Annotated in this window: 51 protein-coding genes (2 of these 51 running past the window's edge); 12 read left to right on the top strand and 39 right to left on the bottom strand. The window is 66.9% G+C overall.

Annotated features, from left to right (window positions below; translation table 11 throughout):
• Positions 1-773 carry the 5' portion of a formate dehydrogenase subunit beta gene (gene fdxH / locus HWX25_RS00275; RefSeq protein WP_059524795.1) on the bottom strand. Its footprint begins 142 nt before the window's first position, so only the first 773 of its 915 coding nucleotides appear in the window; its start codon is at positions 771-773; the stop codon falls past the left edge of the window.
• 10 nt (positions 774-783) lie between these two features.
• Positions 784-3,855 carry a formate dehydrogenase-N subunit alpha gene (gene fdnG / locus HWX25_RS00280; protein WP_159085697.1) on the bottom strand — a complete coding sequence of 1,024 codons (3,072 nt, stop codon included), beginning with the start codon at positions 3,853-3,855 and terminating at the stop codon, positions 784-786.
• Positions 3,856-3,996: 141 nt separating this feature from the next.
• Here fdnG and HWX25_RS00285 point away from each other — a divergent pair, with 141 nt between their 5' ends.
• The 3 genes from HWX25_RS00285 to HWX25_RS00295 all read left to right on the top strand — a co-directional run bounded on the left by HWX25_RS00285 (position 3,997) and on the right by HWX25_RS00295 (position 7,456).
• Positions 3,997-4,923 (top strand): YihY/virulence factor BrkB family protein, encoded by a 927-nt coding sequence (locus HWX25_RS00285; RefSeq protein ID WP_175906408.1) that lies wholly within the window; start codon positions 3,997-3,999, stop codon positions 4,921-4,923.
• A gap of 427 nt (positions 4,924-5,350) precedes the next feature.
• Positions 5,351-6,514 carry a porin gene (locus HWX25_RS00290; RefSeq protein WP_175906410.1) on the top strand — a complete coding sequence of 388 codons (1,164 nt, stop codon included), beginning with the start codon at positions 5,351-5,353 and terminating at the stop codon, positions 6,512-6,514.
• Positions 6,515-6,982: 468 nt separating this feature from the next.
• The gene (locus HWX25_RS00295; protein WP_175906412.1) at positions 6,983-7,456 is read left to right on the top strand and encodes a VOC family protein; all 474 of its coding nucleotides are present in this window, start codon (positions 6,983-6,985) and stop codon (positions 7,454-7,456) included.
• A gap of 137 nt (positions 7,457-7,593) precedes the next feature.
• Here the strand turns inward: HWX25_RS00295 and HWX25_RS00300 are convergent, their stop codons facing one another.
• On the bottom strand, positions 7,594-8,409 hold the full coding sequence (locus HWX25_RS00300; protein WP_175906414.1) for an aminoglycoside adenylyltransferase family protein: 816 nt from the start codon (positions 8,407-8,409) through the stop codon (positions 7,594-7,596).
• 259 nt (positions 8,410-8,668) lie between these two features.
• Positions 8,669-9,118 (bottom strand): HU family DNA-binding protein, encoded by a 450-nt coding sequence (locus tag HWX25_RS00305; protein ID WP_011548077.1) that lies wholly within the window; start codon positions 9,116-9,118, stop codon positions 8,669-8,671.
• 268 nt (positions 9,119-9,386) lie between these two features.
• Between HWX25_RS00305 and HWX25_RS00310 the strand changes: the two genes are divergently transcribed.
• Positions 9,387-10,505: an acyltransferase gene (locus HWX25_RS00310; RefSeq protein ID WP_175906416.1), complete on the top strand. Its 1,119-nt coding sequence runs from the start codon at positions 9,387-9,389 to the stop codon at positions 10,503-10,505.
• A gap of 325 nt (positions 10,506-10,830) precedes the next feature.
• Here HWX25_RS00310 and galU read toward each other — a convergent pair whose 3' ends face one another.
• Together galU and HWX25_RS00320 are read right to left on the bottom strand one after the other, a co-directional pair.
• Positions 10,831-11,718: a UTP--glucose-1-phosphate uridylyltransferase GalU gene (gene galU / locus HWX25_RS00315; RefSeq protein ID WP_034179975.1), complete on the bottom strand. Its 888-nt coding sequence runs from the start codon at positions 11,716-11,718 to the stop codon at positions 10,831-10,833.
• Positions 11,719-11,946: 228 nt separating this feature from the next.
• Entirely contained in the window at positions 11,947-12,090 is a 144-nt protein-coding gene (locus tag HWX25_RS00320) for a hypothetical protein (protein WP_006479318.1), read from the bottom strand.
• 213 nt (positions 12,091-12,303) lie between these two features.
• On the opposite strand from HWX25_RS00320, the gene HWX25_RS00325 reads away from it, so the two are divergent.
• Positions 12,304-13,479 (top strand): acyltransferase, encoded by a 1,176-nt coding sequence (locus HWX25_RS00325; protein ID WP_059524779.1) that lies wholly within the window; start codon positions 12,304-12,306, stop codon positions 13,477-13,479.
• Between the two features lie 206 nt (positions 13,480-13,685).
• On the opposite strand, the gene HWX25_RS00330 is transcribed toward HWX25_RS00325, so the two are convergent.
• The 4 genes from HWX25_RS00330 to HWX25_RS00345 form a co-directional block, all read right to left on the bottom strand.
• Entirely contained in the window at positions 13,686-16,151 is a 2,466-nt protein-coding gene (locus HWX25_RS00330; RefSeq protein WP_175906418.1) for a glycosyltransferase family 4 protein, read from the bottom strand.
• Positions 16,148-17,614: a flippase gene (locus tag HWX25_RS00335; protein WP_059689711.1), complete on the bottom strand. Its 1,467-nt coding sequence runs from the start codon at positions 17,612-17,614 to the stop codon at positions 16,148-16,150. Before HWX25_RS00335 ends, HWX25_RS00330 begins: the two co-directional genes overlap by 4 nt.
• A 43-nt stretch (positions 17,615-17,657) precedes the next feature.
• A complete protein-coding gene (locus HWX25_RS00340; protein ID WP_175906864.1) occupies positions 17,658-19,850 on the bottom strand; it encodes a hypothetical protein in 2,193 nt (730 codons plus the stop codon).
• Between the two features lie 104 nt (positions 19,851-19,954).
• A complete protein-coding gene (locus HWX25_RS00345; RefSeq protein ID WP_175906421.1) occupies positions 19,955-20,158 on the bottom strand; it encodes a hypothetical protein in 204 nt (67 codons plus the stop codon).
• A 185-nt stretch (positions 20,159-20,343) separates the two neighbouring features.
• On the opposite strand from HWX25_RS00345, the gene HWX25_RS00350 reads away from it, so the two are divergent.
• Genes HWX25_RS00350 through HWX25_RS00360 form a run of 3 tightly spaced genes read left to right on the top strand, consistent with a single transcriptional unit; the run spans position 20,344 to position 23,442 of the window.
• Complete coding sequence (locus HWX25_RS00350) at positions 20,344-21,408, top strand: acyltransferase (protein ID WP_059699941.1); 1,065 nt, start codon at positions 20,344-20,346, stop codon at positions 21,406-21,408.
• A 35-nt stretch (positions 21,409-21,443) separates the two neighbouring features.
• The gene (gmd, locus tag HWX25_RS00355; RefSeq protein ID WP_059524769.1) at positions 21,444-22,490 is read left to right on the top strand and encodes a GDP-mannose 4,6-dehydratase; all 1,047 of its coding nucleotides are present in this window, start codon (positions 21,444-21,446) and stop codon (positions 22,488-22,490) included.
• Positions 22,477-23,442 (top strand): NAD-dependent epimerase/dehydratase family protein, encoded by a 966-nt coding sequence (locus tag HWX25_RS00360; RefSeq protein ID WP_175906423.1) that lies wholly within the window; start codon positions 22,477-22,479, stop codon positions 23,440-23,442. Before gmd ends, HWX25_RS00360 begins: the two co-directional genes overlap by 14 nt.
• Before the next feature lie 106 nt (positions 23,443-23,548).
• Here HWX25_RS00360 and HWX25_RS00365 read toward each other — a convergent pair whose 3' ends face one another.
• From HWX25_RS00365 to leuC, 18 genes are all read right to left on the bottom strand, one after another.
• Positions 23,549-24,739 (bottom strand): O-succinylhomoserine sulfhydrylase, encoded by a 1,191-nt coding sequence (locus HWX25_RS00365; protein WP_059525647.1) that lies wholly within the window; start codon positions 24,737-24,739, stop codon positions 23,549-23,551.
• 258 nt (positions 24,740-24,997) lie between these two features.
• A complete protein-coding gene (gene purF, locus HWX25_RS00370; RefSeq protein ID WP_059818804.1) occupies positions 24,998-26,530 on the bottom strand; it encodes an amidophosphoribosyltransferase in 1,533 nt (510 codons plus the stop codon).
• Between the two features lie 51 nt (positions 26,531-26,581).
• Positions 26,582-27,076 carry a CvpA family protein gene (locus HWX25_RS00375; RefSeq protein WP_059524763.1) on the bottom strand — a complete coding sequence of 165 codons (495 nt, stop codon included), beginning with the start codon at positions 27,074-27,076 and terminating at the stop codon, positions 26,582-26,584.
• A 6-nt stretch (positions 27,077-27,082) separates the two neighbouring features.
• Positions 27,083-27,931: an SPOR domain-containing protein gene (locus HWX25_RS00380; protein WP_175906425.1), complete on the bottom strand. Its 849-nt coding sequence runs from the start codon at positions 27,929-27,931 to the stop codon at positions 27,083-27,085.
• 29 nt (positions 27,932-27,960) lie between these two features.
• Complete coding sequence (folC, locus tag HWX25_RS00385; RefSeq protein WP_175906427.1) at positions 27,961-29,271, bottom strand: bifunctional tetrahydrofolate synthase/dihydrofolate synthase; 1,311 nt, start codon at positions 29,269-29,271, stop codon at positions 27,961-27,963.
• A 100-nt stretch (positions 29,272-29,371) separates the two neighbouring features.
• A complete protein-coding gene (gene accD / locus HWX25_RS00390; protein WP_044843820.1) occupies positions 29,372-30,244 on the bottom strand; it encodes an acetyl-CoA carboxylase, carboxyltransferase subunit beta in 873 nt (290 codons plus the stop codon).
• 64 nt (positions 30,245-30,308) lie between these two features.
• Positions 30,309-31,127 (bottom strand): tryptophan synthase subunit alpha, encoded by an 819-nt coding sequence (gene trpA / locus HWX25_RS00395; protein WP_175906429.1) that lies wholly within the window; start codon positions 31,125-31,127, stop codon positions 30,309-30,311.
• Between the two features lie 41 nt (positions 31,128-31,168).
• A complete protein-coding gene (locus tag HWX25_RS00400; RefSeq protein ID WP_059524755.1) occupies positions 31,169-32,020 on the bottom strand; it encodes a site-specific DNA-methyltransferase in 852 nt (283 codons plus the stop codon).
• Between the two features lie 9 nt (positions 32,021-32,029).
• Complete coding sequence (gene trpB, locus HWX25_RS00405) at positions 32,030-33,223, bottom strand: tryptophan synthase subunit beta (RefSeq protein ID WP_059524753.1); 1,194 nt, start codon at positions 33,221-33,223, stop codon at positions 32,030-32,032.
• Between the two features lie 55 nt (positions 33,224-33,278).
• A complete protein-coding gene (locus tag HWX25_RS00410; protein ID WP_175906866.1) occupies positions 33,279-33,980 on the bottom strand; it encodes a phosphoribosylanthranilate isomerase in 702 nt (233 codons plus the stop codon).
• Complete coding sequence (gene truA, locus HWX25_RS00415; protein ID WP_059818799.1) at positions 33,977-34,789, bottom strand: tRNA pseudouridine(38-40) synthase TruA; 813 nt, start codon at positions 34,787-34,789, stop codon at positions 33,977-33,979. The genes HWX25_RS00410 and truA overlap by 4 nt, the downstream gene beginning before the upstream one ends.
• A complete protein-coding gene (locus HWX25_RS00420) occupies positions 34,789-36,852 on the bottom strand; it encodes a FimV/HubP family polar landmark protein (protein WP_175906431.1) in 2,064 nt (687 codons plus the stop codon). The genes truA and HWX25_RS00420 overlap by 1 nt, the downstream gene beginning before the upstream one ends.
• A gap of 510 nt (positions 36,853-37,362) precedes the next feature.
• Positions 37,363-38,484, bottom strand: a complete 1,122-nt coding sequence (gene asd, locus HWX25_RS00425; protein ID WP_059466419.1) for an aspartate-semialdehyde dehydrogenase — start codon at positions 38,482-38,484, stop codon at positions 37,363-37,365.
• A gap of 82 nt (positions 38,485-38,566) precedes the next feature.
• Positions 38,567-38,686, bottom strand: coding sequence for a 3-isopropylmalate dehydrogenase (locus tag HWX25_RS33325; protein ID WP_244138718.1), 120 nt, complete (start codon positions 38,684-38,686; stop codon positions 38,567-38,569).
• Between the two features lie 108 nt (positions 38,687-38,794).
• Positions 38,795-39,862: a 3-isopropylmalate dehydrogenase gene (leuB, locus tag HWX25_RS00435; protein WP_175906433.1), complete on the bottom strand. Its 1,068-nt coding sequence runs from the start codon at positions 39,860-39,862 to the stop codon at positions 38,795-38,797.
• Positions 39,863-39,937: 75 nt separating this feature from the next.
• Positions 39,938-40,588 (bottom strand): 3-isopropylmalate dehydratase small subunit, encoded by a 651-nt coding sequence (leuD, locus tag HWX25_RS00440; RefSeq protein ID WP_059524742.1) that lies wholly within the window; start codon positions 40,586-40,588, stop codon positions 39,938-39,940.
• Between the two features lie 65 nt (positions 40,589-40,653).
• A complete protein-coding gene (locus tag HWX25_RS00445; protein ID WP_059450800.1) occupies positions 40,654-40,800 on the bottom strand; it encodes an entericidin A/B family lipoprotein in 147 nt (48 codons plus the stop codon).
• Between the two features lie 3 nt (positions 40,801-40,803).
• Positions 40,804-42,213, bottom strand: coding sequence for a 3-isopropylmalate dehydratase large subunit (leuC, locus tag HWX25_RS00450; RefSeq protein ID WP_175906436.1), 1,410 nt, complete (start codon positions 42,211-42,213; stop codon positions 40,804-40,806).
• 274 nt (positions 42,214-42,487) lie between these two features.
• Between leuC and HWX25_RS00455 the strand changes: the two genes are divergently transcribed.
• Complete coding sequence (locus tag HWX25_RS00455; protein WP_175906437.1) at positions 42,488-42,820, top strand: cupin domain-containing protein; 333 nt, start codon at positions 42,488-42,490, stop codon at positions 42,818-42,820.
• 127 nt (positions 42,821-42,947) lie between these two features.
• The gene (locus HWX25_RS00460) at positions 42,948-43,673 is read left to right on the top strand and encodes a glutathione S-transferase (protein WP_175906439.1); all 726 of its coding nucleotides are present in this window, start codon (positions 42,948-42,950) and stop codon (positions 43,671-43,673) included.
• 14 nt (positions 43,674-43,687) lie between these two features.
• Here HWX25_RS00460 and HWX25_RS00465 read toward each other — a convergent pair whose 3' ends face one another.
• From HWX25_RS00465 to HWX25_RS00485, 5 genes are all read right to left on the bottom strand, one after another.
• Positions 43,688-45,385 carry an NAD(P)/FAD-dependent oxidoreductase gene (locus tag HWX25_RS00465; protein WP_175906441.1) on the bottom strand — a complete coding sequence of 566 codons (1,698 nt, stop codon included), beginning with the start codon at positions 45,383-45,385 and terminating at the stop codon, positions 43,688-43,690.
• Positions 45,386-45,424: 39 nt separating this feature from the next.
• Entirely contained in the window at positions 45,425-45,907 is a 483-nt protein-coding gene (locus HWX25_RS00470) for an aromatic-ring-hydroxylating dioxygenase subunit beta (protein WP_059524736.1), read from the bottom strand.
• Positions 45,885-47,231 carry an aromatic ring-hydroxylating dioxygenase subunit alpha gene (locus HWX25_RS00475; protein ID WP_175906444.1) on the bottom strand — a complete coding sequence of 449 codons (1,347 nt, stop codon included), beginning with the start codon at positions 47,229-47,231 and terminating at the stop codon, positions 45,885-45,887. Before HWX25_RS00475 ends, HWX25_RS00470 begins: the two co-directional genes overlap by 23 nt.
• Before the next feature lie 156 nt (positions 47,232-47,387).
• Positions 47,388-47,786 carry a hypothetical protein gene (locus HWX25_RS00480; RefSeq protein ID WP_059818794.1) on the bottom strand — a complete coding sequence of 133 codons (399 nt, stop codon included), beginning with the start codon at positions 47,784-47,786 and terminating at the stop codon, positions 47,388-47,390.
• An 8-nt stretch (positions 47,787-47,794) separates the two neighbouring features.
• Positions 47,795-49,177, bottom strand: a complete 1,383-nt coding sequence (locus tag HWX25_RS00485; protein ID WP_175906446.1) for an MFS transporter — start codon at positions 49,175-49,177, stop codon at positions 47,795-47,797.
• 138 nt (positions 49,178-49,315) lie between these two features.
• Here HWX25_RS00485 and HWX25_RS00490 point away from each other — a divergent pair, with 138 nt between their 5' ends.
• On the top strand, positions 49,316-50,221 hold the full coding sequence (locus HWX25_RS00490; RefSeq protein WP_124628505.1) for a LysR family transcriptional regulator: 906 nt from the start codon (positions 49,316-49,318) through the stop codon (positions 50,219-50,221).
• Between the two features lie 32 nt (positions 50,222-50,253).
• On the opposite strand, the gene iaaH is transcribed toward HWX25_RS00490, so the two are convergent.
• From iaaH to HWX25_RS00520, 6 genes are all read right to left on the bottom strand, one after another.
• Positions 50,254-51,675: an indoleacetamide hydrolase gene (gene iaaH, locus HWX25_RS00495; protein ID WP_175906447.1), complete on the bottom strand. Its 1,422-nt coding sequence runs from the start codon at positions 51,673-51,675 to the stop codon at positions 50,254-50,256.
• A 107-nt stretch (positions 51,676-51,782) separates the two neighbouring features.
• Positions 51,783-53,315 (bottom strand): amino acid permease, encoded by a 1,533-nt coding sequence (locus HWX25_RS00500; RefSeq protein ID WP_175906449.1) that lies wholly within the window; start codon positions 53,313-53,315, stop codon positions 51,783-51,785.
• A gap of 139 nt (positions 53,316-53,454) precedes the next feature.
• On the bottom strand, positions 53,455-53,919 hold the full coding sequence (locus HWX25_RS00505; RefSeq protein ID WP_059524722.1) for an Lrp/AsnC family transcriptional regulator: 465 nt from the start codon (positions 53,917-53,919) through the stop codon (positions 53,455-53,457).
• A gap of 101 nt (positions 53,920-54,020) precedes the next feature.
• Positions 54,021-54,779: an amidinotransferase gene (locus HWX25_RS00510; protein WP_175906451.1), complete on the bottom strand. Its 759-nt coding sequence runs from the start codon at positions 54,777-54,779 to the stop codon at positions 54,021-54,023.
• A 231-nt stretch (positions 54,780-55,010) separates the two neighbouring features.
• The gene (locus HWX25_RS00515; RefSeq protein WP_175906453.1) at positions 55,011-56,264 is read right to left on the bottom strand and encodes a DUF1479 domain-containing protein; all 1,254 of its coding nucleotides are present in this window, start codon (positions 56,262-56,264) and stop codon (positions 55,011-55,013) included.
• Positions 56,265-56,376: 112 nt separating this feature from the next.
• Positions 56,377-56,766, bottom strand: a complete 390-nt coding sequence (locus tag HWX25_RS00520) for a VOC family protein (RefSeq protein ID WP_175906455.1) — start codon at positions 56,764-56,766, stop codon at positions 56,377-56,379.
• Between the two features lie 71 nt (positions 56,767-56,837).
• Here HWX25_RS00520 and HWX25_RS00525 point away from each other — a divergent pair, with 71 nt between their 5' ends.
• On the top strand, positions 56,838-57,132 hold the 5' portion of the coding sequence (locus tag HWX25_RS00525; protein ID WP_059525641.1) for an AraC family transcriptional regulator. The gene runs 674 nt beyond the window's last position; the window shows 295 of its 969 coding nt (coding positions 1-295); it begins with the start codon at positions 56,838-56,840; its stop codon lies beyond the right edge, outside the window.

Raw genomic sequence — 57,132 nt, forward strand, 5'->3', positions numbered from 1 at the left:
TTCGCGATGCCCTTCCACAGCTTCACCATCGGGCTGATCGACGGATTGTCGGGCAGCCCGTGGTACAGCGACGGCTTGTCCGCGTGGTGCAGCACGTACATCACGTGCGTGCCGCCGACGCCCTGCGGGTCGTACAGCCCCGCATGCTCGAAGCCGCGTTCCTTCAGGTCCTCGATCCGCTCGGCCGCGTGCTGCTTCATGTCCTCCTTGGTACCGAACACGATCGCGCCCGTCGGGCAGGTCTTCACGCAGGCCGGTTCCTGGCCGACCGCGACACGGTCGGAACAGAGCGTGCATTTGTATGCGCGATGATCCTTCTTCGAGATCCGCGGAACGTTGAACGGGCAGCCGGTCACGCAATAGCCGCAACCGATGCAGTTCTCCTCGTGGAAATCGACGATCCCGTTGTTGTACTGCACGATCGCGCCCGGCGACGGACACGCCTTCAGGCAGCCCGGATCCTCGCAATGCATGCAGCCGTCCTTGCGGATCAGCCACTCGAGGTCGCCTGCCGGGTTCTCGTATTCGGAGAACCGCATCACCGTCCACGAGTGCTCGGACAGGTCGGACGGATTGTCGTACACGCCGACGTTGGTGCCGACTTCGTCGCGCAGGTCGTTCCACTCCATACATGCCGTCTGGCATGCCTTGCAGCCGATGCACTTCGATACATCGATCAGCTTCGCGACGCTCCCGGTCACCGGTTCGCGCACCGTGGGCGGTGGCGTCGTGGTGGCCGAGACGCGCTTGATATCCAGCGATTGCAATGCCATCTCTTCCCCCTTACGCCTTTTCGACCTTCACCAGGAACGACTTGAATTCCGGTGTGTACGAGTTGCCGTCGCCTACGGACGGAGTCAGGGTATTGGCGAGATAGCCGGGCTTCGTCAGACCCTTGAAGCCCCAGTGCAACGGGACGCCGACCGTCTGGACCTTCTTGCCCTCGATCGTCAGCGGCTTGATCCGCTTCGTGACGAGCGCCACCGCGACGATGTAGCCGCGCTTGGACGACACCTTCACGCGATCGCCGTGCGCGACGCCGACTTCCTTCGCGAGATCTTCGCCGATCTCGACGAATTGCTCGGGCTGGATGATCGCGTTCAGCCGTGCATGCTTGGTCCAGTAGTGGAAATGCTCAGTCAGCCGGTAAGTCGTCGCGACGTGCGGGAACTCCGACACCTTGCCGAACGACGCGCGGTCGTCCGGGAACACGCGGGCCGCCGGGTTATTCAGCGCCTGCGGGTTGTCGGGGTGCAGCGGATTCGCCGCGAGCGGCGTCTCGAACGGCTCGTAGTGCTCGGGGAACGGACCTTCGTTCATCCCCGCGCGGGCGAAGAAACGCGCGACGCCTTCCGGGTTCATGATGAACGGACCCATCCCGTTCTCGGGCGATTCGTCGGCCTTGAAGTCCGGCACGTCGGCGCCCTTCCACGCGCTGCCGTTCCAGCCGATCAGCTTGCGGGTCGGGTCGAACGGCTTGCCGCTCACGTCGCACGACGCGCGGTTGTACAGGATCCGCCGGTTGGCCGGCCAGGCCCACGCCCAGTTCAGCGTCTGGCCGATGCCGGTCGGGTCCGAGTTGTCGCGCCGCCCCATCTGGTTGCCGGCCTGCGTCCAGGCACCGCAGAAGATCCAGCAGCCGCTCGCGGTCGTGCCGTCGTCCTTCAGCTGCGCGAACGCGGCGAGCTGCTCGCCCTTCTTCACGAGCGTCTTGGCCGGATCCTTCGGGTCGGGCAAGTCGGCGAGCGCACGGCCGTTGAACTCCATCGCGAGCTCTTCGGGCGTCGGGCTTTCCGGGTTCGCGTACGGCCAGGTCAGGTTCACGATCGGATCCGGATACTTGCCGCCGTCCGCCTGATACATCTTGCGCATGCGCAGGAACAGCCCCGACATGATCTCGAGATCGCTGCGCGCCTGGCCCGGCGGCTCCGCGCCCTTCCAGTGCCATTGCAGCACGCGGCTCGAACTGACGAGCGAACCGTTTTCCTCCGCGAAGCACGTGGTCGGCAGACGGAACACCTCGGTCTGGATCTTCGACGCATCGACGTCGTTGTAGTCGCCGTGATGCTTCCAGAACTCGGACGTCTCGGTTGCGAGCGGATCCATGATCACGAGCCACTTCAGCTTCGCGAGGCCTGCCGCCGTCTTCACCTTCGACGGCGCCGCCGCGAGCGGGTTGAAGCCCTGGCAGATGTAGCCGTTCATCTTGCCGGCATTCATCAGCTCGATCGCCTGCAGCAGGTCGTACTGCTTGTCCAGCTTCGGCAGGTAATCGTAGGCCCAGTTGTTCTCGGCGGTCGCCGCATCGCCCCACCACGACTTCATGAAGCTGACGTGGAAGGCCTTGTAGTTCTTCCAGTAACTCAGCTGGTTCGGTCGCAGCGGCAGCTGTGTGCGCTTCTTGATGTAGCCGTCGAAATCCTGCTCGGCCTGCATCGGCAGCGTCATGTAGCCCGGCAGCAGGTTCGACATCAGCCCGAGGTCGGTCAACCCCTGGATGTTCGAGTGGCCGCGCAGCGCGTTCATGCCGCCGCCGGCGATGCCGATGTTGCCGAGCAGCAGCTGCACCATCGCGCCGGTGCGGATGATCTGCGCGCCGATCGAATGGTGGGTCCAGCCGAGCGCGTACAGCACCGTGCCGGCGCGGCCGGGAACGGCCGTCGTCGCGAGCATTTCGCACACCTTCAGGAATTTCTCCTTCGGCGTGCCGCACGTCTGCTGCACCATGTCCGGCGTATAGCGTGCGTAGTGCTGCTTCAGCAGGTTGTACACGCAGCGCGGATGTTGCAGCGTCGGGTCGACCTTCACGAAGCCGTCGTCGCCGCGTTCGTAGTCCCAGCTCGATTTGTCCGGGTACGCGTGCTTCTCCGCGTCGTAGCCGGAATAGATGCCGTCGTTGAACGCGAAATCCTCGCGCACGATGAACGAGAAGTCCGTGTAGTTCTTCACGTACTCATGCTGGATCTTGTCGTTCGTCAGCAGATAGTTGATCACACCGCCCAGGAAGACGATGTCGGTGCCGGTGCGGATCGGCGCGTAGTAATCAGCCACCGAGGCCGTACGCGTGAAGCGCGGGTCGACGACGATCAGCCGCGCCTTGCGGTGCGCCTTCGCCTCCGTTACCCACTTGAAACCGCACGGATGGGCCTCGGCTGCATTGCCGCCCATCACGAGAATCACGTCCGCGTTCTTGATGTCGACCCAATGGTTCGTCATCGCTCCACGGCCAAACGTCGGGGCAAGACCTGCCACCGTCGGGCCATGTCAGACACGCGCCTGATTGTCGAATGCGAGCATCCCCAGACTACGGATAGTCTTGTGGGTCAGGTAGCCGACTTCGTTGCTGCCCGCCGACGCGGCCAGCATGCCGGTGGTCAGCCAGCGGTTGACCTTCGCGCCGTCTTCGGCCGTCTCGACGAAGTTCGCGTCGCGGTCCGCTTTCATCAGCTTCGCGATCCGGTCGAGCGCGTCGTTCCACGAGATCGGTTCCCACTTGTCCGAGCCGGGCGCGCGGTATTCGGGATGCGTCAGGCGGTTCGGGCTGTGGATGAAATCGATCAGGCTCGCGCCCTTCGGGCACAGCGTGCCGCGATTGACCGGATGGTCGGGATCGCCTTCGATATGGATGATGCTCGGCTGTGCGTTCTTCGCGCCGTCACCGAGGCTATACATCAGGATGCCGCAACCCACCGAGCAATAAGGGCAGGTGTTGCGCGTTTCGACTGTGCGCGCCAGCTTGTACTGTCGGACCTCGGCGAGCGCTTCCGTCGGAGAAAAGCCCATCAGGGCAAGACTCGATCCGGCAAGCGACGTGGCCGTCACCTTCAGGAACTGGCGCCGGGACATTTGTAGCATGATGGTCTCGGCGTTTTTGTGGGGTGAGGTGAAACTGAAAGGAATTATAGACAGTTCAGGCAACTATGATCGAATCCTCGGATCAATACCGATTTGTCTGATCCGCCGATGTCCTTGCGTACAACGCCCAACCGAACCGTCATGAAACGACCGATCACGTCCGAAGCCACCCGTCTCGCGCAACAACAGGCCAACTGGGCACTCAACGCGTTCAAGCGCTTCTCGTCCGACCGCTGCTCGGCGATGGCCGCGAGCATCGCGTTCTTCTCTGCGTTCTCGCTCGCGCCGACGCTCGTGATGGTGATCGCCGTGGCCGGCTGGTTCTACGGTGACGACGCCGCACGCGGCCAGGTGTTCGAGCAGGCGCATCAGTTGATCGGCGACGACGCGGCGGCCAGCATCCAGACGATCGTGCAGAACGCGCATCGCGCGGGCGAGCGCGGCGGAATCGCGACGCTGATCTCGTTCGCCGCGCTCGCGGTCGGCGCGTCGGCGACGTTCGCGTCGCTGAACACCGCGCTGAGCGTGATCTGGCCGAGCACGGAAAGCCGCTGGTCGAGCATGCTCGGGCTCGTACGGGTGCGACTGGTTTCGTTCGGGCTCGTGCTCGGCGTCGCGTTCCTGTTGATCGTGTCGCTGGTGCTCGATACCGCGATCACGTTCGTCGGCACCTGGCTGCTCGGCGATTCGCCGTACGTCGTGATCACCAATCTGCTGCAGTTCTTCGTCGGCATCGCGGTGCTCGCGGGCGCGTTCGCCGCGCTGATGAAGTTCCTGCCCGATGCGCGCGTCGCATGGCGCGACGCGACGATCGGCGGGATCGTGTCCGCGATCTTGTTCTCGACCGGCAAGAAGCTGTTCGCGCTGTACCTCGCGCGCGCGGGCACGGCCAGCGCGTTCGGCGCGGCCGGATCGTTCGCGGTCCTGCTGATGTGGCTGTACTTCTCGGCGGCCGTGCTGCTGCTCGGCGCGGAATTCGCGGCCGCGCGCGGCGATGCGCATCGCCGCACCGGCAACGCCGCGGTCACGGCCGCGTCCACGCCGACCGATCGCGCAAGCGGCGACTGATTCCCCACGTATTGCTTCCCGCGGTCGCGCCGCGCGCGTCGTATCGCCGCCCTACGCGACCGCCTTCCTTTCCGCAACCACCCCGCCCGCCAGGCATTCGCGCACGTTGACGCGTTCTTTGCGTCGGCAGGCGATGCGCGCTGCAACGGCAAACGTTTGCATGCCTCGATTTCCGCGCACGAACCGGCGAAATCCGCCGTTCTCCTGCCGAACGCATCAACAGTTGCAACAATCGCAGCGCACCAAATGTCAACTATTTCAAAAAGAGGAACAGTCGTTGATGTCCTTGATATATATGGATTTTTTTCCGCTGTTACCTTTTCGAGACACTTTATTTTTTAAGCTTTCTTGCACGTATGGCACTGAGCTATTCTCCAATCCGCAACAAATAACGAATGACGATTCATTTGCGTGGAGATACTCAACGATGAAGAAACTCGCACTCTCGACCCTCTCGCTCGCCCTGCTGGGCGCCGCTGGCGCTGCTCACGCTCAGTCGAGCGTCACGCTGTACGGCGTGATCGATACGTCGATCGCGTTTGTCCATGGCAACAACGGTCAAGCAATCAACTCGTGGCAAATGCTGTCCGGTAACCTGCAAGGCCCGCGCTGGGGCTTGAAGGGTACGGAAGACCTGGGCGGCGGACTGAAGGCGATTTTCCAAGTGGAAAACGGCTTTGACGTCGGCACCGGCAAGCTGAACCAGGGTGGCCGCATGTTCGGTCGTCAGTCGTACGTCGGCCTGGACCACGCCCAGTACGGTACGCTGACGTTGGGTCGCCAGTACGACCCGTCTGTCGACATGGTTCAAGCCGTTACGGGCGACAACTACTTCGGCAGCATCATGGCCACGCCGGGTGACGTCGACAACAACGACAACAGCATCCGTGTCAACAACGCGGTCAAGTATGTGTCGCCGGTGTTCGCAGGCTTCCAGGTCGAAGGCATGTACGCACTGGGCGGCGTGGCCGGCCATACGGGCCAAGGCCAGACGTGGAGTGCCGGTGCAGCCTACAACAACGGCCCGATCGGCGTCGCTGCCAGCTTCCTGCGCGTGCAGAACGGCAACGATCGCTCGGCCGCCGCAGACGGCTGGTCGAGCCCGACGGCAACCGGCATCGGCGTGTCGAACAACCCGATCGTCGGCGCATACGCAACGGCGAAGGCAATCAACATTGCACAAGTCGCTGGCCAGTACGCAATCGGCCCGGTGACGTTCGGCCTCGGCTACAGCAACGCGCAATACAAGGCAGACAGCCTGTCGGCATTCGCGGAAACCGAGAAGTTCAACACCGGCCGCGCCTTCGTGAACTACCAGGCAACGCCGGCACTGCTGCTGGGCCTCGGCTACGCATACACGAAGGCGAGCGGCGACACGGACGCAAAGTATCATCAGGTCTCGCTGGGCGCGGACTACTCGCTGTCGAAGCGCACGGACGTCTACCTGATCGGCGGCTACCAGCACGCCAGCGGCACGCAACGCGTGAACGGCACTACGACGCAAGATGCGCAAGCGTCGATCGGCTCGTACGGCTACGGCGGCACGAAGTCGCAAGAGCTGGTCGCTCTCGGCCTGCGCCACAAGTTCTAAGAAGTACGTTTCCGGTGTGCATGGCGTCTCCGACGCCATGTCGCCGAACTGCAAAACCAGTCACCGGTTTCGGCCGTGGCTGGTTTTTTTTCGTCCGTTGCCGGCGGCGCCGTGGCGGGCGATGGCCGTGGTCGACACTTGGGTACGGCAACCGGCCGGGAGCGCCTCCTGGGCCGCCTGTCGCGCGCTGGAAGCCTGTCCTGAGGCATCCGGACACCCCTTGCTGTCCGACGGCCGCATACGGCCGGTCAGGCGCACGCCGCCGCGCGAACCTCGCCATATCCCCCTGACGCGCGACGACGGAATCCGCCATTGCAACGGACGCTTGCGCGCCCACCCTGCCGATTTCGATACAGCGACGCGAAGCACTATGCTTCGACTTGTCGATTTCGACGGCCTTCATCCGTCGTATCGATGGCGGCACGCAGATTGCCCCATCCTTCACCGACATCCGACAGGAGACGCTCCATGACGATTCAGAAGATCACGCCGTTCCTCTGGTATGCGACGGAAGCCGAAGAAGCCGCGGCCTTCTACGCGGGCATTTTCCCGAACTCGCGCGTCGTGCGCGTCACGGCGGTACCCGGCACCAGCGGCACCCGGATGGTCGAATTCGAGCTGTTCGGCCAGCCGTTCATCGCGATGAGCCACCCGCGCACCGAGACGTTCAACCACGCGATCTCGCTGATGATCAGTTGCGCCGACCAGGCGGAACTCGACCGCTACTGGAGCGCGTTGCTCGACAACGGCGGCACGGCCGACGGCTGCGGCTGGCTGCGTGACCGCTTCGGCGTCTCATGGCAGATCGTGCCCGACGCGCTGATCCCGATGATGGCCGACCGTGACGAGGTCAAGGCGGCGCGCGTGGCCTCGGCCATGATGCAGATGACGAAGTTCGACGTCGCCGCGCTGAAGGCCGCCTACGCCGGCACGGCGGGCTGACGAAGCACGGGCGCCGCGGCCTCCTTCGCGCGGGCATCGGCACGCCCGCGGCGCGCGCGATACGCGCCTGACCGCGGCCGTCGACGGGATTGCATCGTGCCGCGACGCAATCGCGGCCAGCGACCGTTCGCGCGCGACTACGCCGACAACGTGGCTTCGACGATCCGTCGCACGTAACGCACGAATGCGGCGACCGGTTGGCCCGACAACAGCGCATCGGCACCGTCACCGTCACCGTCACCGCGCACATAGACGGTACGCGCGGCCGACAGAACGGGGCGGTACGTGTCGGGCAGGCGCTCCAGCGCCCACGCCGCGGCGACATCCTTCGGCGCGATCCTGCCGGTCGCGGCGCTGTACCAGATGCGTGCGAGCGCGAGCACGACGTTGCATTCGTCGCCGCGCCAGTCGGGCTCGGCATTCCACTGTGCAACCGTGGCGAGGAGCGCGGCGACGAAATCGCGTGCGGGCACCGCGTCGAACCACGCGGCCGCGCGCGGCCCGCGCAGCGCAACGTCGTGCTGCCGCACCTTCGTCAACAGAATCGCCAGATCGTGATCGACGCATGCCGGCTCGACGATACCCGCGCGCAGATCGCGGCGCAGCCATTCGCCGAACTGCAGTTCGCGCCGGGCGGGATGACGCCACGGCGCCACGTCGCCGCGCACGACCACGGTTACTTCCAGCGCGCGCCTAAGCGCCTCGCTCCGCGGCGGCGCAGACACGTCGAGCAAGTCGAGCAGCAGCGCGCGCCGCACCGCTTCGCCCGGCGATGCGGCAACCGTCACCAGCAGGTCGATGTCGCTGCGCGGTTTCAGCCCGCCGTCAAGCGCCGAACCGAACAGATGCATCGCCTGCAGCGTCGCGCCGAGATGCCGTTCGATCGCGGCGCACGCGACCGTCACCTGCTCGGCGATCTCGGCGATCTCGGCGGGAACGATCGTCGCGTTCATCGCGCAAGCCCCGCGCGACGCACGCGCAACGCGCGGCGATGCACAGCCGCGCGCCGGCACGAACACGACGATCCGGCCATCCGCGCAAGCGGCCCGCAACACCGGATGCGCGTCACGTCATGCCGTATCCGCGCCGTGCGATACCGGCGCGGCCGTTCAATTTGCGCGGCGCAATAAAAATCCCCGTACGCTTTCGCGTACGGGGATCGTCGGACATCGCAACGGCCGCCGACATGCATTCGGCGACCGTTACGCGGCATTACGCAGCCGCGTCCTTCAGCTTCTTCAGCGCACGTGCCTTCACGCGCACGCTGGCCGGCTTTGCCGGGAACCAGCGCTCTTCGCCCGTGAACGGATCCTTGCCGAAGCGCTTCTTCTTCGCCGGCACGACTTGCGCCGTGATCTTCAGCAGACCCGGCAGCGTGAACTCGCCTGCGCCCTTCTTGTGAACCGAGCCCAGCACGACGTTCTCGAGTGCGACGAGCACTGCCTTGACCGCCTTCACTTCGACAGCTGCGCGCTCAGCGATGTGCGTTGCGAGCGATGCCTTCGTGAACTTGTCCTTCAGCGGCGTCGGAGCAGCCGGTGCTGCCTTCGCGACAGCCTTCTTGGCCACTACTTTCTTCGCGGGCGCAGCCTTTTTGGCAGCCACTTTCTTGGTGGCCGGTGCGGCAGCCTTCTTGGCCACCTTTTTTGCGGAAGTCGCCATGTTTCTCCTACCAGGTGTGGTCGTTGGATACACGAAGCGTGCAACGCGCGCGCTTCAACGCCGGATTCTACAAGCGCCTTGACGCTTCGTGGAGTACTTTTATGCGTTTTCGCGGGGTTTCCCGCAGGTTTTGTTGCGCGCGACCGACTTCGACGGCGCTCCAGCATCGAAAAACGCCTTCACGTATACGTCCAAACGCGTCCGATCGCGAATTACGTTCGATATTTGCGCACCTATACTGACCTCGCTCAGTGCCCCGGATGCCTTCATGCGCGAAGTCAGATACGTCAAAGGACTCGACGGCCTGCGAGCCATCGCCGTCATCCTCGTTTTCCTGTCCCACAAGGGCCACGTCCTCGCTGTCGACGTGGGCAAGCTCGGTGTGTGGACGTTCTTCTTCATCAGCGGATTCCTGATCGTCGGCGAACTGCATCGCAATCGTCAGGCGATCGAGTGCGGCGCGATGACGCGCCGCCATGCGCTGGCGCTGTTTCTCGCGAAGCGCGCGCTGCGGATCTTTCCCGTCTACTACCTGCTGCTCGCCGCGCTCGCGATCGCGCACGCGCTGTTCTACCAGCGCGGCGTCGATCTCGGACTCGCTTGGCACGCCACGTTCCTGTCGAATTACTGGATCGGCGTCGTCAAGGACGGCTGGCCGGGCTCCACGTCGCACTTCTGGAGCCTCGCGGTTGAGCAGCAGTTCTATCTGATTGCGCCGCTCACGCTGCTCGCGGTGCCGGCCGCGCGCCATGTCGTGCTCGGCGTCGCGGCCATCGCGCTGTGCGCGCTCGCGCATCTCGCGCTCTACGCGGTCGATGCATCGCCGGTGCTGATCTACGCGTTTTCCCCGTGGAATTTCGCGCTGATCGCGCTGGGCGGCGTCGGTGCGATGGCGCTCGCCGATCGCGGCCAGGACGTCGTCCGCCGCATTCCGCCCGGCTGGCTCGCCGCCGCCGGCGTCGTGTTCTTCCTCGCGCTGCCCGCGTTCACGATGCTGCCGGACGTCGTCACGGGGCTCGCGGATCTCGGCCTGTCCGCGTCGCTCGGCGCGCTGATGCTGTGGATCGTCACCGAACCCGACCATCCGGCCGTGGCACTGCTCGACTGGGCGCCGCTCGTCTATCTCGGCACGATCAGCTACGGCTTCTACTTGTTCCACAACCTGATCCCGGCACGTTTCGGGGAGATGCCCGCGCTGTTCGCGCGCGTGCCGATGCCCGGAATCGTCCGGGACGTGCTGCCCGAACTGCTGCAGTTTGCGCTTGCCGTGCTGCTCGCACATCTGTCGTGGCGCTATCTGGAACGGCGCCTGCTCGACTTCAAGAAGCCGATCGCCGCGATGCTGGCCCGGTACTTCGTCGCGCGGCCGAGCACGTCGCCGCGCTGAGCGCGAGACCGGCGCGGACGCGACGCAGCCTGTACGCAACCCTCGTTCATCAGCGCGCAAGCGGCCGACGCGCCGGCACCGGTTTCAACGCCGCGGTGTCCGGCGCACCGCGCAACGCGCAACGCGCGCTCGAACCGGCATCACCGTCCGGCGGCATACCAAAATCGTCGCGTACGCACCCGCTCGAATCCGCCCGAAATCCGCATCGCCGGTCACCCGCCGCCGCACGCGCGCACTTCGTCCACACGCAAAAAAGCCCCGACGCACGAGGCAGCCGGGGCCAACGGAACAACCACCACCTGAAACAACGGAGCAGCGCAGCTGCTTATGCGACAGCAGCCAGCGCGGGCAGACACGTACGCAGGTACGCCTCGAATTCGCGGCTCACTTCCGGATGCTGGAGCGCGAGCTCGACGGTCGCCTTGAGGTAGCCGATCTTGCTGCCGCAATCGAAACGCGTGCCGTAGTAGCGATACGCGAGCACCTGCTCGTTCGCGAGCAGCGTCTGGACCGCGTCGGTCAGCTGCAACTCGCCGCCTGCGCCCGGCTTGAGCTTGCGCAGGTGATCGAAGATCGTCGGCATGAACACGTAGCGGCCGACCACGCCGAGGTTCGACGGCGCGTCTTCCGGCGCCGGCTTCTCGATGATGCCCGACAGCTTGATGATGTCCTCTTCCCACTCGCGGCCTTCGACGACGCCGTACGATCGGCTGTCCTCGCGCGGAATCGTCTCGACGCCGATTACCGAGCTGTGATAGTGGTCGAACACGTCGACGAGCTGCTTGAGCACCGGCTGTTCGCCGTGCAGCAGGTCGTCGGCGAGAATCACCGCGAACGGCTCGCCGTGCACGAGCTTTTCCGCGCACAGCACCGCGTGGCCGAGACCGAGCGCTTCCGGCTGGCGCACGTAGAAGCAGTTCACGTGGCTCGGCTTGATGCCGCGCACGAGTTCGAGCAGCTTTTCCTTGCCGCGCGCCTCGAGTTCGGCCTCGATCTCGTACGACTTGTCGAAGTGATCCTCGATCGCGCGCTTGCTGCGCCCGGTCACGAAGATCATCTCGGTGATACCCGCGTTGATCGCTTCCTCGACCGCGTACTGGATCAGCGGCTTGTCGACGACGGGCAGCATTTCCTTCGGGCTCGCCTTCGTTGCCGGGAGGAACCGCGTGCCGAGACCGGCGACGGGGAACACGGCCTTGGTGACTTTCAACATGTTCGCATCCTGATTGCGTTGACAGCGCCGCGTCGCTGGGCGACCCGGCGCAATTGTTTTTCGAACGGCATATCGAGAACCGGCGGCACGGCCAATTCCACTCCGCTCATTTTCGATATGGACCTATTGCCCATGTTTCAAGAAAATAGATAATCCGCGAATCCGGTCGATATTGCCGAACCCGGCGCCGACACATAAACAAATTACCGATTTTCCGGATACAAATTCTTACGATTCGAATTCCTCGATATACGGGACGCCGCCCCGCTCGAGGCCCGGGCGAATCGGCTCGTTCTTCAGCGCCTCGCGGTACGCCGACAGCACGGCCATGACCAGCAGTACTGCCGCGCTCGCGATCCAATGCATGTCCATCTTGCCGCTCCTTGCATCAATCAACTGGAGCTTCAAGCTATCAGAAAAAAATCGGCAAATAATTGTGGCAGTGGCGAAACCGCTTTCATACCGGAATAAAACCACCATCTGAAACATCATCATTTCCCGGCGAGATTTTTTTATTCATTCGATCGAATTCTTGCGCATTACGATTGGACCATCCCCTTCATCCGTCGCAAGGAATCGAATCGCATGCAAGCTTTCAGCGGATCGTCTTTGACTGCGCCGCCCGTCGCCGACCACAAGGAACACGTGATCGACGCGATGCGCGGGTTCGCGGCGCTGCTCGTCGCCTATTTCCACTGCCGCCAGGTCGTCTGGGTCGGCATGCAGAGCTTCCATCACGCTTACGGTCATGCGCTGAACCCGAGCGTGATCGCCGGCTACCTGACCTTCCCGTTCGCGTGGGGCTCCGCCGGCGTGCCGATCTTCTTCGTGATCAGCGGCTACTGCATCCACCGCAACGCGGCGCTCAAGCTCGCGGCCAACCCCGCATACCGGCTCGATGCGCCGAACTTCTGGGCGCGCCGCTTCGCGCGCATCTACCCGGTGCTGCTCGCCGCGCTGCTGTTCACGCTCGCGATGGACGCGGTCAGCCTGCAGATCGCGCCGGTCAGCCACAAGATCCGCGACGTCGGCCTCACCGCGTTCCTCGTGAACCTGTTCTCGCTGCAGGGCGTCGCCGGCTACACGTACGGGTCCAACGGCGCGCTGTGGACGCTGTCGCTCGAAGTGCAGTTCTATGCGATCTACCCGCTGCTGTTCGCGCTGCGCCGGCGCATCGGCATGCCGGCCATCGTGGCGGCCGTCGCGCTCGTCAACGTCGCGTCGGCGTGGCTGCTCGAACGGCACGACCTGCAGTTCTTCACGTCGTACTGGCTGTCCTGGACGGTCGGCGCATGGATCGCCGACGTGCGCGCACAGCCGGCGCGCGGCACGGCCGCCGTGCCGTCGCGCGCGTGGTATCTCGCGGCCGCCGCGCTGCTGGCCGCGGGCTGCGGCGCGTTCCATTTCGGCCAGTACGGCGCGTTCCAGCTGTGGGCGGCCGGCTTCGCGTGCTTCCTGTACCGCGCGCTCGCCTGCCCGCCGCGCCCGACGCCGCTGTTGCGCGTGCTCGGCTGGTTCGGCGACTTCAGCTACTCGCTGTACCTGATCCATCTGCCGCTGTTCGTCTGCCTCGGCTCGGTGCTGTTCCACTCGGAACTGCAACTGTCGATCTGGCCGTCGATCGCGTTCATGGCCGCCGCGATTCCGGTCGCCTACGTGTTCTACCGGCTGTTCGAACGCCCCGCGATGATGTGGTCGGCCAGCCTGAAGCCGACGCGCGCCGCCCGCGTCGTCGCACCGGCGCCCGAACGGGCTGTCTGATTGCGCCGTTACGGCGCTCCCGGCCCCCGCGCGACCTCAAGTCATGCGGGGGCATTTTCATGAGCGTGACGCCGCGTCACGCGCCGCCTGGGCGGCTGCACCACTGTCGCATCGCCCGCCCAAAAAGCAGAACCCTCATGCAGCGCACCGCCGCATGAGGGCCCGTTTCCCGGCGCATGGCGTCGATTCGCGCCGGTGCGCCGCACCTACCGCTTCTTCGCCTTCGCGGCCTTCGCCGTATCCGCGAGGATCTTCTCGACCCGTTCCACATAGGTCGCGGTGCCGAACCGGCGCACCGCGGTCGCCCGCCCGCTCGCGACGAGCCGCTCGCGCAGCGCGGCGTCGTGCTGCAGCCTGCCCAGCGCATCGGCCAGCGCGGTCGCGTTGCCCGGCTCGCACAGCAGCCCGTTTTCGCCGTCCTCGATGATCTCGACGACTCCGCCCGCGCGGGCCGCGACAACCGGTCGCCGTGCGAGCATGCCCTCGACGATCACGCGCCCGAACGGCTCCGGCGTGATCGACGTATGCGCGACCACGTCGACCGCCTTCATGCACGCGGCCACGTCGCGCTGGAAGCCGAGGAAGTGCACGCGATCGTCCATCCCGTGACGCGCGACGATCTCGTGCAGCTGCGCCGCGTATTCGTCCTCGCCGAACAGCGGCGCGCCGACCAGCACCACGTGCATGTCCGGATGGCGAGCCGCGGCCTCCAGCAGCAGGTGCTGCCCCTTCCAGTGCGCGAGGCGGCTGAACGAGCCGACCAGCCATGCCTGCTCGGGCAGCCCGAAGCGCGCGCGCAGCGCGGCCTGGCTGGCCGTGTCCAGCGCGTCGAACGGTTCCGCCGAAATGCCGTTGAACACGACGTCGACGTGCTGCGGCGTGAAGCCCGTCAGCGCACGGAACGCCTGCGCGGACGCGTCGGAGTTCGCGATCACGCGCGTGACGCCGAACCGCGCGCAGTACTTGATCGCCATCAGTTGCTTGCTGCCGAAATGGTCGCCGCTGACGATGTCGCGCAGGTGCCAGACCACCGGCTTGCGCGCGAGCCGCCCGGCCAGCGCCGCGACCACCATCGCGCGCTGCGTGTTCGCGTAGATCACCTCGGCGCGGCGTGCGCGCCGCGCGACGTCCCGCACGAGCGTGTAAAGCTGCTTCAACGCGCCGGCCGACACGCCGCCCTGCTTGCGCACCCCGGCGAGCGCGCCCTGGTCGAGCACGTCGACGCGCGCGCCGATCTCGTCGAGCGCCGCGCGGAACGGGCCATCATCGAACAGCACCACGTCGGCGTTCGCGCGCATGTGCTTCATGATCTCCAGCAGCGACAGCTCCGCGCCGCCGAGCACGCCGCTCTGGTCCAGCACGAGCGTCGCCGGGCCGCGCGCGGGCGGCATCGGCGCGACGGCCGTGCCGCGCTGCGCGGTCGAGCCGGGCAGCGCCGCCTCCACGTAGTCGAGGAAGCGCCGCCGGAACGTGTCGGCGGAGAAGCGCTCTGCATTCGCGCGGCACGCGTGCGGCGTGAAGCGCTGCGGCGCGCGCTCGAAATCGTCGACCGCCGCGACGATCGCGTGCGGCGTCTGTTCGTCGAAGAACAGCCCGGTCGGATTCGCGTGCGCGCGCGGTTCGAGCACGGTCTCGAGCGCACCGCCCTTGCCGTAAGCGATCACGGGCGTGCCGCACGCCTGCGCCTCGACCACCGAGATCCCGAAATCCTCCTCGGCCGCGAACACGAACGCCTTCGCGCGCCGCATCCGGTCGTGCAGCACCGCGAACGGTTGATAACCCATGATCTCGACGTTCGGGCCGGCCTTCGCGCGGATCTTCTGCATCTCGGGGCCGTCGCCGATCACCACGAGCTTGCGCTCCGGCGTGCGCGAGAACGCTTCGACGATCAGGTCGATCTTCTTGTACGGCACCATCCGCGACGCGGTCAGGTAGAAATCGTCCTTCGCCTCGTTCAGCGAGAAGCCGTCGACGTCGACCGGCGGGAAGATCACCGCCGCGTCGCGGTGATACACCTTGCGGATGCGTCGCGCGATGAACGCGGAGTTCGCGACGAAGCCGTCGACCGCATTCGCGGTGCGCGTGTCCCAGTTGCGGATGTAATGCAGGATCATCCGCGCGAGCAGCGACTTCGGCCCGTGCGTGAGGTTCGACTGTTCCAGATACTGGTGCTGCAGGTCCCACGCGTAGCGGATCGGCGAATGCACGTAGCTGATGTGCATCTGGTCCGGCCCGGTCAGCACGCCCTTCGCGACCGCATGGCTGCTGGAGATCACGAGATCGTAGTCCGACACGTCGAGCTGCTCGATCGCGAGCGGCATCAGCGGCAGATAGCTGCGGTACTTGGTGCGCGCGAACGGCAGTTTCTGGATGAACGAGGTCGTCACCCGCTTGCCGCGCACGAACGCGCGATCGTCGAGAAAATCGACGAGGCTGAACAGGTCGGCATCGGGGAAGCACGCGACGATCTGTTCGAGCACGCGCTCGGCGCCGGCGTACGTGACGAGCCAGTCGTGGACGATCGCCACGCGCAGCGGGCGCGACGCATCGCGTGCGCCCGCCTGCCCGGCCGGTTCGGTCCGGCGCAGCGCGGCGGTGTCGCCGGCTTCGGCCACGGCGGCATCGGCCGTGGCGAGGTTCAGGATGGCGTGTTCCGCCAGATCGCGATTCATACGGTTTTCCTCGCATTGAGACGGACGAACAGGTCGCGCACCAGCGCGCGCAGGGCCGGCGTCATCGTGAGCGACCACGCAAGGTTCAGCACCAGCACGACCGCGCAGAGGCCGATCGACTCGCCGAGCCCCGACCACGCCTGCGCCAGAAACAGGCTCGCGAGCAGGAAGGCGAGATGCGCGAGCATATCGAGCACGATTGCGCGCATCCGGATCGCCGACAGGTAAAGCAGCACGCCGTAATCGACCAGCGCGCGGGTCGCGACGACCACCGCCGCGCCGATCAGCCCGAAGTGATGAATGCCGAACCACAGGCCGCCGACGAAGAACGGCATCTCGACGAGCCCGGCGAACGCCGCCCGGGCCGGATTGACCTGCGACTGGATCAGGATCCGCGTGACGCTCGCCTGGCCGACGAGCCAGACGCTGATCACCAGCACGCGCCCGACCGGCGCCGAATGCGCGGCGAGATCGGCGCCGACCCACAATGTGAGGAACGGTGCGAGCGCGAAGATCGCGACGATGCCGACCGGCGTGAACACGCCGTTCAGGAATTCGAGCGACTGGCGCGCGAGCGTGTCGGCATGGTCGCGGCCGACCGCCGACAGGCGCGGAAACAGCGTGCGCACCAGCGCGTTCGGCAGCATGTTCAGCCGCGTGACGAGGTTCTGCGGAACCGTGTAATAGGTGACGAACTTCGCGCCCATGCCGGCGCCGAGCATCACGCGGTCGAGCGTGTCGGCGATCATGCTCGTCGTGCTCGCGATCAGCATCCAGCCGCCGAAGTTGAACAGCCCTTTCGCGGTGCCCCACTGCGGCGGGTCGATGCGCCGGATCCCGAGCACCTTGATGCTTGCGTGACCGAGCATCACCGCCGCGATCAGCCGCGCGAGGACGGCCGCGGCCAGCACCGTCTGCAGGTTCGGCGCGATCCACCATGCGGCGCCGAGCGGCAGCAGCTGGAACAGGAACGTGCCGATCGTCTGGTTCGTGTTGAACACGCCGAACCGTTCGGCCCCGTTGATCGCGCCGGCGAACACCCACGACACGTTCGCGAGCGGAATCGCGAGCGCGAGCCACGGCAACGCGAGATACACCTCATGCTGCATCGCCGCCGACACCTTCGTGAAATACGCGGTATAGACGAACGCGCCGAAATAGATCAGCAGGCCGCCGACGATGCCGGTGCCGAGGTTCAGCCAGAACGCGCTCCAGAAGACCCGCGCGCTTTCGTCCGCGTTGCCGCTCGCGAGCGCCTTCGAGATGTGGTTCTGCGCGGCCATGCTCATCCCGAGATCGAGGATCCCGAAATAACCGATCAGCGTCCACACGAGGCTGACGACGCCGTAGCGTTCGACGCCCAGCGCGTGGATGTACGCGGGCACCGTCACCAGCGACACGAAGGTCGGCAGGATCAGCCCGATGAAGTTGATCGAAACGTTCTTGAGTATGCCTTTGTCCATGCTTCTGCCTTGTGTGACGCCAACGACGACGGCGCGCCGCCCGTCACGGTTTCCAGCGATACATCAGCACCTTGCCGCGCGCGTCTTCCTCGACGAACACCAGGTATTCGCCGTTCTCGCGCCGGAACGCGCTGATGCCGAACGGCACGTCGACCCAGCCCGACGCCTTGCCGACCTCCGCGCCCGGGCTCATCACGCCGACTTCCTTGCCGGTTTCCTTGTCGTACACGTGGATCGTGCCGACCGGCTCCACCGTGAAGATGTAGCGGCCTTCGACCGTGATGCCGATCAGGTCGAGGATCGGCTTCGCGTCGAGCTGCCACGGCAGCGCGACCGTATAGCGCACCACCGGCGAGCCGGTCGACCACTTGTCGAAGCGCACCAGCACGCGGCCGACTTCCTTGTTGATGCCCGGCTTCGGCGGCGCGTCGGCCGTGTAGCCCGTCACGTACAGCGTGTCCGTCTGCGGCTCGTAGATCGCGCGACGCAGCTGCGTGAACGGCTGCGGCATCGGATAGGTCGTGACCTTGTCGTACGAGTAGATCGGGTTGCCGGCCTTGTCGACGCCGCCGTAGGCGAAGCGATGAATTCCGCGCACGTCGCTCGTGCGCCAGATGTCGCCCTTCGTGTCGACCCACCAGCCCCAGCCGCCCGCCTTTGCCTTGCCGGTCGTGTTGGTCGTGAATTCGTCCTCGTCGAGCCGGCCGTTGCCGTTCGCGTCGCGCCAGATCCAGTCGCCGCCCGGCGGCTTGTTCGGCACCTTGTCGACCGGCCGCGCGCGGCCCGCGATCAAGCCCGACGGAATCGCGACCTCGCCGTCGCGCTTCGCGTCGAAGCGGTAGATCTTCAGGTGGTCGGCGTACATGTCGGTCAGGTACAGGAACGTGCGGCCGTCGACGCGCCGCGCGAACGGCATGCCGGGATACTGGTCCGTGTGGAACACGGGGTCGTCGGGATACTTGAAGCGGTTCGACAGGAAGCCGGCGTATTTCCAGTCCTGGCCGGGCGGCTTCGACAAATCGAGCTCGAAGCGCTTGTTGCCCGTATACACACTGTTCGGCCGCGCCGGGTCGAGCCACGCGCCGTCGACGAACAGCAGCCCCTGCACCTGCCAGCGCAGCTTGCCGTCCGGCGTATAGCTCTCGAGCACCGCGCCGAGCCCCGCGCCGATCGTGTCGTGACGCGGCCCGATGCCGTTCATCGACACATACACGTTGCCCGCGCGATCGACGCCCACGCCCGTCAGCCCGTTGAAGCGCTGCGGCCCCGGACGGCCCGGCACCGGGCCAGCGAAGATTCCGCCTCGCTCGCCGAGCGTGCCCGACGGTGCATAGCCCTTGCCGCCTTTCGAGAAGATCAGCACCTGCTGCCGAGGCCCGTTGTCCGCGACCAGTACGCGCCCTTTCGCGTCGACCGCCACGTCCACCGCCTCGGTGCCGTCGGGCAGCGCGGGCGCGTCATCGAGCTTGCGGCCGTCCGCGCGCACGTGCACGAGGCGCGCGGGCCCGCCGATCGTATCGGTGAGCAGCCACAGCGTGCCGTCGCCGGCGAGCGCGATGCGGCCCGGCTCATGCGCGCTCCAGGTGGCCTTCTTCTGCATCGTCTCGGCGTCGTACACGTCCACCGCGTCATGCGACGGATTCGTCGAGAACAGCGTCTTGTCGTCGGCCGCGAGGCCGCCGACTTCCGCCTTCGCCTCGCCCACTTCCGACCGGGCCGGGGCCGGCACCTCGTTGACCATCATGAAGCTGGCGGCCATGCGCGCGCGGCCGGCATCGGCGCGCCCGCCCGGCGCGACCTGCGGCGCGGCGCGGAACGGCGCCGGCTGCTTCATGTCGCCGATCGTGCGGCGCGAAATGCCGAACCACTGCTTGCCCTTGTCCGGCCAGATGCCGGGCGACTGCAGATGGCCGCGCTCGTTGCCGACGCCGATCGCGACGTACGCATACTTGCCGTTCACCGCGACCGCGTTGCCGCCGAGGTTGCCCCAGCCGTGCGTGCCGCCGGCGAAGCCGAGCATCTTCCCGTCCTGGTAGACGCTCGCCTCGGCGCCGCTTTCGTCCCACGGCGCGTTCGTATACACCTTGCCGTCGGGCGTTACCGCGATCGCGCGAATGTCGATCTGCGTCCAGCTGCCGTCGCCATAGCCGAACGTGTTGCCGATCCACGACGTGGTCGCGGGCAACACGGTTTCAGCCGATGCGGCGCTCGCGGACAGCGCCGCGCATACCGTCATGCCAACCAGAATCAGACGTCGCAATGCGCTCTCCAGACTCGATGCGGAAGCGACCGGCGGCGCGGCATGCTGCCTGCACTCGATGCCCTGTCGCTAAATAGGTTTCAAACGTCGCGATGCAGGTTACAAGCAAAAATAATCACAAGAAATTTGGAAATATTTGGGGATGTTTCCACCTGAAATATCGAACCGGAACAGCGAGAAATTGGCCCGGCAAAGCGGAAATATCGACCGCCTTTCATGCCGAGATCCGTAGAAAATGCCGCTCCGGCCCGCCCGCCGGGGCGCGTAGCCTGCAAACCTTTCATGTCGCGATTGAAACGACCGGCATTCGAATCTTTTCAGCCGGATAAATGACATGCGTTTTTTTGCCGATTTCTTTTCCCTAGAATCGATTTCGATTCAATATTTCATTTAAACGCATGCATTACGTTCACGCATCGGATGCGCGGCGCGCCACGGCATCGGCCGCGCGTCGCGAAGGAGCGGCGCGATGACGGGCATCTCGCGCACCGCCGACCTCGCCCCGCCGCAACACGGCCGCATCGTGCAGCTCGACGGGCTGCGCGCGATCGCCGTCGGCGCCGTGTTCCTGCAACATGCGCTGAAGGCGCCGCTATGGATGGGCGTCGACCTGTTCTTCGTGCTGAGCGGCCTGCTGATCACCGGCATCCTGCTCGATCGCAAGGCGCGCGGACAGTCGTACTTCAGCCACTTCTACGCGCGCCGCGTGCGCCGGATCCTGCCGCCGTACGTGCTGCTGCTGGTCGTGTCGACGCTGCTGTTCGGCGCAAGCTGGCTGCCGCACTGGCCGTGGTTCGCGTTCTTCTCGACCAACATCGGGCTGTCGCTCGGCAGCATCGGTCACGACAGCCTGAACGTGCTGTGGTCGCTCGCCGTCGAGGAGCAGTTCTACATCTTCTGGCCGTTCGTCGTGCTGTGGTGTTCGGAACGCGCGCTGCTGTGGATCGCCGCCGCGCTGATCGTCGCGGCGCCCGTGCTGCGCGCGATCGCGACGCCGTGGTTCGATTCGTTCTGGCCGATCTACTACCTGACGCCGTTCCGGATGGACCTGCTCGCCGCCGGTGCGCTGCTCGCGATCGTGCTGCGCCGCGACCGGCGCGCGCTGGAGCCGTTCTATCCGCTCGCGATCGTCGGCGCGCTCGTGGCGCTCGCGATCCTCGGCTGGCTGCACCTGTCGTTCCCGCGTTTCCGCGCGGCGAACACGCCGCTGTCGAACGCCGCGCTCTACAGCGTCTCGCTGCTGCTGTGCACGTCGATCGTCGTGATCGCGCTGCGCGGACGCGGCCTCGTCCAGCGCGTGCTGACGAACCCGCTGCTCGTGTACGTCGGCACCGTCAGCTACACCGTCTACCTGATTCACCTGAGCGTGCTGTACGCGCTGTGGCCGCTGCACCTGAACCGCTTCGTCACGGCCGCGCTCGCCCTCGCCATCACGCTCGCGTACGCCACCGTGAGCTGGTACGGCTTCGAGCGGCGCCTGACGCGCGGCCCCGCACGCGCCACGGTGCCCGCCGCCGCGCGCACGACCGCCTGAATTTTTCAATCCATCGATTCGACCAGGACATTGCCATGAGCCAAACTCGCAAGAAGGCCATCATCACGGGGATCACCGGGCAGGACGGCGCCTACCTGACCAAGCTGCTGCTCGACAAGGGCTACGAGGTCACGGGCACCTACCGCCGCACCAGCTCGGTGAACTTCTGGCGCATCGCCGAGCTCGGCGTCGACACGCACCCGAACCTGTCGCTCGTCGAGCACGACCTGACGGATGCCGGCTCCAGCCTGCGGCTGCTCGAACGCACGCAGCCCGACGAGCTGTACAACCTGGCCGCGCAGAGCTTCGTCGGCGTGTCGTTCGATCAGCCGGCGACGACCGCCGAGGTCACCGGCATCGGCCCGCTGAACCTGCTCGAGGCGATCCGCGTGGTGAGCCCGAAGACGCGCTTCTACCAGGCATCGACGTCCGAGATGTTCGGCAAGGTGCAGGCGATTCCGCAGACTGAAACGACCGCGTTCTACCCGCGCAGCCCGTACGGCGTCGCGAAGCTGTACGCGCACTGGATGACCGTGAACTACCGCGAGTCCTACGACCTGTTCGGCTGCAGCGGCATCCTGTTCAACCACGAATCGCCGCTGCGCGGCCGCGAGTTCGTCACGCGCAAGATCACCGACACCGTCGCGAAGATCAAGCTCGGCAAGGCGACCAAACTCGAACTCGGCAACCTCGACGCCAAGCGCGACTGGGGCTTCGCGCTCGAATACGTCGAAGGGATGTGGCGGATGCTGCAGGTCGACGAGCCCGACACCTACGTGCTCGCGACCAACCGCACCGAGACCGTGCGCGACTTCGTGCAGATGGCGTTCGCGGCCGCCGGCTACCAGATCGAATGGACCGGCAAGGGCGAACAGGAACGCGGTCTCGACGCATCGAACGGCAACGTGCTCGTCGAAGTGAATCCGAAGTTCTACCGCCCTGCCGAAGTCGACCTGCTGATCGGCTGCGCGGACAAGGCCAAATCCAAGCTCGGCTGGGCGCCGGAAACGACGCTCGAGCAGCTTTGCCAGATGATGGTGGAAGCGGACCTGACGCGGAATCGTCACCATGACACGTACTGATGCCGGACGCTCGTCGCGCCGTGCGTTCGTCACGGGCCTGACGGGCTTCACCGGCCGCTACATGGCGCAGCGCCTCGAGGCGGCCGGCTACGACGTGTGGGGCACCGTGGCGCCCGGCGCGGCGCGGCCGGACGATCCGGCGTTCGCGAACTGCACGCTGCTGCCGGTCGACCTGCTCGACGCGCACGCGATGCGCGCCGCGGCCGCCGATGCGCGACCCGATGCGGTCGTGCATCTGGCTGCGCGTGCGCACGTCGCGCAGGACGAGCCGTCGCAGACTTACGCGGTCAACATCGTCGGCACGCGCAACCTGCTGGCCGCGCTCGCGGGCCTCGACCGTCGTCCGTCGGCGGTGCTGCTCGCCAGCAGCGCGAACATCTATGGCAATTCGACGGCCGGCGTGCTCGACGAAACCGTCGCACCCGCCCCTGCAAACGACTATGCGGTCAGCAAGCTCGCGATGGAATACGCGGCGAAGCTATGGGCCGACCGCCTGCCGATCGTGATCGCGCGGCCGTTCAACTACACCGGCGTCGGCCAGGACGATGCGTATCTGCTGCCGAAACTCGTGTCGCACTATGCGCGCAATGCGCCGCGCATCTCGCTCGGCAATCTCGACGTGAGCCGCGATTTCTCCGACGTGCGCGACGTGACGGCCGCCTATCTGAAGCTGCTCGAAGCCGCGCCGGCCGGCGAGACGTTCAACGTCTGCTCGGAGCGCGCGTATTCGCTGAAGGAAGTGCTGGCGATGCTGTCGCGGATCGCCGGTTACGTGATCGACGTGACGATCGATCCGCGTTTCGTGCGGCACAACGAGGTGAAGCGACTGAGCGGGTCGCGCGACAAGCTGCGGCGCGCGGTGGGCGAGCTGCCGGTGACGCCGCTCGACGACACCCTGCGCTGGATGATGGAAGCGATGCGCGACGTGCCGCAGTCCGCGCAGGCCGGCTGATTCCGTCAACGCGCGCGACGCAGGCCAAAAGAAAACGGGCCGCTCGATCTGATCGAGCGGCCCGTCTCATGTCGGCCTTGAAACCTGCCGCCGCGCTCAGCCTCGCTCAGCCTTCGAGGCCGCGCGCGAGATCGTTGCGCAGGTCGCCCGCGTTTTCCAGACCGACCGCGAGGCGGATCAGCCCTTCGGTGATCCCCGCGGCCGCACGCGCTTCCGGCGTGACGCGAGCATGCGTCGTCGTCGCCGGATGCGTGATCGTCGTGCGCGTGTCGCCGAGGTTGCCGGTGATCGAGATCAGCTTGGTGCCGTCGATCACGCGCCACGCATTCGCGCGCTGCTGCTCCGGCGTGTCACCCTTCAGCTCGAACGACACGATCGCGCCGCCCGCCTTCTGCTGGCGCTTCGCGAGTTCGTGCTGCGGATGCGATTCGAGCCCCGGATAGAACACGCGCGCGACGGCCGGATGCGAATCGAGCCAGCGCGCGATTTCGAGCGCGTTCGCCGACTGCTTCTCGACGCGCAGCGACAGCGTCTCCATCCCCTTCAGCAGCACCCACGCGTTGAACGCCGACAGCGTCGGCCCCGCGCTGCGCACGAACGGGAACACCTTGCCCATGATGAATTCCTTCGAGCCGACCAGCGCGCCGCCGAGCACGCGGCCCTGCCCGTCGAGGAACTTCGTCGCCGAGTGCATCACGACGTCCGCGCCGAGCTTCAGCGGCTGCTGCAGCACCGGGCTGCAGAAACAGTTGTCGACGACGAACAGCGCGTTCGCGGCCTTCGCGATCTTGCCGATCGCTTCGATGTCGGCGAGTTCGGTCAGCGGGTTCGACGGCGTTTCGAGGAAGAACATCTTCGTCTCGGGCCGCACCGCTTCCTGCCATGCGTTCAGGTCGGTCGGATCGACGAAGGTCGTCGTGATGCCGAACTTGCTGAAGATCTGCGAGAACATCCCGAGCGTCGAGCCGAACAGGCTGCGCGAGCTGACGAGGTGATCGCCCGCCTGCAGCGCGGACATCACGACCGACATGATCGCGGCCATGCCCGACGCCGTCGCGATGCAGGCCTCGCCGCCTTCGAGCGCGGCGAGACGATCCTGGAACATGGTGACGGTCGGGTTCGTGAAGCGCGAATAAGTGAAATAGTCTTCCGAATTCGCGAAGCGCTCGGCCGCCTCGGCCGCGCTCGTGAAGCAGAAGCTCGACGTGAGGAACAGCGCTTCCGAATGCTCGTTGAAGTTGCTGCGCAGCGTGCCCGCGCGCACGGCGAGCGTGTCGAAGTTGAGGGAGTCGTCCATGTTCCGTTTTCCGTATTCGAGGGGCGCGCCGCGGATCATGCATCGGGCGCGCACCCAGCCACAAAATCAGGCCAAAACAAAAAGCCCGCTATGCGTCGGCATCAGCGGGCTTCGGTGCGGTACGACAGCGATCGACTCGGGCCGGCTGCCGCCGGCCTTCGCTTTAGCTGTTTTGGGAAGTCGCCCCGCGTCCGCAAGCTGAATCAAATCGACGCAAGGCCACATCCTATCACGCTTCGTCGGAAGCGCGCGCCGGCATCACTCGACCGACAGTTGCAGGTTCATCTGCGAACGCGCGGCATCGCCGGCCGTGTCGCGATCGGCCTGGGACGCCGGTGCGAGACGTGCGCGCTCGATCGCATCGAGGTACTCGGGCGTCACGGCGCCGGTGATGTAATTGCCGTCGAAGCACGACGCCTCGAAGCGCTCGAGCTTCGGGTTGATGTCGCGCACCGCGCGGCGCAGGTCGTCGACGTCCTGATAGATCAGGTAGTCGGCGCCGATGATCTTCGCGACTTCATCGTCGGTGCGGCCGTGGGCGACCAGCTCACCGCGCGTCGGCATGTCGATACCGTACACGTTCGGGAACTTCACGGGCGGTGCCGCCGACGCGAAGATCACCGACTTCGCGCCCGCATCGCGCGCCATCTGCACGATCTCGTGCGAGGTCGTGCCGCGCACGATCGAATCGTCGACGATCAGCACGTTCTTGTCCTTGAACTCGATGCTCATCGCATTGAGCTTCTGGCGCACCGACTTCTTGCGCACGGCCTGGCCCGGCATGATGAAGGTGCGGCCGACGTAGCGGTTCTTGAAGAAGCCTTCGCGATACTCGACGCCGAGCTTCGCGGCGACCTGCATCGCGGCCGGACGCGACGAATCGGGAATCGGCATCACGACGTCGATCGGCACGTTCGGCAGCTCGCGCTTGATCTTCTCGGCGAGGTAATCGCCCATGCGCAGGCGAACGTTGTAGACGGGCACGCCGTCGAGGCACGAATCCGGACGCGCGAGATACACGTATTCGAACATGCACGGATTCAGCGTCGGGTGCTCCGCGCACTGCTGGCTGTGGAAGTTGCCGGCCTTGTCGATGAAGATCGCTTCACCCGGCTGCACGTCGCGCACGAATTCGAACCCGATGCCTTCGACCGCCACCGACTCCGACGCGACCATCCACTCGGTGCCGTGTTCGGTCTCGAGCTTGCCGATGCAGAGCGGGCGGATGCCGAACGGATCGCGGAACGCGAGCAGGCCGTAGCCGGCGATCAGCGACACGATCGCGTACGAGCCCTGCAGGCGGCGATGCACGCCCGCGACCGCCTTGAACACCGCGGCCGGATCGAGCTCGAGGCCCGTCGTCGACAGCTGCAGCTCGTGCGCGAACACGTTGAGCAGCACTTCGCTGTCGGAATTGGTGTTGATGTGCCGGCGGTCGATCCGGAACATCTCGTCCTTCAGCTGTTCCCAGTTCGTCAGGTTGCCGTTGTGCGCGAGGATGATCCCGAACGGCGCGTTCACGTAGAACGGCTGCGCCTCGGCTTCGCTCGACGCCGAGCCGGCCGTCGGATAACGGACCTGGCCGATGCCGAAGGTGCCGGGCAGGCTGCGCATGTTGCGCGTGCGGAACACGTCGCGCACCATGCCGTTCGCCTTGTACATGTGGAAATTGCTGCCGTCCGCCGTCGCGATGCCCGCTGCGTCCTGACCGCGATGCTGCAGCAGCAGCAGGCTGTCATAGATCAGCTGATTGACCGGGGATTGGGAGATAACACCTACGATGCCGCACATGGCATGTCCTTCAAGATGACAAAATCGGTTCCGTCCTGCCCGGCCGCGTCGTCACACGCGCACATACTGGGCCATGCCGTCGGGCAGGAGCTGCTTCAGCTCGTGCACGCCCTGTTCGGCGAAAGGACGCAATAGCGCATTGCGCCAGAAATCCTGTTTGGGCAATTCGGTCAGCCCGGCCGCCGCGACCAGCAGCACCACCAGCACGCAGCCGCGGACGAGCCCGAACATCATGCCCAGCGAGCGATCGACTCCGCCGAGGCCCGTCGCCTGCGCGATTCGCGACAACAGCGCGTTCGCGACACCCGCGACGAACACCACGCCGATCACGATCAGCGCGAACGCCAGCACCCACTGTGTCAGCGCACCGCCCGGCCAGTTCGCCGGGATATACGGCACGACCAGTCCGACATAGCGGGCCGCGATCGCAATCGCCGCGATCCAGCCGATCAACCCGAAAATCTCCGAGACGAAACCGCGCCATGCGCCACGCAGCGCAGACAACGCGATCACCGCCAATACAGCGTAGTCGAAAGCCGTCAGCATCGCACGTTACTGCGTGAGTCCGGCTTCGCGCACCTTCGCGATCGCGGCGGACGCCGCCGCGCGATCCGCGAACGGGCCGGCACGCAGCAGTGTAGCCGTGCTGCCATCCGCCTGCTTGCGATGCTCGACATATGCGGGCACCCCCGCCGATTTCAACTTGGTGGCCCACGAACGGGCCGTTGCGTCATCCTTGAACGAACCGAGCTGCACCGCGAAGCGCGCACCGGCCGGCGACGCCGGCGACGATGCGTCGCCGCTGTCGGCCGCGGCATCGGCGTTCGCGACCGTCGCGGGCGCCGGTTTCGGCGCGGCCGGCTTCGGTGCGGGTGCGGCCGTGGCCGGCTTCGCAGCGGGCTTCGGCGGCGTCACGCTCGCCGTGGTCGTCGGGGTCGTGGTATCGGGCTTCGCGGCCGGCTTGGCTGCATCCTTGGCCGTGGGCGCGGGCACGGCCGCCACGGCGACATCGGATGCCGGCGGTTCGTCGTGCGCGACGCCCGCCTGCACGTCGGACGCATCGTCGTCGCGTGGTGCCACCGCCTGATGCGCGGGCCGGTTCGGGATGTCGATCGCGATGTCGTCCGTCACCGGCTTCGGGTGCGAATCGAGCACCATCGGCAGCACGATCACCGCGGCGACGACGAGCGCGATCGCGCCGACGAGACGCCGGCGGGCGCGTTGCTTTTCTGGAAGGGTCGGATCGAGGAGCAGTGCGTCCGATTCCGGACGCTCGGTGCGGCGCGTGCGTCGCTCGACGCGTTCAGTGCGCTCCGTGCGCACGTTCCGGGAGGCCCCGGTACGACCGCCGCGCCGCGGGGGCGCGTCGTCGTCTTTCTTGCCGAACGAGAAAATTCCCATGAATGGCTGAGTCCGAAACTGCCCGTCAGTCAGTGTTGCTGCGATTTCCGGTAGGCCATCACACCTGCCACCGTATGGAAACTGCCGAGAACCACGATTCTATCATTCTCGGATGCTCTTTTTAGTGCATCGCGAAACGCTTCGGCGGGCGACGCGAACCGCGTCACGCTCGAATCGGCCCCCTCCTCCACGCCGGCCTTGCGCAGCGCGGCTTCAAGCTGCTCCGCGCTCGCCGCGCGCGGCAGCGGCAGGTCGGTCACGCACCAGTGGTCGATCTCGCCCTTCAGATGCTGCAACACGCCATCGATGTCCTTGTCGTGCATCGCGCCGAACACCGCGTACGTGTACGGGAAGAAGCCCATGTTGCCGAGATTCTGCTCGAGCACGGCCGCCGCATGCGGGTTGTGCGCGACGTCCAGCACGATCGCCGGCTTGCCGGGCAGCACCTGGAAGCGCCCCGGCAGTTCGACGTTGGCGAGCCCGAGCCGGATGTCCTGTGCGGACACCGGCAGCACCGGGCGCAGCGCCTCGAGCGCGGCCAGCGCGGCCGATGCATTGATCAGCTGATTCGCACCGCGCAGCGCCGGATACGCGAGCGCCGGATAGCGCTTCTCGCGGCCGAGGTAGCTCCATTGCTGGCGTTCGGCGCCCGGCTGCGCTTCGTAGCGGAAATCGCGACCGACCAGCCACAGGTCGGCGCCGATCGCTTCGGCATGCTCGACCAGCGTGTTCGGCACCGCGGGATCGCCGCAGATCGCCGGCTTGCCCGCGCGGAAGATCCCTGCCTTCTCGAATGCGATCTTCTCGCGCGTGTCGCCGAGGTATTCGGTGTGGTCGATGTCGATGCTCGTGACGATCGCGCAATCGGTATCGATGATGTTGACCGCATCGAGCCGGCCGCCGAGGCCGACTTCGAGGATCACCGCGTCGAGCCCGCGCGACGCGAACAGGTGCAGGATCGCGAGCGTCGTGAATTCGAAGTACGTGAGCGACACCGGCTCGGGCAGCGACGTGCGCGCCGCCTCGACGGCTTCGAAGTGCGGCAGCAGCTCGCCGTCGCTCACCTGCTGGCCGTTCACGCGCGCGCGCTCGCCGAATTCGAGCAGGTGCGGCGACGTGTGGCAACCGACCTTGTAGCCCGCATGAACGAGGATCGCCTCGAGGAACGCGCAGGTCGAACCCTTGCCGTTCGTGCCGCCGACGGTGATCACGGGGCACGCGAATTCGAGCTGCAACGCCGCCTTGACCTGCCCGATGCGGGTGAGGCCCATGTCGATGCCGACCGGGTGCGCGCGTTCGAGATGCGAAAGCCACGCGTCGAGAGTGGGAAAAGTGCTCATCGGATCAAATCTGAATCGGTACCGCCACTACGCCAAAAAACGAAACGCGCCGCCCGGCGGTTCAGCCGGGCGACGCGCGCAGTTCACAACGCCGCGCCAATCAGGCCAGCGCGTCGGCCGGCTGTCGCTGCAGCAGCGCGAGCAATTGCGCGATCTCGTCGCGCATCTTGCGGCGGTCGACGATCATGTCGATCGCGCCCGTCTTCAGCAGGAATTCCGCGCGCTGGAAGCCTTCCGGAAGTTTCTCGCGAACCGTCTGCTCGATCACGCGCGGGCCGGCGAAGCCGATCAGCGCCTTCGGCTCGGCGATCACGACGTCGCCGAGGAACGCGAAGCTCGCCGACACGCCGCCCATCGTCGGGTCGGTCAGCACCGAGATGAACGGCAGCTTGGCTTCGGCCAGCTTGGTCAGCATCGCGGTGGTCTTGGCCATCTGCATCAGCGACAGCAGGCTTTCCTGCATCCGCGCACCGCCCGACGCCGTGAAGCAGATGAACGGCACCTGCTGCTCCAGCGCATTCTGCGCGCCGCGCGCGAAGCGCTCGCCCACGACCGAGCCCATCGAGCCGCCCATGAACGAGAATTCGAAGCAGGCCGCGACGACGGGCAGCGTGTGGATCGCGCCACCCATCACGACCATCGCGTCGGTCTCGCCCGTTTCGTCCATCGCTTCCTTCAGACGATCGGGATACTTGCGGCTGTCTTTGAACTTCAGCGAGTCGACCGGCACGATTTCCTGGCCGATTTCATAGCGGCCTTCCGGATCGAGCAGCCCGTCGAGACGCTCGCGCGCACCGATGCGCATGTGGTGATCGCACTTCGGGCATACGTGCAGGTTCGCGTCCACGTCGTTGCGGTACAGCACGGCCTCGCAGGACGGGCACTTGACCCACAGGCCTTCCGGAATGCCCTTGCGGCTTTTCGGGTCGGTCTGCTTGATCTTCGGCGGCAACAGTTTGTCGAGCCAGCTCATCGTATGGTTTCCTGTTCCGTGGCGGGGCGGGCCGACCGGCCCGTTCCCGCTTCCTGTGTTGTGTTTATCGCGCCGTCTTGCCGGCGCCGTCCAGGGCGGCGCGCAGCTCGGCGATGAAAGTCTTCAGCGCGGCGGCGGCGCTTTCCGGCGCGGCGCTCTCGAGCAACTGCACCAGGCGGCTGCCGATCACGACGGCGTCCGACACTTCGGCCACCGCGCGCGCCGTTTCGGCGTCGCGGATGCCGAAGCCGACGCCCACCGGAACCGGCACGCGCGACTTGATGGCCGGGATTTTACCCGCAATGCTCGAAACATCCAGATTTCCGGCGCCGGTCACACCCTTGAGCGACACGTAGTACACGTAGCCGCTCGCGATCTTGCCCACGTCGGCGATGCGTTCGTCGGTCGACGTCGGCGCGAGCAGGAAGATCGGATCGATCTGCACGGCACGCATTTTCTCGGCGAACACGCCCGCTTCCTCGGGCGGATAGTCGACGACGAGCACGCCGTCGACGCCCGCCGCCTGCGCTTCGGTCGCGAACGTGTCGACGCCCATCCGCTCGATCGGGTTCGCATAACCCATCAGCACGACGGGGGTTTTCTGGTCGGTCTCGCGGAAGCGCTTCACGTCGGCGAGCACGCTCTTCAGCGTGACGCCGCGTGCGAGCGCACGCTCCGACGAGCGCTGGATCACCGGGCCGTCGGCCATCGGGTCCGAGAACGGCACGCCGAGCTCGATGACGTCGGCGCCGCCTTCGGCGAGCGCGTGCATGAATTCGACGGTCTTCGCGGGGTCGGGATCGCCGGCCGTAATGAACGGGATCAGGCCCTTGCGGCCTTGTTCGGCGAGTGCGGCGAAGGTCTGCTGGATACGGGAGGACATGGCAATTTTCCTTGATGCGATCGGCACTGCGGCGGCGCGACTCACGCGCACGCCGGCGTGGCGAGCGCGTTCACGCGCTCGTGCGCGATCGCGCAATAACTTTCGTTGATCTCGTAGCCGACGAAGTCGCGCCCCTGCCGTGCGCAGGCCACCGCGGTCGTGCCGCTGCCCATGAACGGATCGAGCACGCGGCCGCCCGGCGGGCAGCTTGCGAGCACCATCCGCTCGATGATTTCCAGCGGCTTCTGGGTCGGATGATCGACGCGCTCCGCGTGCTGCCGGTGCAGGCGCGAGACCGACCAGACGTCCTTCGGGTTGTAGCCCATCTCCAGCCACTTGCTGCCTTCGAACAGCTTGCGCGAGCGGGCCTTCTTCGTGTCGGCGTCGTACGGGATGCGGACCGGATCGAGATCGAAGTAATACGCCTTGGAAACCGCGAAAAAGCCGATGTTGTCGTGCACCGACGTGAAACGGCGCGTCGTGCCGCCCATGCTCGGCACGCGCCGGTCCCAGATGATCTCGTTGACCATCGTGAGCTTCGTCTTCAGGAAGCTGAAGATTTCCGGCGCGTACTGCCACGTGCAGAAGATGTACATCGACCCGCTCGGCTTGAGCTTCGGGATCGCGAGTTCGAGCCACTCGCGCGTCCACGCGAGAAAGTCGTCGCCCGAGCGCTTGTCCGAGTCGTTGCCGTAGTCCTTGCCGAGCCCGTACGGCGGATCGGCGACGATCAGGTCGATCGACGCATCCGGCAGGCGCGCGGCTTCGGACATGAAATCGCGGTTGTGCAGCTCGATCCCGGACGGCAGCGCGCACGGCACGGCGACGGCGGACTGCACCGCCTCCGCTTCGCTCGCGGCACCGCCGCCCGGTTGTTCGATCAGGTCACGCATCGGTCGGGGTCAGAGCGCGATGCCCGATCGCTCGGCGACCGTGTGCATGTCCTTGTCGCCGCGGCCCGACAGGTTGACGAGCAGGATCTTGTCCTTCGGCAACGTCGGCGCGAGCTTCACGCCATACGCGATCGCGTGGCTCGACTCGAGCGCGGGAATGATCCCCTCGATCCGGCAGCAGTCGTGGAACGCCTTCAGCGCCTCTTCGTCGGTGATCGGCACGTACTGCGCGCGGCCGCTGTCCTTCAGCCATGCGTGCTCGGGACCGACGCCCGGATAGTCGAGCCCGGCCGACACCGAATGCGTCTCGATGATCTGGCCGTTGTCGTCCTGCAGCAGGTACGTGCGGTTGCCGTGCAGCACGCCGGGGCTGCCGGCGATCAGCGACGCCGCGTGACGGCCGGTGTCGAGGCCGTCGCCGGCCGCTTCGACGCCGATCAGCTGCACCGACGTGTCGTCGATGTACGGATAGAAGATGCCCATCGCGTTCGAGCCGCCGCCGACGCACGCAATCACCGCGTCCGGCTGCCGGCCGGCGAGTTCCGGCATCTGCACCTTGCACTCGTCGCCGATCACGCGCTGGAAGTCGCGCACCATCGCCGGATACGGGTGCGGGCCCGCGACCGTGCCGATGATGTAGAACGTGCTTTCGATGTTCGTGACCCAGTCGCGCATCGCTTCGTTCAGCGCGTCCTTCAACGTGCGCGAACCCGATTCGACCGGCACGACCGTCGCGCCGAGCAACTTCATCCGGTAGACGTTCGCGGCCTGGCGGCGCACGTCCTCGGCGCCCATGTAGACGATGCACTCCATCCCGAAGCGCGCGCAGATCGTCGCGGTCGCGACGCCGTGCTGGCCGGCGCCGGTTTCGGCGATCACGCGCTTCTTGCCCATCCGCTTCGCGAGCAGCGCCTGGCCGATGACGTTGTTGATCTTGTGCGCGCCGGTGTGGTTCAGGTCCTCGCGCTTCAGGTAGATCTGCGCGCCGCCGAGCATCTCGCTCCAGCGCTGCGCGTGATAGATCGGCGACGGACGACCGACGAAATACTTGAGTTCGCGCTCGTATTCGGCGACGAAATCGGGGTCATTGCGGAATTTTTCGTACGCCGTGCGCAGTTCGTCCAGCGCGTGAATCAGCGTTTCGGCGACGAACACGCCGCCATACGGGCCGAAGTGGCCGTGATCATCAGGAAGGTTGTACATGGTGTCACTCTCGATCGGTCGGCGCGCCCCGCTGTCGGGGCCGCACCGGCTTGCATCACCCGGCGTCCGCTTCGCGCACCGCGCGTACGAACGCCGCCATCCGGGCGTGATCCTTCACGCCCTTCGCGCCCTCCACTTCGATGCCGCTCGAGACATCGACAGCAAACGGGCGCAACTGGCGGATCGCATCACCGACGTTTTGCGCGTTCAAGCCACCACTCAAAACGGCCCGATGCGCGAGCTCTGCGGGAATAAGTGACCAATCGAAGACCTTGCCGCTACCGCCGTAATCCGGCACCAGGGTGTCGAACAGGAGGCCGCGCGCTTTCGAATAATGAAGAGCCGATTCTACCAAATCGGCCGGCTGCGTCGAGGGGCCGACGCGCACCGCGCGCAACCACGGCAGACGTGCCGCGCGGCCGAGGGCGTCGCACTGCTCGGGCGTCTCGTCGCCGTGGAATTGCAGCACCGTGAGCGGCACGTCGCGCACGACCGCCTCGATCTCGGCTTCGGTCGCGTTCACGAACAGCCCGACCACCGACACGAACGGCGGCGCGAGGCGTGCAAGCTCGGCCGCCTGCGCGATCGACACCGCGCGCGGGCTCTTCGGATAGAACACGAGGCCGATCGCGTCGGCGCCGAGCGCGGCGGCGTGCAGCACGTCCTCGGGGCGCGACAGGCCGCACAGCTTGATGCGCGTGCGCGGCGCGAGGCCGGCCGCGGCGGGAGTCGGAGAAGACACGGCGTGATCCGTCATGGTTGTGGGTCCAGGTCGGCCCAGACGCTGCTCCACGGCACGCTGCCGAGCTGCGCGGGCGGGACGGCGAATTCCGCCGGGTAGCCGACATGGGCGAGGTACAGCCCGTCGGCCATGAACGTGGGCGCGGCGAGATTGCGGTCGCGCCCGGCCAGCACGTCGGCGAGCCACTCCGCCGGGTAGCGGCCGCGTCCGACCGCGACGAGGCAGCCCATCAGGTTGCGCACCATGTGGTGAAGGAACGCGTTCGCGCGGAAGCGGAAATGAATGAAGTGGCCCGCACGCCGCACGTCGATCTGGTACAGGTGTTTGACCGGCGTCTTCGACTGGCATTCCGACGACCGGAACGACGAGAAGTCGTGCTCGCCGATCAGGTGCGCGGCGGCGACGCGCATTGCGTCGTCGTCGAGCGGCGTGTGGATCCAGCCGGCCCGGCCGGCCAGCATCGGCGAGCGCACGGGGTGCACGTACAGCGCGTAGTAGTAGGTGCGTTCGAACGCCGAGAAACGCGCATGGAACGTGTCCGGCATCGGCTTCGCCCACTGGACGGAAACGGTCGGCGGCAGGAACGCGTTGGTACCGCGCACCCACGAGAAATCCGCGCGGTCGAGGTCCGTGTCGAAGTGCACGACCTGCCCGAGCCCGTGCACGCCCGTGTCGGTCCGTCCCGCGACCGTCGTGTGCAGCGGCACGCACGCGAATTCGCCGAGCGCGCGCTCGAGCGCGTCCTGCACGGTCTTGCCGTGCGGCTGCGCCTGCCAGCCGCAGAACGCGGCGCCGTCGTACTGAATCCCCAGCGCGATCCGCATCACGCCTCTTCCGCCAGTTTCGCGAGCAGCGCGCGCGCATCGTCGCGCGTCGCGGCGTCGTTCGCATCGACGACTTCCTGCAGCAGCGTGCGCGCGCCGGACAGGTCGCCCAGCTCGACGTACTCGGATGCGAGATCCAGCTTGTTGCGTGCGATGCGCGCGAGCTCTTCCGGTGTCAGCGCGGGCAGCACGGCGCCCGGCGCGGACGGCAGGTCGAGATCGAAATCCAGCTTCAACGCGCCGAACTGCGCGCCGCCGAGCGGCGGCAGCGACGACGGCGCAGACGCACCGCCCGCGTGCGGCGCGGGCGTTGCCGCATCCGGATCCCAATCGAACTCGTCGTCCTGATCGGCCGGGTGCTCCGGCAACGGATCGTTCGCACCAACGGGCGGGTGCGACGCGGACTGACCGTTAGTTGCGATTTGCTCGCTTTCGGCTTGCCCTTCCCGAACGGCCGGCTCTTCCGCCGTACGCGGCGGCAGCGGCATGTCGAGGCTGTTCAGCGCGCTGATCGCGTTCTGCATCAGTGCCGCGTGCTGATCGTCGTTCGTCGCCGGCGCGGCGGGTGCTTCGATCAACTGACCGGGCGTTGCCTCCGCGACGGGCTTCGCGTCGTGCGGTGCCGGCTCTGCGGCGGGCGTCAACGCGGCGGGCGCGGCCGGCGCTTCCTTTTGATCGTCTCGCGGCGTTGCCGCTTCCGGCGACGAAGGTACGTCGAGATCGCGCGTTTCGGCCACCTCCGCCGCTACCGCAGCGGCCGAAACAAGATTCACATCGGCGGCTGCGTCGCGTGCGACCGGCGTCTCGGGAAGAATCGGCGGCACGGGTTCGACCGGCGACGATGATGCGCCGGCATCCGAAGCAGCCGCCCCGCCGGATTCCGAGGCGACGGTCTCGGCGCGCCGCGCTTTCCGGCGCTTGCGCCATGCGAAGCCGGCTGCGAGAACGACCACCGCCGCGCCAGCCGCCGCGGCCGGGCGCCAGTCGATCTGTTCGGAAACACGCGCGGACGGCGTCGCCGTCACGGGCACGGCCGGCTGCACGGGGGCCGATGCCGGCTGCGCCGCACTGGCGGCCACGCCGGACGCCGCCTCGCTCGCGGCGGGCGACGACGCGGCAGCAGATGCGGCAGCAGATGCGCCGTCATTCGCGGCGGGACGCGGGGCAGCAGGCGCCGGCGCGGGCGCAACGTTGTTCGTCGCGGCCGGCTTGCCGATTCCGTGTTTCTGCAGCTCCATCAGCACGCGATTCTTCAGCGCGAGCAGTTGCTGCAGGCTCGACGGCCGCGGCTGCGACGCGCCCGCGACGGGTGCCGCCACAGATGGTTCGTGCATGCCTTGAGCGTGGCCTTGCGCGGGCTGGATGGCGGCTTCGCTCGCGGACGACGGAGTCGCGGACTGAATCGCGCCGCTCCACACGTGCGGTCCGCTTGCACCGGCCGCAGGCGCGGCCGGCTGAACGGACTCGACCGTCGACGCGCCATGCGCGGCGGACGCGCCGGTCGAAGCCGATGCCCCTGCCACGACTGCCGCCGCAGCGACACTTGCGCCGCTGACGGGTGCCGCATGAGCAGCCGGCGCCGTTTGCACGGCCGACCCCGGATGCGGCGCGGACGCGCCATGCTGCGTAGCCACAGCCGAAGCCGCGGCCGTACCCGACGCGGCGGCCACCGCGGACGCAACCGATGCACCTGACGCACCGGCCGCCGCGAGCGCCGCGCCCGTCGCGTCGAGCGCCGGCACCGTCAGCGTCGCGCCGACTTTCAGGCGGCTCGGATCGCGCTTCATGAATGCCTGCGGGTTGGCGTCGAACAGCGCACGTCCGGCACGCGCGAGCACGCCCGGATCGTGCGACTGCGTGGCCGCCTTCGCGAGATCGTTCAGCGACTGGCCGGGCTGGACCGTCACGGTGAGCGGCGCGGGGCCACCTGCGGCGGAAGCCGGCAGTTCGACGGTGCCGGCCGCCCAGGCCGACGCGGCCGCGCCGAGTGCCAGGATCGCCAGCGCGCCGCGCACGGCGCGCGACAGACGGGACTGACGCGGAAACAAGGAAATTCGGGACATCGTAGGCTCTATCGCCGCGCGCGGGCGCGGCTCGGATTCGCGTAGGGAAGCGTCAATAAAGTCGCCGCAGAAATGCAAAAGCGTCGCGCAGAACGCGACGCTTTCGGCGACTCTGCGCGTCGTAACCGCATAGTTTACTTCACGCGATCAGGTTCCGGCCGAATTCGTCGCCGGCGGATGCGGCCGTCCATGCCGATACATCGGTGCAACCGCTATTCGCACCGCGCCGCCGGCGCGCGGATCGCGCGACTGCCGTGCTGATCCTCATCTTCAATCGCGCACGGCAGTTTTATCAAAAAGGGATCATCAATCGACGACAATTGTTGCGGCCGCATCGCCCCGGGAATGAATTCATGCCCGTATCGTTCGCGTCGCGCCCTCTCGCAAGCGTCTCGGGGTTTTCGCGCGTATGCCGCCGCGCCAACCAATAAAAAAACGCCTGCCGCCCCGCGAAGGGCAGACAGGCGTTTCGCGTCGCGCGCCGACGGGGCGCGCAGCGCAGCCCGATCCTTACTTGTCGAGCAGGATGCGCAGCATGCGGCGCAGCGGCTCGGCCGCGCCCCACAGCAGCTGGTCGCCGACCGTGAACGCCGACAGGTATTCGCCGCCCATCGCGAGCTTGCGCAGGCGACCGACCGGCACCGTCAGCGTGCCGGTGATCTTCGCCGGCGACAGGTCGCGCATCGAGGCTTCGCGCTCGTTCGGCACGACCTTCACCCAGTCGTTCGCCGACGCGAGGATGCCGTTGATTTCGTCCAGCGGGACGTCCTTCTTCAGCTTGATCGTCAGCGCCTGCGAATGGCAGCGCATCGCGCCGATCCGCACGCACAGCCCGTCGACCGGGATCGAACCCGGCTCGCCCATGGCCGGCTTGCCGAGGATCTTGTTGGTTTCCGCGCCGCCCTTCCACTCTTCCTTCGACATCCCGTTGCCGAGATCCTTGTCGATCCACGGAATCAGCGAACCCGCGAGCGGCACGCCGAACTGGCTCGTCGGCATTGCATCGCTGTTCATCGTCGCGAGCACGCGGCGGTCGATGTCGAGAATCGCGGAAGCCGGATCGGCGAGCTGTTCCTGCACCGAACCGTGCAGCGCGCCCATCTGCGACAGCAGTTCACGCATGTTCTGCGCGCCCGCGCCCGATGCGGCCTGGTAGGTCATCGCCGTCATCCAGTCGACGAGGTTCTCGCGGAACAGGCCGCCGAGCGCCATCAGCATCAGGCTGACCGTGCAGTTGCCGCCGACGAAGTTCTTCGTGCCCTTGACGAGCGCGTCCTTGATCACGTCGAGGTTGACCGGATCGAGGATGATGACCGCGTCGTCCTGCATCCGCAGCGACGAGGCCGCGTCGATCCAGTAGCCGTTCCAGCCGGCCGCGCGCAGCTTCGGAAACACGTCGTTCGTGTAGTCGCCGCCCTGGCACGTGATGATCACGTCGCACTTCTTCAGCTCGTCGACGTTGGTCGCGTCCTTGAGCGTAGTCTCGTTTTTCGCGAACGACGGCGCCTTGCCGCCCGTGTTGCTGGTGCTGAAAAACACCGGTTCGATCAGGTCGAAATCACCTTCTTCCTGCATGCGTTGCATCAGCACGCTGCCGACCATGCCGCGCCAACCTACGAGACCTACGTTCATGACTAACCCTTTGAATGGAGCTTCCCCGCCATTTCCGCCCCCGGCGTGACCGCGCGGGGAAACAGGCGGGCACGACGGACGATCAGCGTTTAATGATCGTTTTCGTGGTAATGGTTTTCGTGATGACGATGGCGCGCGTACCCGCAGGGGCATTGTTGCCGTGGAGTTTCAGGACCGGGGAGATCAGGGAAATCAGCGCCATCGTTCGAGTCTACACAAAGCCGGTTGGCCGCACAACGGCCAACCACGCGCGAACCGGCCGATTTCGCGGCCCGTTCGCGCCCTTTCTACAATTCACTGCATTACCGCATTACAGCGCGGCGACCACCGCGTCGCCCATCGCCGCCGTACCGACCTGCTTGCAACCCGGCGTCGCGATGTCGCCCGTGCGATAGCCTTGTTCGAGCACCGTTTTCACCGCGCGCTCGATGCGATCGGCCTGCTCCGCACGATTCAGCGAGTAGCGCAGCAGCATCGCGGCCGACAGGATCGTCGCCAGCGGGTTCGCGATGCCCTTGCCCGCGATGTCCGGCGCCGAACCGTGCGACGGCTCGTACAGGCCCTTGTTGTTCTTGTCGAGCGACGCCGACGGCAGCATGCCGATCGAGCCCGTCAGCATCGACGCTTCATCCGACAGGATGTCGCCGAACATGTTGCCGGTCACGATCACGTCGAACTGCTTCGGCGCCTTCGCGAGCTGCATCGCTGCGTTGTCGACGTACATGTGCGACAACTCGACGTCCGCGTATTCCTTCGACACGTCGATCATGATGTCGCGCCAGAATTGCGACGTTTCGAGCACGTTCGACTTGTCGACCGACAGCAGCTTCTTCGCACGCTTGCGCGCGGCCTGGAACGCGACGTGCGCGATGCGGCGCACTTCCGGTTCCGAATAGCGCATCGTGTCGAAACCCTCGCGCTCGCCGGCGAACGGGCCGTCGGGAGCGGCGCGCACGCCGCGCGGCTGGCCGAAGTAGATGTCGCCGTTCAGCTCGCGCACGATCAGGATGTCGAGGCCCGCGACCAGCTCCGGCTTCAGCGGCGACGCGTCGACGAGTTGCGGATAGCAGATCGCCGGGCGGAAGTTCGCGAACAGCTCGAGATGCTTGCGCAGCCCGAGGATCGCCTGCTCGGGGCGCAGCGCGCGCTCGAGCGAGTCGTACTTCCAATCACCGACCGCGCCGAACAGGATCGCGTCGGCTTCCTTCGCGAGTTTCAGCGTCGCGTCCGGCAGCGGATGACCGCTCGCCTCGTAGCCCGCGCCGCCGACCGGCGCCTGTTCGAGTTCGAACTTCTCGTCGAGGGCGTTCAGCACCTTGACCGCTTCATTGACGATTTCCGGACCGATGCCGTCGCCGGACAGCACTGCAATCTTCATGCGTTATTCCTGACTGGGTAGGTATGAGTGGCAGGTCGGCGAGCGCGCGTCATGCGCGCCCGCCCGGAGGCAATCTCAGCCGACCAGCTTGTTGTTGAGCCACGGCTGCTTCGCAAGCCGCTCGGCTTCGAACTGGCGGATCTTGTCCGCGTGACGCAGCGTCAGGCCGATGTCGTCGAAACCGTTCAGCAGGCAGTACTTGCGGAACGCGGTGATGTCGAACGCATACTCGCGGCCGTCGCCCGTGCGCACGACCTGCGCGTCGAGGTCGATCGTCAGCTGATAGCCGTTGAACGCGTACGTGTCGTTGAACAGGTGATCGACCTGCTGCTCGGTCAGCACGATCGGCAGCAGCCCGTTCTTGTAGCAGTTGTTGAAGAAGATGTCGGCGAAGCTCGGCGCGATGATCGCGCGGAAGCCGTACTGCTGCAGCGCCCACGGCGCGTGCTCGCGCGAGCTGCCGCAGCCGAAGTTCTTGCGTGCGAGCAGCACCGATGCGCCCTGGTAGCGCGGCTGGTTCAGCACGAAGTCCGGGTTCAGCGGGCGCTTCGAGTTGTCCTGGCCCGGCTCGCCGTGATCGAGGTAACGCCATTCGTCGAACGCGTTCGGACCGAAGCCCGTGCGCTTGATCGACTTCAGGAACTGCTTCGGGATGATCGCGTCGGTGTCGACGTTCTCGCGATCGAGCGGCGCCACGACGCCGGTATGCACATTGAATTTTTCCATGATCCGTCTATCCGGTTGAAGGGCCGGCATTCAGCCGGCGCACATCGACAAATTCTCGGCGGATGTCACTCCGCGGCGCGCTGCAGCGCGTTGCCGGCGGCATTGACGTCCTGGCCGAAGCCTCGGACGGTATTGCAGCCCGCAAGGCCGAAGCCCAGCCCCGCGAGCGCCAGCGCGGCAACCAGCCGCGCGATGAGCTTCGATGCCGTCACGCGTTACCCCAGCTTGCGAATGTCGACGAAATGGCCTTCGATCGCCGCCGCCGCCGCCATCGCGGGGCTCACCAGGTGCGTGCGACCGCCCGCGCCCTGCCGGCCTTCGAAGTTGCGGTTCGACGTCGATGCGCAGCGCTCGCCCGGATCGAGCCGGTCGGCGTTCATCGCGAGGCACATCGAGCAGCCCGGCTCGCGCCATTCGAAGCCCGCGTCCGTGAATACCTTGTCGAGGCCTTCGCGCTCGGCCTGCGCCTTCACGAGGCCCGAGCCCGGCACGACCATCGCCAGGCGCACGTTCGATGCGATGCGGCGATTCAGCTTCTTCACGACGTACGCGGCCGCGCGGATGTCCTCGATGCGCGCGTTCGTGCACGAACCGATGAAGATCTTGTCGACCTTGATCGACTCGATCGGCGTGTTCGGCTCGAGCGCCATGTAGGCCAGCGCGCGTTCCATCGCGTCGCGCTTGACCGGATCCTTTTCGCGCTCGGGATCGGGCACGCGACCGTCGATCGACGTGACCATTTCCGGCGACGTGCCCCACGTGACCTGCGGGACGATCTCGGCCGCGTTCAGCTCGACGACGCGGTCGAACTGCGCGCCTTCGTCGGACTTGAATTCGCGCCAGTACTCGACGGCCTGGTCCCATTCCGCGCCGGTCGGCACGAACGGACGGCCCTTCAGGTAATCGATCGTGGTGTCGTCGACGGCGACCATGCCCGCGCGCGCGCCGGCTTCGATCGCCATGTTGCAGACGGTCATCCGGCCTTCCATCGTCAGCGCGCGGATCGTCGAGCCGCCGAATTCGATCGCATAGCCCGTGCCGCCGGCCGTGCCGATCTTGCCGATGATCGCGAGCACGATGTCCTTCGCGGTACAGCCGCGCGGCAGGACACCCTCGACCTTCACGAGCATGTTCTTGCTCTTCTTCTGCAGCAAGGTTTGCGTCGCGAGCACGTGCTCGACTTCCGACGTGCCGATGCCGTGCGCAAGCGCGCCGAACGCGCCGTGCGTCGACGTGTGCGAATCGCCGCAGACGATCGTCATGCCCGGCAGCGTCGCGCCCTGCTCCGGCCCGATGATGTGCACGATGCCCTGGCGCACGTCGTTCATCTTGAACTGCGTGATGCCGAACGCGTCGCAGTTCGCGTCGAGCGTGTCGACCTGCAGCTTCGAGACCGGATCGGCAATGCCGTGGCTGCGATCCGTGGTCGGGACGTTGTGGTCCGACACGGCCAGGTTCGCGCTGATGCGCCACACCGGGCGGTGCGCGACGTTCAGCCCTTCGAATGCCTGCGGGCTCGTGACTTCGTGCAGCAGCTGACGGTCGATGTAGAGCAATGCCGTGCCGTCGTCCTCGGTGTGGACGACGTGGGTATTCCACAGTTTGTCGTAGAGAGTCTGTGCCATGGGTATGCGGGGTCGTTGTGACTACAAGCCTTGCGGATGCGGTCGATTATGCCACGCAGAACGCGCCACGGCGCAGGCCCGGCGCGAAAAAACCCATTAAAAACAGTGGTTTGGCTGGTAGTGCCAATACCTGTATCGGCATTACCAGCCAAACGGCAGCATCGGACGCCGCGACGCCCCGTGCTCGCGATGTTCGCCTCGAGGCGGATTCCGGCATACGATGGGACGACGTACGTCTGCCTGTCCCCACGGTCCGGAACCGGAGCCCACGACGATGAAGCTCGGCATCAACGAATCGCTCGCCCGCCTCGACGATGAAGGCACGCCGTTCACGACACTGTTTCGCCACGGCACGCTCGACGTCGAGCTGTACCGGCCGCGCGGCGAGGACCTGCAGACGCCGCATACGCGCGACGAGGTCTACGTGATCGCCACCGGCACGTCCCGTTTCGTCGTCGACGGACGCGAATGCGGCGTCGCGGCGGGCGACGTGGTGTTCGTCCCCGCATTCGCGTCGCACCGTTTCGTCGGCTTCTCCGACGACTTCTCGACCTGGGTGTTCTTCTACGGCCCCGAAGGCGGCGAGCGCGACGGGCGCGGTGCATGACGCGCGCCAAGCACCGCGCTTCCCGCACGATCTCCTAGACTGTCTATTCGCAACGGGCGGCGCGGCCGCCCTCCCCACCATCGCGATGCGCCCATCGCCCGGCGCATCGACCGGACAGGAGCACGGCATGCGTTACGAACTCTATTACTGGCCCGAGATCCAGGGTCGCGGCGAATACGTGCGGCTCGCGCTCGAGGCGGCCGAGGCCGACTATGTCGACGTCGCGCGCGAATCGGGGCGCGGCATGGGTGTACAGGCAATGATGCGGCTGATGGACAGCACGAAGACCGAATGCGTGCCGTTCGCACCGCCGTTCCTGAAGGCCGGCGACGTGCTCGTCGGACAGACCGCGAACATCCTGCTGTTTCTCGGCGCACGGCTCGGTCTCGCGCCCGCCGACGAAGCCGGACGGCTGTGGGTGCATCAGCTCCAGCTGACCGTCGCCGATTTCGTCACCGAGATCCACGACACGCATCACCCGATCGGCAGCGGCCTGTACTACGAGGACCAGAAGGCCGAGGCCGCCGAGCGCGCGGCCGATTTCCTCGCGCACCGCCTGCCGAAGTTCCTCGGCTACTTCGATCGCGTGCTGGAGCAGAATCCGCACAAAGGCGGCTATATCGCCGGCGGCGCGCTCAGTTATGCGGACCTGTCGATGTTTCAGCTGATCGAAGGGCTGCGCTACGCGTTCCCGAAGGCGATGAAGCGCGCGGAGCGCAAGGTCGCGGGGCTCGTCGGCCTGCACGACCGCGTTGCACGGCATCCGCCCGTCGCGCGCTATCTGGAGTCGGCGCGCCGCATCCCGTTCAACGACATGGGGATCTTCCGGCACTATCCGGAGCTGGACAAGTAGCGCCGCACGCCGCGTCAGTCGCCGTAGCGATAGCGGCTGCGCATCGCGTCGAGCGGATTGCCGTCGGCGAGCGTCCCGCCGAGACTGCGGATCACCGCGCTCGCTGCGTTAATTGCCGTCTGCACCGCGCCCTCGATCCAGCCGCCCGTGAACGAACAGCAGCAGCCGGCCAGGTAGATGCCACGGTCCGACGACGGATCGGCGGCCGTCTGGAACTGATAGAACAACGCCTGCGAGTGAATGTCCTCGCCCGGATAGTTCAGCTTGAATGCACCGAGCGCGTAGCGGTCCGACAACCAGTCGTGGCTCGTGACGTTGCGCGCGTAATCGTCGTCGAGCGGACGCAGGTGCGCGGCGAACGCCGGCGACACGATGCCGATCTCGGCCACGAGACGCTTGAACCGCTCGACCTTGTCGGTGAGCGACAGGATCTTGTGCGAATCGTCCTCCCACGTGTAGCTGATCAGCACGACGCCGTGTGCGTCGGGATCGTCGGGCGCGTAGTCGAGGCAGTAGATGCCGCGCGCCAGCGTATCCGTCTGGATGTTGTGCGGCAGCCCGTGCTTGAGCCAGAACTTGTCGCGGGTCAGCACGAACAGCTTCGACGAGCTGACCATGTGCGTCTCGTTGATCGCGCGAACGACGTTCGGCGCGAACAGGTTCGCGATGCCGGTGATGCCCATGCCGACCTGCATCGCGCGCGTCGTGGTCGCGACGATCACGCGGTCGAATATCTGCGTCGATCCGTCGTCGAGCGTGAGCGCAAAGGTCTCGTCCGGCTGCTTCGCCACGTGCCGCACGGCCGCGTGGACGATGCAATCGCGCACTCGCGCACCGTCCCCGCCATCGTCGAGCAGCCCCTGCGCGAGCGCGAAGATGCCGGCCGGGATCAACCGCTGGTCGACTTCGAGCTCGTTGACCACGATCCGCAGGATTTCGAGGAACGATGCGCGATAGACCGGCTGGAAGCCGCCCGAGCCGATGCCGAGCGTGCCGAACAGGCGCAGGTCCTCGCCCTTGCGCCAGCGCGCGCCGCCCGGCGGCGTCGCGCCCGTGAAGATCTTGACGATCGCCGAGTAGAACGACTCGTCGCCGAAGCGGTCGATGTACTGCTGCCAGCCATGCCGCGCATCGTCGTAGCGGTGCGCGCGCAGCAGCGCCGTCAGTTCGGCCGGTGCGGGCAGCTGCGTGCCGTCGTCGAGCCGCACGCCGTCGCGAATGAACGCGCGCCAGCCGCGGTCGACGCGGTCGAACAGCGCGGGTGGCGCATCGCCCGCGGGCCAGTGGTACGCATGGCCCTGGTAGTGGATCTCGGTGTCGACGATGCCCGGATCGGGAAACGCGGATGCGCTGTCGACGCCGAACCGCTCGAGATAGTGGTAAAGCGCGGCCTGCGACGGCGGGAAACGCATCGCGCCCATTTCGGCGAGCAGGTGCGGATGGTCCGGATTGATCGACTGCGACAGCAGGCGCCCGCCCACGCGCGCGCGGTTCGCCTCGAACACGACGACCTGCCGTGCCCCCGCGCGCAGCAGCTCGCAGGCGGCGACCAGGCCGCCGACGCCCGCGCCGACGATCGCGATCCGCGCGTCGCGTGCGCGCTGCGCCGGCAGCGTGCCGAGATGCCCGCCGGTGCGGGACAGGAAGGCGCCGTAGTCGTACAGCGTGTCGATGTACGGCAACGTGCGCGGCAGGAATTCAGGAGCGTTCATGTGGTCGGGAACGAAAAGGGACGTGCTGGCCGCACGCGATCAGACAGGCAGATGGATGCTGCCGAGCGGCGCGTCGGCGTTGACGAGATCGACACGCTTCACGCGGATGCGCAACGTGTCGTCGCATACCGCGAGTTCATGCGTGTACCAGCCGGCGAACAGCGTCTGCTCGTCGCGTCGCGTTTCGACGTAATGAAACGGCGTGCGCAGCACATAGGCGCCGCGTTCGTGGTCGGCCCGATCGACGTGCGGCTGCTGGAGCAGATGATGACCGCGACTCGCCGGCTGCTGCGAGAACGTCCGGCGCCCGGCCAGCCGCTCGATGCGGATGCGCAGCAGGAGCCGGTCCTCGTCCATCAGCGCGCCGTGCAGCCCGGTGTCGGGCTGGTCCGGCGACAGCGGCATCCAGTAGCGCGCGTCGTCCGCATAAAGTGCGAGCCATTCCTCGTAGCGCCGCTCGTCAAGCAGGCGTGCCTCGCGATACACGAACGCGACGAGCTCATCGTGCGGAAATACGCGCATCGGCGGCCTCCTGCGTCGATACCGGCGCGATGAACTGCAGCCATGCCCGGAACTGGTTGCGGATCTGCTGTTCGCTGGTGCCGTTCGTCTCCGACGTCGGCTGCGCGAACTCCTCGGGATCGAACAGCCGCCCGACGTGCACCCAGTCGCGCGCCTGCGTGGCGAGGCCGCGCTGGGCGCGTTCGTACATTTCGAGATCGTCGTGCGCGACGATCGACGTCGGCGCGTTGATGAGGCGGTTGTAGGCGAGCGTGCGCTCGAACAGCGAATCGGGCGCACCGACGAGACGAAACGACCACGACTCCACCAGCGTGCGGTCGACCGCCAGCGGCTTGAACACGCGCAGGATCTGGATCGGCCCTTTCACCATCGCATTCGGAAACAGCACCGTGTTGTGACGCACCTCGCCGAGAATCCGCGCGGCGCGCGCTTCGCCGTAAGCCGCGGTCATCTTCTCGTGATAGCCGGGAATGGGCGTGTAGCGCGCGTGAATCGAATCGGCGGTGCCGGTGTGACCATGTCCGTTGGGCCACACGCGCAACCCCATCTGCTCGAAGAACGCGTGCGGCTGGATGAACGGCTCCAGCAGCTCGACCGCCATCGGCTTCGCCTGCTGCGTGCCGTCGCGCTCCCACACGCGCACGGCCGTGCCGGCCGACGACTCGTGCGCGACCATCGGATGGCAGGTGTCGGTCTGATTCTCGACCAGCATCTTCCAGTTACAGCCGTGCACGTAGCGGAACACGCCGCCCGCGACTTCCACGCGCCCTTCCGGCGAACGATCGACGAGGTTGTCGAGCGACGACAGCGCATCGCCGAAGTACGCATGGAAATCGACACCGGACTGACTCAGGCGGCAGAACACGAAACCGCGATGCTCATGGGTCGCGCCGACCGCCTGCATGCCCTTGCTCGCCTCGCACGTCTCGAAGCCCGTGTTTTCGTAGCCGCGCCGCAGCGGAATCGCGTAGAGGCTGCCGTCGGTCCGGTACGACCAGGCGTGGTACGGGCAGCGGAAGAATGTGCCCGTATTGCCGGAGGCATCCGTCACCAGCTGCGTGCCCTTGTGCGAACAGCGGTTGTGCAGCACCCGCACCGAACCGTCGACGTGGCGCACCATCACGACCGGCTCGGCGCCGATCGTCGTCGTCACATAGTCGCCCGTGGCCGGAATCTGGCTGACATGGCCGACATAGACCCACGTGTTCCAGAACAGATGGCGCATCTCCAGCTCGAAGATGCGCGGCGACAGATAGAGGTCCTTGTGCACCTCGGTATCGCGCACGAGCGAAGCCACCGCATCGGTGAACGATGGTGCCGTCATGCGCGCCCCCGACTGCGGACGCGATGCGGCCGCGCGTCCTCGCGACGCGCGATGTCGATTGCTTTTATTGTCATCTCTCAGGTTTCTGGTTGGTATGCCGCTCGGAGGAGCATGTGCCTGCCGCCGCGCGGCGGCGTCAGGCGTTGCGGGTAACGGTCAGCCCGTCACCGGCGTCTCGTGCAAGCGCAGCCAGCCGATGCGGCCATCCGCGTCGCGCTCGAACACGACGGTCGAACGGCGCACCGTTCGCCGCCCTGCCGCGTCGGTCTGCGTCTCGCGATAGGCGATCGTCGAGCCGCCCTGCCACGTGCTCACTTCGTGCAGTTCGTCGATCGCGATCCGCAGGCCGGGCCGCGCGCCGAAGCCGCGCGAGAACAGGACGTCGATATCCGCGTAATCGAGCGCATGCCCATGCAGCGAGATCATCGAGAAGTCCCGCGAAAAGCGCGCGAGCAGCGGCGCGAGCCCGTCGCGCGCCGCGCTGCCGGACAACCATTGCTCGATGTCGACGTGCGCGTCGACCACTTCCTGGAAAAACGGGTTTGACGAATTCATCTCGAAACTCACGAACGTTGAGAAGCCGCACGCCCGGCGGGCGCACGGTGCGCGGCGAGGCGCGCGACGAACGGCAGCGGCAGCAGCGTCGCCAGCGCTGCCAGGCCGAAACATTGCTGGTACGGCAGCCGCCCGTCGTCCCCGTGCATCGACAGCAGGAAGTTCAACGCGCTGCCCAGCACCGCGACGCCGAGACAGAAGCTCAGTTGCCGGTTGATGTTCCACAGCGCGCTCGCGTCGCCCATTCGCGCGGCGGGGACATCGAGAAACGCCGCGCTTTGCGACGTGCTCGTGCACATGCTGGCGCCGAGCCCCATCGCGACGAACGCGAGCACGCGCCCGGCCTCGAAACCTGCAAGCGGGGTCGCGAGCAACACGATCCCGATCGCGTCGATCGCAATCCCGCACATGAACAGCGGCTTCGGCCCCCACTTCGGGAAACAACGGCGCGTCGTCGCGATCGCGGCGAACGACGCGATCGCCCACGGCACCATCAGCGCGCCCGTATGCGTCGCACTGAGCCCGAGCGCGTTCTGCAGATACAGCGCGGCGACGAGGTTCACGCCGGTAAACACGCCCGGCACGCACAGGTAGACGATCAGCCCGATCCGCAGCAGCGGCTGCGCAACCAGGCGCAGGTCGAGCAGCGGCGCGGCAGCCCGGCGCGCGTGCGCGACATACGCTCCACCGGCGACGAGCGCGATCGCGAGCGGAACGAACGCGTCGCGGCCCGCGCCCGGCTGTCCCGCGAACGTCAGGCCGAGCAGCAGCGCAACGAGCGCCGCGGCGCTCAGCCCGAGGCCGCGCACGTCGAGCGCCGGCGGACTGCCGTCCGGTTCGTCGGCCGGCAGCCACGCGAACGCGAGCATGCTCGTGACCGCGGCGAGCGGCAGCATTCCGAAGAAGATCGCCCGCCACGACACGCGATCCACGACCACGCCGCCCAGCGCCGGCGACAGCGCCGGCACGAGCAGCGCGACCATCATCACGATCGACGTCAGATGCGCCCGCGCATCGGGCGGATACGCACGATAGGCCATCGTCTGCCCGACCGGGATCAGCAATCCGCCGCCGAGCCCCTGGATCAGCCGCCATGCCAGCAGTGCGCCGATCGACGCCGACAGGCCGACGCCGAGGCTGCCGAGCGCGAACAGCAGCAGCGACGCGATCAGCAGCCGGCGCTCGCCGAAGCGGCGCGCGAGCCACGTACCGAGCGGGATCACGACCGTCAGCCCGAGCACGTACGCGTTGCCGATCCACGCCAGCTGCGCGACCGACGCGTGCAGCTCGCGCTGGATCGTCGGATAGGCGGCGTTGATGACGAACATGTTGGCGAGGTCGATCGCGAACCCGAGCAGATAGACGGCGGCGATTTTCGAGCGATCGGTCATGGCGGCGGAAGACGAACGAAACGCCGCAGTGTAAGGTTCGCCGCGCACGTCGATAAGCCCGGCCGGACGGCAGGACTGGTCGAAAAATTTTGACAATCAGGGCACCATGTCGGTTTTCCGTCTCGGATCCGACACGCCATGGTGAGTCTCGATCGTTTCGCTGTCTTCCGCGCCGTCGTGGAAGCAGGGTCGTTTACGGCCGCCGCCGCCCAGCTGAACCAGGCCCGGGCCGCGGTGAGCTTCAACATCAAGCAGCTGGAAGCCGAGCTCGGCGTCACCCTGCTCACGCGCACCACGCGGCGCGTCGAGCTGACCGACGCGGGCGAGCGCTTCCATGCGCGCTGCCTGCGCGTGCTGGAGGAAGCCGAAAGCGCGATCGAGGACGCGCGCAGCGAGCATGGCGGGATGCACGGCGTGCTGCGCGTGACGTCAACCGTCGAGTACGGGACGATGGTCGTCGCCCCCGCACTGCACACGTTCATGCAGCGGCATCCCGCGCTGCGCGTGCGGCTCGAAACGCATGCGTCGCAGGTCGATCTGGTGCGCGAGCGCGTCGACGTGGCGATCCGGCTCGGCCGCCTCGAACAGTTCCAGGATCTGCCGTACCGCGGCGCGTGCCTCGCGACGTACGAAGTGCGGCCCGTGATCGCGCCGTCACTGCTCGCCGCGGCCGGCCTGTCGCACATCGAGTCGCCGGACACGCTCGCCCGGCTGCCGCAGCTCGGCCATACGCGGCTCGAGCGCATCGCCACGTGGCCGCTCGCCGATCGCGACGGCAACCCGCACGCGTTCCGGCCCGGTGCCAAGCCGCGCGTCGTGGTCGACAACGCGTCGGTCCTGCGCGTGCTCGCGCGGCAAGGCAGCGGTGTCGCACTGCTGCCCGAATGGCTCGTGCGAGACGATCTCGCGAGCGGCGCGCTGGTCGATGCGCTCCCCGGCTACCGGTTTCCGCCGCAGGCCGTCTATGCGCTGTACCCGTCGACCCCGCACGTACCGCAGAAAGTACGTGCATGGGTCGACTTCATGAAGGCATATCTCGCCTGAACCCGGCGTGAACGTGGCAGGCGCGCGGCGACTCACGCGCGCGCCGCATCGTCCCGCAGCAGCGCGTCGATCCGCCGGGCGATCGCGAGCAGACGGCGATCGCCGCCCCATGGCCCTTCCAGCATCAGCCCGACCGGCAGCGCCGTTTGCGGGGAGCGTCCGGCCGGGATCGAGACGGACGGCACGCCGGCGAGCGTCGCCGGCGAAGTCTGGCGTGCGACGCGCGCGAACAGCGCCGCATCCTGCGCGGCGGTCATCGCGGCCGTGTCGTTGAGCGACGGCGGCTCGCCCGGCACAGTCGGCATCGCGATGCAGTCGACCGGCGTACCGAACGCGTCGTCGTACCAGCGCACGAGACGCCGACGGCACCCGATCGCGTCCGCATACGCCTGCGCATCGACTGGCGTAGACACGAACGACCGGAAGATCGCGCGCACGTCGTCGCTCGCGATCCGCTCGACGAACGTGTCGAACGGGATGCCGAGCCGTTCCGCCGCGAAGCGGCGCCAGTAATGGTTCGCCTCGTATCCGACGAGCGGAAAGCCGCATGCTTCGCTGGCCTCGTGCAGCGGCATCGCCGGCAACGGCACGAGCGTCGCGCCGGCCGCCGCGAACGACGCGAGCGCACGCTCGATGCAGCTCGCGACGCCTGGATCGAGCGCGTCGAAATACGGTGCACCCGGCACGCCGATGCGCAACTGCGGCCACTCGGGCGCGGTCGCGATGCTGTCGTCGCGCGTCAGCACCGCGTCGAGCAGCAGCAGATCGTCGATGCCATGTCCGATCGGCCCCACCGTGTCGCGCGTGGGCGACAGCGACAGCACGCCGTGCGCCGAATAGCGCTGCGCGGACGGCCGCAATCCGTAGACACCACAGAATGCGGCCGGAATCCGCACCGAGCCGCCCGTATCGGTACCGAGACCGAACGGGATACCGGCCGCGACGGCCGCCGCCGTGCCGCCGCTCGACCCGCCGGCGATACGCCGCGGATCCTGCGGATTGCCGACGGCGCCGAAGTGCCGGTTGCCGCTCGTGATGCCGAACGCAAGCTCGTGCATGTTCGCCTTGCCGAGCGGCACCGCGCCGGCGTCAAGCAGACGCCGCACGGTCAGCGCGTCCGAGGCCGCCCGATAGCCGTTCACCGCCGGGCTCGCGCCGAGCGTCGGCATCCCGGCGGTATCGAGGTTGTCCTTGATCACGAACGGCACGCCGGCAAGCGGTAACACGTCGCCCTGGGCGACGCGCGCATCGACGTGCTCGGCCGTGCGGCGCGCGAGTTCGCCATCGACGTGCACCATCGCATTGAGCGGCGCGATCGACGCGAGACGCGCGAGCGCGTCGTCGGCCAGATCGACAGCGCGGCGTTCGGCCGTGCGCACGGCATCGGCAAGCTCGCGCACGCTGGCGGCGGAAACGAATGAAGAGGAAGAAACGCGGTTCGGCTGTATTGTCATGTTGTGTGCTGGACGCGGAATCGATCGGGAAACGCGCGACGTGCCGGAGGCCCTGTCCGGCACGCTACGCGAAGGCGATGGTATCCCGGCCCGCGGCCGCATGCACGCTACGCGCCGCGCGACGACCGCTCGCGCGTTTCCCCCGCGTCGCCGACCGGGCGCGTCAGCCACGGCCCGATCTCCATCTGCTCGTACCGCACGAGCCGGCTCTTGCGCGCGCGGCGATACGCCCACCAGATCGCGACGAACAGCGGAATCCACACATAGATCGACAGCACTTCCATCCAGTCGATGCGAGCGGCGAAGAACGCCTGGTAATCCTGCCCGAGCGAGATCACGATGCAGATCGCGATCGCGAACAACGGCCCGAACGGGAACCACTTCGCGCGATACGGCAGCTGATCGAGCCGGTAGCCCTGCTTCAGAAAGCCCTTGCGGAACCGGTAGTGGCAGACCGCGATGCCGAGCCACGCGATAAAGCCGGTGATGCCGACCGTATTGAGCAGCCACAGATAGATGCGCTGGTTGTTGGTCAGTGACGTGAGGAAGCACAGCCCGCCCACCGCCATCGTCGCGTAAAGCGCGTTGCGCGGCACGCCGCCCGGCGACAGCGTCGCGAACATCGCGGGCGCACGGCCTTCCGCCGCGAGGTTGTACAGCATCCGCGTCGCCGCATACGTGCCGGAGTTGCCGGCCGACAGCACGGCCGTCAGGATCACGAGGTTCATCGCGCCCGCGGCGAGCGGAAAGCCCGCATGGCTGAACACGAGCGTGAACGGGCTCACGCCGATGTCGGTCACGTCGCTCTTCAGCAGGTTCGGGTCGGTGTACGGCACCAGCAGGCCGATCACGAAGATCGCGAGCACGTAGAACAGCATGATCCGCCAGAAGATCTGCTTCACCGCGCGCGGGATCGTCTTGCGCGGGTTTTCCGATTCGCCGGCCGTGATCCCGACCAGCTCGGTGCCGAGAAACGAGAAGCCCGCGATCAGCGCAACGCTCATCATCGCGTGCACGCCGCCGACGAACGGCGCATCGCCGGTCCTGAAGTTGCGCCAGCCGACGGGATGCCCGTTGCCGAGCAGGCCAGCCGCGATCAACAACCCCGCCGCGATGAACGCGATCACGGTGACGACCTTGATCAGCGAGAACCAGTATTCGGATTCGCCAAAGCCGCGCACCGACAGCGTGTTCAGCAGGAAGATCAGCACCAGGAAGCCCGCGCCCCACCACACGCCCGGCACGGCTGGAAACCAGTAGCGCATCACGATCTGCCCGGCGACGAGTTCGATCGCGATCGTCACCGCCCAGCTGTACCAGTAGGTCCAGCCGAGCGCGACGCCGAAGCCTTCGTCGACGTACTTCTCGCCGTAGATCGCGAACGAGCCCGACACCGGCATCAGCGCGGCCATCTCGCCGAGCCCGGTAACGACGAAGTAGACCATCAGCCCGATCGCGACATACGCGGCGATCGCGCCGCCCGGCCCCGCCTGCGCGACCGATGCGCCCGACGCGACGAACAGCCCCGTGCCGATCGAGCCGCCGATCGCGATCATCGCGATGTGGCGACTCTGCAGCCGGCGCTTCAGCGCCGTTCCGGACGGTGCGGCCGTCTCCACTGCCGCTTGCAAAGCATCCATAGTGTTCACCCTGATTGGATTCGGTCCGCTCCAATTGATTCGGAATACCAACCGATTGGCCCGGTTATTCGCGTCGAAGAACGGTCCTGTTCGCCGGGCCGCGCGTCCGATGCCGGCGGCCCGGACGCACACGACCGCGTCAGACGACGCTGCGCTTGATCGCCTGCAGCTCGGCCGTCGTCACGATCTTCTCGATCCGGAACCGCTGACTTTCCAGCCACATGTTCGCGATCCGCCGGTATTCGTCGAGATCCTCGCACGCGAGCCGCACGAGAAAATCGAACGTGCCGCTGACGAGCCAGCAGTCGAGCACCGCCGGGTTGTTCCGCATCTCGTCCTCGAACGGCGCCTGCGAACGCCCGTGGTCGGCCAGCACGATCTGCGCGATCACGACGATCGGCTTGGTCGCGCGCGGCGCCTTGATCACCGCGCGATAGCCTTCGATCACGCCGAGCGCCTCGAGCCGCTCCACGCGCGCCTGACATGGGCGCGGCGTGAGGTTCACGAGCTCCGACAGCTTCCGGTACGAAATCCGTCCGTCGGTGCGCAGGATGTCGAGGATCCGGAGGTCGATCTTGTCGAGCTGCATCTTCTTGTCGGTCATCCGCGTTCGCTCCGGTCGGGTGGTGGCTGGCGCGTGGAGCGTCTGCTCCAGTTCCGCGCGGGGGCCACATTATCCGGCCGAAGCGGCCGCGCGCCAATCGGCTAGAAGCGCAGCGACAGGCAGGTCAGGCCGCCGTCCATCTTGCGGAACTCGCTCGTGTCGATCACGTGCAGCGGCAGCCCGAGCGAGCCGATCGCGTCGTGCACGCGCGGATAGCCGGCCGGTGTGATCAGCGTGCCGTTCACGCGCAGCGTGTTGCCCGCGTATTCATCGGCGGCCGAGATGGCGATCCGGCGATAGTCGGCGAACGCCGGATGCTCGGCCAGCGCCTCGGTCACGAGCAGCGTGTCGTCGCCGAGCGCGTTGACCACCGATTTCAGATGCAGGCCGGCGCCGACCGGCACCGCGACGACCGAGTAGCCGTAGCGCGACACCAGCGACTCGAACGCGGCGATGCCCTCGGCATCGGTGCGGCTCGTCAGGCCGATGTAGAAGCGCTTGCCGACGAGCATCACGTCGCCGCCGTCGAGGCGGCCCGCCTGCATCGGCAGCAGGTCGCGATGCGCGCCGAGCGCCGCTTCGATATGCGCCGTCTCGCCGCGCCGCGCGGGTGCGCCGGGGCGCGTGATCACCGCTAATTCGGGGGTGACGACAGCGACGTCCTCGACGAAGTGCGAATCGGGAAACGCGTCCAGCGGCGGCAGTTCGGTCAGTTCGACACCGAGGCCGCGCAGCGCGTCGCAGTATGCGTGGAACTGCGTGAGCGTCTTGTCGTAGTCGGGCGCGCCGAGCGCGGCGGTGGTGAGACCCGCGCCGCAGGACGGCGCGGGACGGCGAACGATCGCTTGCGTGAATTGCATCGACTCCTCCATGGTCACGCTGCCCCGTGCGGCGCGCGGGGCAGCTGCGTTGTGTCCGGACCATTATCGGAAGCCAAATTGCGCAATTCGCGTCGAATTCGGGCGTGCCCGCAGCCGATCGCGTCGAATTGCGTGCGTGACGCAGCGGATTCGGCAGACGGCTGGCGTGCGCGGCGCAAACGCACCGTACGCGGATGCCGGAGCGACCGACGCGTCCATGCGCTGCATCCGTTATGCGGCGACAGGCGCGAACCCCATTTGCGCACGCCCCAGCGCCGTCAGATCGCCCTCGCCGCCGCGTCCGTCGAAATCGACCTCGAAATGATCGGCCGGGAAATCGGGCGGGCTGTCGCCGCGCAGGAACGCGAGCCGCTGGCGCTGGAGGTACGCATCGTTCTTCGCGCAACCGGGCGCGGCCGCGATGTACATCACGTTGCTGTCGCCGCTGCCGCGATGCGCATCCTCGACCGCATGCACGACGTCGCCATGCCAGAACACCGCATCGCCCGGCTCCATGTGCGGGATCGGCACCAGCGCGTCGAGCAGCAGCGCATGCCATTCGGGCAGGATCGACAGCGCGCGCCCCGGACGCGCGCCGCACAGGTCGTCGTCGGCGACGTCGTCCTGCAGCGCACGCAGCACGACGTACGCCATCGCGTTCGCGACCGGGATCAGCTGCAGCGTGCCGTCGCCGGGCCCTTGCGGCGTCAGCGCAGTCCAGCCCTGGAACGTGCGGAACATCGAGCACACGGCCGGCGACGGAATCTCCTCGACGTCCGGGCGAAACGCGGCGTCGAACGGATCGTAATCGCGCCAGTGGCCGGCCAGCACGTGGCGGTAGACCTGCCGGAAATTCGCGCCGAGCCAGCGTTCGACAGAGCCGCCGTCGACGTGCGGCGACAGCCCGAGCGACGTCGAGCCCGGTGGCCGGCGGCGGATCCGGTCCGCGTAGGCCTGCACCTGGTCGGGATCGAAATGCGTGCGCGCGCCGTCCGCATGACGCCACAGCCGGTTCAGGAACACGCGTGCCCGCGTGAGGGCCGGCGACTGGCGCGCGGCCACCTGCGGCTTCGACCAGTAGACGCCGTAGATCTGCGGCTTGCCGGACGCGAGGTTACCGAAGTATCGGTCCTCGGCGCGCGCATGCAGCCGCTCGGCGAAGCGGTTCGCGTCCAGATAGGCGCCGATCTCGTCGTTCCAGTCGCGCGCCTGCTGCGCGTCGAACACACCGCGGATCACCGCCGCGCCATGCGCACGGATCGCGGCGATCGCCCGCGGATCGACGGTGTCGTTCGCGATATCCGCGAATCGCAGCACCGGAATCACGTCGCGGCCTTGCGCGTGCGCGCGGCGGATCGCGTCGACCTGCCGCGCGATATCGCCCTCCAGCTCGCGGAACGTGGCCGCGTACCCGGGCAGATCGGCGCGCAGCGCCCGTTTCGCCGTGCGGACCGCGGCCGGCAGATCGTCAATCGTCAGGTGCATCGTCGTCTCCTCGCTGAATCGTGTGTCGTGTCGAGCATTCAGCGTACGGCCGACGCGGCGCCGTCATCGACACTATCCGGTCAACTATCGATACAATCCCGACAACCACTCGCTACTCGGGGCGATGGCAGACCACGCACAGCTTGTTGCCGTCCGGGTCGCGGAAATACGCGCCGTAGTAGTCGGCGTGATAGTGCGGCCGCAGCCCCGGCGGGCCGTCGCAGGTGCCGCCCTGCTGCAGCGCGAGCGCATGACAGCGGTCGACCCGCGCGCGCGTCGCCACGTCGAACGCGATCGTATGGCCGTTGCCCGGTTCGGGCGCGCGGCCGTCGAGGGGCCAGCCGAAGAAGAACAGCGGCCGGTCGGCATCGGCCGGCATCCAGCCCGACCAGCCGTCCGGCTCGCTGAACTTCAGACGCAGCCCGAGCTCCGCGAACAGCGGCGCGTAGAAGTCGTACGCGCGCGCGGTATCGCTGACGCCTACGCAAACATGTGAAAACATGGCATCGCTCCGTCGTGACGATCGATCACGATCATGCCACGGCGCGCTGCCCCGCTCGACCGGAGGTCGCGATGAAGCCGCAATACGAGCATGTGACGTTCGCCCCCGGCTGTTCGATTCGCGTGTATCACCGTCAACTCGCGCACATTCCGTTCGAATGGCATCGACATCCCGAATACGAACTGACGCTGACGCTGAACAGCCGAGGCCGGCGCTTCGTCGGCGATCATGTTGCCCGTTACGGGGACGACGACCTGGTGCTCGTCCCGCCCAACCTGCCGCACACGTGGTCGTCGAATGCGCGCATCGATCGTGACGCGCCGGAAGTCGCGCTCGTCGTCTGGTTCGACGGCGACTGGGCACGGC

The organism is Burkholderia sp. BCC1640 (assembly GCF_902833125.1).
In the GTDB taxonomy this organism is placed as follows: domain Bacteria; phylum Pseudomonadota; class Gammaproteobacteria; order Burkholderiales; family Burkholderiaceae; genus Burkholderia; species Burkholderia diffusa.

Coding starts and splice junctions, on each gene's coding strand:
- HWX25_RS00510 (WP_175906451.1), bottom strand. CDS start 54,779: ATGCAATTCACGCAAGCGATCGTTCGCCGTCCCGCGCCGTCCTGCGGC.
- HWX25_RS00410 (WP_175906866.1), bottom strand. CDS start 33,980: ATGACGGATCACGCCGTGTCTTCTCCGACTCCCGCCGCGGCCGGCCTC.
- HWX25_RS00330 (WP_175906418.1), bottom strand. CDS start 16,151: ATGAATCGCGATCTGGCGGAACACGCCATCCTGAACCTCGCCACGGCC.
- asd (WP_059466419.1), bottom strand. CDS start 38,484: ATGAACGTAGGTCTCGTAGGTTGGCGCGGCATGGTCGGCAGCGTGCTG.
- HWX25_RS00520 (WP_175906455.1), bottom strand. CDS start 56,766: ATGTTTTCACATGTTTGCGTAGGCGTCAGCGATACCGCGCGCGCGTAC.
- HWX25_RS00400 (WP_059524755.1), bottom strand. CDS start 32,020: ATGCGTGACCTGATCGAACAACCGGGCGGCGGTGCCGCGAGCGAAGCG.
- trpB (WP_059524753.1), bottom strand. CDS start 33,223: ATGTACAACCTTCCTGATGATCACGGCCACTTCGGCCCGTATGGCGGC.
- HWX25_RS00335 (WP_059689711.1), bottom strand. CDS start 17,614: ATGGACAAAGGCATACTCAAGAACGTTTCGATCAACTTCATCGGGCTG.
- HWX25_RS00320 (WP_006479318.1), bottom strand. CDS start 12,090: ATGGACATGCATTGGATCGCGAGCGCGGCAGTACTGCTGGTCATGGCC.
- gmd (WP_059524769.1), top strand. CDS start 21,444: ATGAGCCAAACTCGCAAGAAGGCCATCATCACGGGGATCACCGGGCAG.
- HWX25_RS00345 (WP_175906421.1), bottom strand. CDS start 20,158: ATGAAAGGTTTGCAGGCTACGCGCCCCGGCGGGCGGGCCGGAGCGGCA.
- HWX25_RS00485 (WP_175906446.1), bottom strand. CDS start 49,177: ATGACCGATCGCTCGAAAATCGCCGCCGTCTATCTGCTCGGGTTCGCG.
- HWX25_RS00300 (WP_175906414.1), bottom strand. CDS start 8,409: ATGAACGCGACGATCGTTCCCGCCGAGATCGCCGAGATCGCCGAGCAG.
- HWX25_RS00465 (WP_175906441.1), bottom strand. CDS start 45,385: ATGAACGCTCCTGAATTCCTGCCGCGCACGTTGCCGTACATCGACACG.
- HWX25_RS33325 (WP_244138718.1), bottom strand. CDS start 38,686: ATGGCGCTGATTTCCCTGATCTCCCCGGTCCTGAAACTCCACGGCAAC.
- accD (WP_044843820.1), bottom strand. CDS start 30,244: ATGAGCTGGCTCGACAAACTGTTGCCGCCGAAGATCAAGCAGACCGAC.
- HWX25_RS00295 (WP_175906412.1), top strand. CDS start 6,983: ATGACGATTCAGAAGATCACGCCGTTCCTCTGGTATGCGACGGAAGCC.
- HWX25_RS00290 (WP_175906410.1), top strand. CDS start 5,351: ATGAAGAAACTCGCACTCTCGACCCTCTCGCTCGCCCTGCTGGGCGCC.
- HWX25_RS00380 (WP_175906425.1), bottom strand. CDS start 27,931: ATGGGAATTTTCTCGTTCGGCAAGAAAGACGACGACGCGCCCCCGCGG.
- leuC (WP_175906436.1), bottom strand. CDS start 42,213: ATGGCACAGACTCTCTACGACAAACTGTGGAATACCCACGTCGTCCAC.
- HWX25_RS00375 (WP_059524763.1), bottom strand. CDS start 27,076: ATGCTGACGGCTTTCGACTACGCTGTATTGGCGGTGATCGCGTTGTCT.
- HWX25_RS00480 (WP_059818794.1), bottom strand. CDS start 47,786: ATGAATTCGTCAAACCCGTTTTTCCAGGAAGTGGTCGACGCGCACGTC.
- HWX25_RS00475 (WP_175906444.1), bottom strand. CDS start 47,231: ATGACGGCACCATCGTTCACCGATGCGGTGGCTTCGCTCGTGCGCGAT.
- truA (WP_059818799.1), bottom strand. CDS start 34,789: ATGCGGATCGCGCTGGGGATTCAGTACGACGGCGCCGCGTTCTGCGGC.
- HWX25_RS00350 (WP_059699941.1), top strand. CDS start 20,344: ATGACGGGCATCTCGCGCACCGCCGACCTCGCCCCGCCGCAACACGGC.
- purF (WP_059818804.1), bottom strand. CDS start 26,530: ATGTGCGGCATCGTAGGTGTTATCTCCCAATCCCCGGTCAATCAGCTG.
- HWX25_RS00470 (WP_059524736.1), bottom strand. CDS start 45,907: ATGCGCGTATTTCCGCACGATGAGCTCGTCGCGTTCGTGTATCGCGAG.
- trpA (WP_175906429.1), bottom strand. CDS start 31,127: ATGTCCTCCCGTATCCAGCAGACCTTCGCCGCACTCGCCGAACAAGGC.
- HWX25_RS00305 (WP_011548077.1), bottom strand. CDS start 9,118: ATGGCGACTTCCGCAAAAAAGGTGGCCAAGAAGGCTGCCGCACCGGCC.
- HWX25_RS00420 (WP_175906431.1), bottom strand. CDS start 36,852: ATGTCCCGAATTTCCTTGTTTCCGCGTCAGTCCCGTCTGTCGCGCGCC.
- folC (WP_175906427.1), bottom strand. CDS start 29,271: ATGAGCACTTTTCCCACTCTCGACGCGTGGCTTTCGCATCTCGAACGC.
- leuB (WP_175906433.1), bottom strand. CDS start 39,862: ATGAAGATTGCAGTGCTGTCCGGCGACGGCATCGGTCCGGAAATCGTC.
- HWX25_RS00455 (WP_175906437.1), top strand. CDS start 42,488: ATGAAGCTCGGCATCAACGAATCGCTCGCCCGCCTCGACGATGAAGGC.
- HWX25_RS00325 (WP_059524779.1), top strand. CDS start 12,304: ATGCAAGCTTTCAGCGGATCGTCTTTGACTGCGCCGCCCGTCGCCGAC.
- HWX25_RS00340 (WP_175906864.1), bottom strand. CDS start 19,850: ATGACGGTATGCGCGGCGCTGTCCGCGAGCGCCGCATCGGCTGAAACC.
- HWX25_RS00490 (WP_124628505.1), top strand. CDS start 49,316: ATGGTGAGTCTCGATCGTTTCGCTGTCTTCCGCGCCGTCGTGGAAGCA.
- galU (WP_034179975.1), bottom strand. CDS start 11,718: ATGTTGAAAGTCACCAAGGCCGTGTTCCCCGTCGCCGGTCTCGGCACG.
- iaaH (WP_175906447.1), bottom strand. CDS start 51,675: ATGACAATACAGCCGAACCGCGTTTCTTCCTCTTCATTCGTTTCCGCC.
- leuD (WP_059524742.1), bottom strand. CDS start 40,588: ATGGAAAAATTCAATGTGCATACCGGCGTCGTGGCGCCGCTCGATCGC.
- HWX25_RS00365 (WP_059525647.1), bottom strand. CDS start 24,739: ATGGACGACTCCCTCAACTTCGACACGCTCGCCGTGCGCGCGGGCACG.
- HWX25_RS00360 (WP_175906423.1), top strand. CDS start 22,477: ATGACACGTACTGATGCCGGACGCTCGTCGCGCCGTGCGTTCGTCACG.
- HWX25_RS00515 (WP_175906453.1), bottom strand. CDS start 56,264: ATGCACCTGACGATTGACGATCTGCCGGCCGCGGTCCGCACGGCGAAA.
- HWX25_RS00460 (WP_175906439.1), top strand. CDS start 42,948: ATGCGTTACGAACTCTATTACTGGCCCGAGATCCAGGGTCGCGGCGAA.
- HWX25_RS00500 (WP_175906449.1), bottom strand. CDS start 53,315: ATGGATGCTTTGCAAGCGGCAGTGGAGACGGCCGCACCGTCCGGAACG.
- HWX25_RS00310 (WP_175906416.1), top strand. CDS start 9,387: ATGCGCGAAGTCAGATACGTCAAAGGACTCGACGGCCTGCGAGCCATC.
- HWX25_RS00285 (WP_175906408.1), top strand. CDS start 3,997: ATGAAACGACCGATCACGTCCGAAGCCACCCGTCTCGCGCAACAACAG.
- HWX25_RS00505 (WP_059524722.1), bottom strand. CDS start 53,919: ATGACCGACAAGAAGATGCAGCTCGACAAGATCGACCTCCGGATCCTC.